Genomic DNA, 57,671 nt, shown 5'->3' on the forward strand with positions numbered 1-57,671 from the left:
TTTATCGTCTTGCGACGTTAAGAATCCGTATCTTCGAGTGCCCACACAGATTGTCTGATAAATTGTTAAAGAGCAGTGCCGCTTCGCTTTTTCTCAGCGGCGCGGGGTGTGCATAATACGCTTTCCCGCTACAGAGTCAAGCATTTTTTGCTTTTCTCTGTTGAGATTCTCAGGAGAATCCCGCTGACCCGGCGGCGTGTTTGCCGTTGTTCCGTGTCAGTGGTGGCGCATTATAGGGAGTTATTCTGAGCTGACAAGAGGAAATTTAAAATAATTTTCCGAATGCGCAACATTCAACCAAATCAGCCTGAAACTGCCAGTTTTTCGAGCGTTTTGAAACCGTAACGCTGTAAAACGGGCAATAATTGTTCTGCTTCCGGCGTCATTGCCATACAAAAGGCAACATTCGCATCGGCAGATTTTGCATCCGGGGCTTCATGTTCTAACAACCAGGCCGTTCGGCGGGCAATTGCTGCGCCAGAATCTACCAGCCGTGTTCCCTCTGGTAGCACCTGTAACAGTTCTTCTCGTAATAGAGGGAAATGAGTACACCCCAGAACAACAGTATCTGGTGGCTCTTTCATTCTTAACCACGGACGCAAGATACGCTTTAGCGCATCCAGAGAAACTTCGTCGCCATGCAGTTTCGCTTCAGCCAGCTCAACCATCTCTGCCGATCCGAGCATTTCTATCTGACATTCATTGGCGAAACGCGCAATCAGTTCATGGGTATAAGAACGTTTAACTGTTCCGCGAGTTGCCAGCAATCCAACAATGCCATTAGCGGTCAGACGCGCTGCGGGTTTAATCGCCGGCACGACGCCGACAACCGGGAAAGCGAACTTTTCGCGCAAAGCAGGAAGCGAAACGGTGCTGGCGGTGTTGCAGGCCACCACAGCCAGCGCAAGGGGATAATGCTCTTGCACCGCAGTGACAATTTCCACCACTCGCTCAACAATAAACGCTTCGCTTTTTTCGCCATACGGGAAAGCGACATTATCGAAAGCATAAATGTAATGGAGATCCGGTAAGAGACGCCGGATCTCGTCATAGACCGACAGCCCACCGACGCCGGAGTCAAACACCAGCACGGTGGGACGTGGTTCAGAAGGTGTAGCTGCCAGACAAGGTGTATTCCCGTCCTGCAGTTTGGTAGCCATAGACTGTCTCGTAATCTTTGTCGAACAAGTTGGCTATTTTACCACGAACAGTCAGATGAGAGGTGACCGGATACGCAACCGCAAGATCCCACAAGCTCACACCGCCCATTTTAACGGTTTGATAAGGATAAGATGAGTAATCCTTATCATAGCGAGTGCCTAAATACTGATAAGTAATACCCCAGTCGAAGTCATACAGTTGCCAGTCGAGCTGATATTTCACCTGCTGTTTAGCGCGACGTAGCAACGGCGTGTCGGTAATCGCGTTACGCGCATCGACATAATCATAACTCACCGTATGCGTCAGCGGTCCGGTATCAAAATTGGCGGTCGCCTCGACGCCCTTAATCCGCGCTTTCCCTTCGTTGTAGTATTTGAGGGTGTGATCATCGTAATCGATCAAGTCACTAACATCGTTACGGTATCCGGAAATACGCCAGTTCACTCCAGCAGTTAAGCCTTCAAACGCCCCTTCCCACTGTTTGCTTTTCTCAGGGTTCAGATCCGGATTACCGTAGAAGCCATAGAGTTGCCCAAGATTAGGTGCCTTGTACGACGTACCATAAGAAGCGATAAACCGATAACCTTCGATGAATTCCCAACCGACGCTGGTTTGCCAGGTTCCATGACGACCAAACTGTGAGTTATCGTCGCTGCGTGCTGCGCCTTCAAAGGTAAAATCGCCGACTTGTTGCAGCCCGGTCAGATAGATGCCGGTATTACGTTGATCATATCCATCCTCAACATAACCTGTACCCGGCGTCGTAGTCTGTTTCTGCCAGTCGACACCCGCACCAATACTACCGTGACCAACGATGACATTGTTTGCCCACTGAACGGTGTATTGCTTCATCTCATCAAGCGTTGCGGACGAATCATAACGACCATAATGGGGATCGTAGTTGTAATCTTTGCTATGGCTATAGCTGGTAATGAGTTGTGATTTAATCAGTTCGCCGTTATAGCGCAGCCCGGCATCCCAACTTTGGCTATAGAGTTTGCGAGTATCGAGCAGCGGCGAGCCGGGAGAATAATACGCGTCATAATTGGTACGGTTATCATAGCCATAGCCGCGCACAAAGCCGCTCCAGGCATCAGTAAAGTTATGCTCCAGCGCGCCATAAAGCGTTTTACTTAAGAAACCATCGTTATCTGGCTGCGCTTGCGTTCCGGTATTGCCATAAGCGACAACATCATAACCATGAGTATGGGCATAATCGCCCAACAACGTTACTCGTGTCTTATCCCCCAGTTGTTGCTGCGTAGAAACATCATAGTTCTGATAACTATGGCTTCCCCACCCTGCTGAAATTTCCGTTCCGGGTTCATCGCGCGTCGTGATGATATTCACCACCCCGCCTATTGCATCGGAACCATATACGGCGGAACGCGGCCCACGGATATATTCAACACGCTGGACAAGCGCAATAGGGAACTGACTAAGGTCAGCAGAACCACTCACCCCCGCCAGATTCAGGCGCACACCATCAATTAACACCAACACATGACTGGCATTTGTACCGCGAATAAAAATAGATGAGAGCTGACCTGAACCGCCGTTTTGGGTGATATCCACACCAGGGAGACGGCGCAGCACATCATTGACCGAGGTCGACTGCCAGCGGTCGATATCCTGACGCGTCACAACGGTGGTTGGTGCAAGCACAGTGCTGCGCGGCTGTTCAAAACGGTTAGCAGTAACGACGAGAGTATCCGGGCTGGTATCCTGTGCCCAAGCGGAAAAGGCTGTGACGGAACACGCCGTCAGCAGCGAAGCTTTTTTAATCATTGTAAAGCATCCACAATAGAAGAAGGATGCCGCAGGTTTCACCAATATTACGCGATGATGAGAACCAGATGCGACGTTAGCCGGCAGGTCTTCGGGCTTGGAGGGGTATCTGAGGATACAAAGAGATGATGACTTCCCACCGGATGGCAGTGTCCGCATTACGCAATCATCGCACCTTTCCTTACCGCTGCGCGTCAGCTCCAGATTCGCACTGGATTCCCTATTAACTCACAGGACCGGCGAGTGGATGCTACAGGTTGTAACAAGTTGCTGTCCAGACGTAGCTCACAAATAGGAATCTATCAAGATCTGGACATCTGATGAGCAATCCCTACAATCGCCGCGTACATTTCATTTTCAGGATACATCATGACCCCCGAACACCTTCCAACAGAACAGTATGAAGCGCAGTTAGCCGAAAAAGTGGTACGTTTGCAAAGTATGATGGCGCCGTTTTCTGACCTGGTTCCGGAAGTGTTTCGCTCGCCGGTCAGTCATTACCGGATGCGTGCAGAGTTCCGCATCTGGCACGATGGCGATGACCTGTATCACATCATTTTCGATCAACAAACCAAAAGCCGCATCCGCGTGGATAGCTTCCCCGCCGCCAGTGAACTTATCAACCAGTTGATGGGCGCGATGATTGCGGGTGTGCGCAATAATCCCGTTCTGCGCCACAAGTTGTTCCAGATTGATTACCTCACCACGCTGAGCAATCAGGCGGTGGTTTCCCTGCTGTACCATAAAAAGCTGGATGACGAGTGGCGCCAGCAGGCAGAAGCCCTGCGCGATGCACTGCGAGCGCAGAATCTGAATGTGCATCTGATTGGTCGGGCAACGAAAACCAAAATCGAGTTGGATCAAGATTACATCGACGAACGTCTGCCGGTTGCAGGGAAAGAGATGATCTACCGTCAGGTGGAGAACAGCTTCACTCAGCCGAACGCGGCGATGAATATTCAGATGCTGGAATGGGCGCTGGATGTAACCAAAGGTTCAAAAGGTGATTTACTGGAGCTGTACTGCGGCAACGGTAATTTTTCATTAGCTCTGGCGCGCAATTTTGATCGAGTATTAGCTACCGAAATCGCTAAGCCATCGGTCGCTGCCGCGCAATACAATATTGCTGCTAACCATATTGATAACGTACAAATTATTCGTATGGCGGCGGAAGAGTTTACCCAAGCGATGAATGGTGTGCGCGAGTTTAACCGCCTGCAAGGGATCGATTTAAAGAGTTATCAGTGCGAAACCATTTTTGTCGATCCGCCGCGCAGCGGTCTGGACAGTGAAACCGAGAAAATGGTGCAGGCGTATCCGCGTATTTTGTACATCTCCTGCAACCCGGAAACGTTATGCAAGAATCTGGAAACATTAAACCAGACGCACAAAGTTGAACGTCTGGCTCTGTTTGATCAGTTCCCCTACACGCACCATATGGAGTGCGGCGTGTTACTGACGGCGAAGTAAAACCCATGCCGGATGCGCCAGCATCCGGCATGTTACTGATTACTCAGCAACTTCCTGCTTACGGTTACGCATCTTCGCGCCAATCCAGAACACCATAATGACGGACAGCACTGCCGGGAAGAAGTTAGAACCGATATCCGGATATTCCGCACGAACCACCGTGCTGTACAGCAGAACGCCGAGAATAAAACAGGCGGCAGCCAGCCCCGGCAAGCCTACCGGCATGGTGCGATTAAGATAACGTTGATGCAGGCAGTAAACCGTCAGCACCAGAGAAATAATCGGGAATACAGAAAATGGCACAATGGAGCTAAACAGCGCCGCAAACGTACCATTGATCGATAAGCCAGCAACCAACGCCAGCAGCAGCGTACCTCTATCTTGATTTGCTTGTTTCATTACTCGTCCTTCACATTTCCCGGAATAGTTGCGGTTTTCTCTTGTTCACGGCGATACCAGTAATAAGCCCCTTTCGAAATCATTCGCAGTTGCAGTACCAGTCGCTCTTCTAATTGCCGACGTTGTTCGACGCCGACGTCCAACGCCTCGGCACCAGCACTGAAGACAATCGTCACCATTGCTTCGGCTTGCGCTTCAGTAAACGCACGAGGCATGTGGTTTTCGAGTTCCAGATAGTCCGCAAGTTCCGCAATGAAGTGCTGAATTTCACGCGCAACGGCGGCACGAAACGCAGCGGAAGTGCCGGAGCGTTCCCGCAATAATAACCGGAAGGCGTTCGGATTATTACCGATGAACTCCATAAATGTGGAGACCGAGGTACGGATCACACTCCCGCCTTTGGCAATACGCTGACGCGCCTGGCGCATGAGTTGGCGCAGCATCAAACCGCTCTCATCAACCATGGTCAGACCAAGTTCGTCTACGTCGCGGAAATGCCGGTAAAAAGAGGTGGGAGCAATGCCCGCTTCTCGCGCCACTTCACGCAAACTCAGGCTGGCGAAGCTGCGTTCAGCACTTAATTGGCTAAATGCGGCTTCCACCAGCGAACGGCGGGTTTTTTCTTTTTGTTGCGCTCTTACGCCCATCACAATGTCTGAATCCTTGCCAAAAGTACTGCTGGCACTATACCAGAGAATGAACATACTGGATTGCTCCAGTGTTGTGAATGAACGGTAACGCAATAAAACACATTTACTGCAGCTCTTTGGCTGGTTCTTTCACAAACAACAACGCCAGCATCGACAGCAACGTGCCGCCGCCCAGATACCACGCCGGAGCCGTCAGACTCTCCAGTAACACGATAGATTGCGTGGCGAAATATTGTGCAAAACCACCAAAAATTGCCACACCAATGCTATAAACCAGCGCGAAGCCCAATGCCCGGATCCGTTTCGGCAATAGTTCGGAAATCAACAACATTACCGGCACACCGCCAAGCGTAGTAAAGCTGACCATCACGAAAACCACCGCCAGCAACATGCCAGGGCTTGGGTAATTCACCAACAGCCAGAACGAAGGCCAGCTACAGAGAAGCACCATCACACGGGAGATTAAAATCAGCTTTTTACGCCCGACCGAATCACACAGCATCCCCACCAGCAGCGCCCCCACAAAAGTAATAACGCCAGCCAGTAACATCGCTGCATGAGAATAATGTTGAGGCATCGCCAGATACTTCGCCGCCCAGGTGCCGTAGTAAAAGAGGGAGATATAGGTTGCTACCGTACTGCCAATCGCGAGTAAAACACCGTTAGCGAGAGTCGCTTTATGTTGCAAAAGCAGGGAAAACGTACTTTCGCTGGCAGCAGCACTCTTCTTATTCGCCACTTCAGGCGCATCATTTTCCAGACTCAGGCGCAGCCAGCAACCGATGGGTGCTAACAGCACACCAATAAAAAACGGCACTCGCCAGCCCCATTCCGCCATTACGGTCTCTGAACCTGTGGCAAACGGCAGCCATGCACTCAACCCTAAAGCGACGATGCCACCAAAGGTCGTTGCCAGCCCCTGGGTCGCCAGCGACCAACTGCTGTAAAAGCCGCGACGATTTGCCGGCGCAGACTCAACCAGCAAAGACATTGAGGCGCCGACTTCACCACCTGCCGCAACGCCCTGGATCAGACGCGCCAGCACCAGCGTTGCCGTTCCCCAATAGCCCGCCGTCGCATAGGTCGGCGCGATGCCGATCATCAGTGTACCAAGGCTCATCAGGGCAATGGTGAACACCATCGCGGGTTTGCGTCCGAAACGATCGGCCCAGGCGCCAACGATAATCCCACCGAGCGGGCGCATAAAAAAACTCACGCCAAACGTTGCAAATGCCAGTAACAGCGCGACGTTATGATCGGCACTGGGAGGAAAGAAAAGTGTACTGATATAGACCACAAAAAAGTTGTAAACGCCAAAATCAAAAAATTCGAGCGCATTGCCAAACGCCGAGGCAAAAATCACCCGCTTACCGCTGGGCTTTTTCTTTACGCCCACCGATTCATTTACGATCGCCGTCATTCCATATTCCTTGCCAGAAAGTGTTGTTGTGTGTTGTTTTATTTATTGCAACCAGGCTTCTACCAGCGCGCCCCAGTAGCTACTTGCCGGCACCAGACTTGCATCGTTGAAGTCGTACCCGGGGTTATGCACCATGCAGGAACCTTCCCCGACGTCACCATTACCGAACAACAGGAAAGCGCCTTTTGGCTGGGCTTCCAGCATGAAAGAGAAGTCTTCACTGCCCATCAGAGGCTTGATGCCAAACTCCGCCCTGTCTTCACCAAACGTTTCGCAGGCCACCTGGCAGGCAAATCTCGCCATCGCCTCATCATTCACTAACACCGGAGTGCCGTTAACATGCATCACATCAGCCGTAGCGCCAAAGCTAACGGCCTGGGCTTGTGCCAGAGCAGGAATACGGGTCAGAAGAAGTTGCTGGGTTTCACGGCTAAGCGAGCGGACGCTGATTTTCATCTCAGCACTATCTGGAATGACGTTAGCAGCCTCACCCGCAACAATGCTGCCAACGGTAATGACTGCTGCTTCCAGCGGATCGACATTGCGCGACACAATACTTTGTAATGCGGTGGTGATATGTGCCGCGACCAGCACCGGGTCGATGGCTTTGTGGGGAATCGCACCATGTCCACCACAGCCACGAACCGTAATGTGGAACTGATCCATTGACGCCATCAGCGCCCCTGGCTGAAAGTAAAACTTGCCAACCGGCAGACCCGGCATATTGTGCATACCGAAAATCACATCGCAGGGGAAACGGTCAAAAAGACCTTCTTTAACCATAATCTCACCGCCGTTGATCATCTCTTCAGCTGGCTGGAAGATGAGACGCAACTTGCCGTTAAAGCGGCGGGTTTCGGCAAGATAGCGCGCGGCACCCAGCAATATTGTGGTATGCCCGTCATGCCCACAGGCGTGCATCAAACCAGGTTGTTTGCTGGACCAGGGTTTGCCGCTATTTTCATAAATCGGTAACGCATCCATATCCGCCCGCAAACCAATACTTTTCTCTCCGTCGCCCACTTTTAAGGTGGCAACCACGCCGGTCGTCGCCAGCCCTTGCTCTACCTCATAGCCCCACTGGCGCAGCTTTTCTGCTACCAACGCACTGGTTTGAAACTCCTGTAACCCCAGCTCCGGGTTTTCATGGAGCTGATGGCGAATCTCGCGCAGTTCTTCCTCAAACCCACGAATATAGTGTTCGATCATCTGCTATTCCCTTATTTATAGATAAACAGGCTAATTGACGGATTTTATTGATGGTATAAATACAAATATCCCATCAATATAAAATATTTATATATTTGTTTTATAAGAAAATTTCACAAAGACAATAACAAAAAAGCACACTTCATCAAGATAAAACTGCCAGTCACAAGAAAAAGCGATTAATAGTGAATAAATAAAATAAGAAGGAGGAAGACAAAGCAAAGGCCGCTCACGATATAGCCAGATAAATGACGGGGATCAATTGGCTTACCCGCGATAAAATGTTACCATTCTGTTGCTTTTATGTATAAGAACAGGTAAGCCCTACCATGCCACATTCCTACGATTACGATGCCATAGTAATAGGTTCCGGCCCCGGCGGCGAAGGCGCTGCAATGGGTCTGGTTAAGCAAGGTGCGCGCGTCGCAGTTATCGAGCGTTATCAAAATGTTGGCGGCGGTTGCACCCACTGGGGCACCATCCCGTCGAAAGCTCTCCGTCACGCCGTCAGCCGCATTATAGAATTCAATCAAAACCCACTTTACAGCGACCATTCGCGACTGCTCCGCTCTTCTTTTGCCGATATCCTTAACCATGCCGATAATGTGATTAATCAACAAACACGTATGCGTCAGGGATTTTACGAACGTAATCACTGCGAAATATTGCAGGGGAACGCTCGCTTTGTTGACGAGCACACGCTGGCGCTTGATTGCCCGGACGGCACGGTCGAAACGCTGACCGCAGAAAAATTTGTTATTGCCTGCGGCTCTCGTCCATATCATCCGGCGGACGTTGATTTTACCCATCCGCGCATTTACGACAGCGACTCAATTCTTAGCATGCATCACGAACCACGCCACGTGCTTATCTACGGTGCCGGAGTGATCGGCTGCGAATACGCATCGATCTTCCGTGGAATGGATGTGAAAGTGGATCTGATCAACACCCGCGATCGTTTGTTGGCGTTTCTTGATCAAGAGATGTCAGATTCTCTCTCGTACCACTTCTGGAACAGCGGTGTGGTAATTCGTCACAACGAAGAATACGAGAAGATTGAAGGTTGTGACGACGGCGTAATCATGCACCTGAAATCAGGCAAGAAACTAAAAGCCGACTGCCTGCTCTATGCCAACGGCCGCACCGGTAATACCGATTCGCTGGCGCTGCATAATATTGGTCTGGAAACTGACAGTCGTGGCCAGCTTAAGGTCAATAGCATGTATCAAACCGCACAGCCGCATGTTTATGCCGTGGGCGACGTGATTGGTTATCCGAGCCTGGCGTCGGCGGCCTATGACCAGGGGCGCATCGCCGCACAGGCGCTGGTGAAAGGTGAAGCCACCGCGCATCTGATTGAAGATATCCCTACCGGCATCTACACCATCCCGGAAATCAGCTCAGTCGGTAAAACCGAACAGCAACTGACCGCGATGAAAGTGCCGTATGAAGTGGGTCGCGCCCAGTTCAAACATCTGGCGCGAGCGCAAATCGTTGGCATGAACGTGGGTACGCTGAAAATCTTATTCCATCGGGAAACAAAAGAGATTCTTGGGATTCATTGCTTTGGCGAGCGCGCTGCCGAAATTATTCATATCGGTCAGGCGATTATGGAACAGAAAGGTGGCGGCAACACCATTGAGTACTTCGTTAACACCACCTTTAACTACCCGACCATGGCGGAAGCCTATCGGGTAGCGGCACTAAACGGCTTAAACCGCCTGTTTTAACGCTTTATCGAAATGGCCATCCATTCGTGCGCGGATGGCCTCTGCCAGTTGTTCATAACGACTACGCAGCGGTGAGCCAGGACGATATACCAGGCCAATAGTGCGGCGTGGTTCCGGCTTAATGCACGGCAGATAAACAACGCCATCGCGTTTGCGCTCTGGCGGTACAGCCAGCGCAGGCAGTAAAGTGATCCCGCTACCTGCCGCCACCATGTTGCGCAGCGTCTCCAGACTGGTGGCGCGGAAATGTGTATCTTCATCCGCCCCGGCTTCAAAGCAGAAGCCCATCGCCTGATCGCGCAGACAGTGACCATCTTCCAGCATCAGCAGTTTTTCCCCTGCCAGATCGGCCATCGGTACGCATTCGCGGTTCGCCCACGGGTGATCTTCATAGATAGCCAACAACATTGGCTCATCAAACAACGGCACTTCAATGAATGCTTCGCTTTCTTTCACCAGCGCGAGGATCACGCAATCGAGTTTGCCACTGTCCAGTTGCGCCAGTAACTGGTGGGTCTGCGCTTCATGCAGATACATTTCCAGCTTTGGAAAGGTCTGGTGCAGCATCGGGATAATATGCGGTAGCAGGTAAGGCCCGACCGTGGGAATCAAACCAATGTGCAGCGGCCCGGACATGGTCTCGCCCTGCTGGCTTGCCATCTCTTTAAGGACTTTCACCTCACGCAGCACGGTACGCGCCTGATCCACCAGCAGCATTCCCGCCTGGGTGAATAACACTTTACGGCTGGTTCGCTCCAGCAGCATCACGCCCAGCTCATCTTCCAGCTTACGAATTTGCCCGCTAAGCGTCGGCTGGCTAACGTGGCAGGAATCTGCCGCACGCCGAAAATGGCGGTGTTCGGCCAGTGCCACCAGGTACTCAAGATCACGAATATTCATTATCCATCCTCCATCGCCACGATAGTTCATGGCGATAGGTAGCATAGCAACGAACGATTATCCCTATCAAGCATTCTGACTGATAATTGCTCACAGAAACGGAGCGGCACCTCTTTAACCCTTGAAGTCACTGCCCGTTTCGAGAGTTTCTCAACTCGAATAACTAAAGCCAACGTGAACTTTTGCGGATCTCCAGGATCCGCTTTTTTTTTATTTCTTCCGACCCTCCAGCGGAGGGCCAGGCTGCAATACTTACTCAATGCGATCTTTGACGATAAAGAAGTAACACAGCGCACCAGTGAAGGTCACACAGGCCGCGATAACCAGCGCCAGATTAAACGAGTGCGTGGTATCCACCACCCAGCCGGTTACGATCGGGGCAAAGGAAGCAAAGACAAAACTACCAAAGTTTTGAATCCCGGCGATGGAAGCCACTTTTGTTTCTGACACCATCACCTGAACCAGTCCCCATGCAGATGTTCCCGCAAAATGCACGCAGAACAGCGCCATTGAGATAAACGCCACCGCTTGCGCAGGCGAGGAAGATTGCACGACCAGCAACGTTCCTAATGCCGACATCATCAAACCGCAGACAATAGCCGTTTTACGCGTTTTCGCCAGGTCGTAGCCTTTTTTCGCCAGTCGATCGACAACAATACCGTTAACCCACATCCCGACCGCCGCCGCGAGGAAAGGAATCGCCGCCACCCAGCCCGTTTTCGCCAGACTGAAACCTTGCTCGGCCTGCAAATAACCGGGTAACCACGCGATGTAGAGCCAACCGGTATAGTTAACCCCAGAGAAACCTAAAATCATCCCCCAGGTTGTCCGGTGCTTAAACAGCGCCAGCCACTCGCTAAATTGCAGCTGTGGACGCGGTTTAACCGGCGCGGAGAGATACGTCCGTTCTTCGTCGGTCAGGACAAACTGCGCCCGGTTGCGATACCACACGTACCAGCAAATCCCAACCAGAATCCCCGCTACGCCGATGATAACGAACATCGCCCGCCAGCCCCATGCCAACTGCATCAATACAAGAGCAGGAGGCGCGATGGCCTGACCGATAACGGTAGATGAGTTAAAAATCCCCAGCGCCGTGCCGCGTTCTTTTTGTGCATACCAGTCGGTGATCGACTTTACTCCCGCAGGCATAAATGGCGCTTCGCCAATACCCAGACCAATACGCATTAAAATAAAGTGGCTAAAAGAATTAACCATTCCTGTTAATGCCTGCATTAATGACCAGAATATCAAGCCTGCGCCTAAAACTATTCGTGGGCCAAAGCGGTCTAGCAAAATACCGGAAGGAAGTTGTGAAAAACCATAAGACAGAGAAAATGCAGAAAGTAAAACGCCAAATTCTGTTGCCGATAATCCTAACTCGCCACGAATTGCTTCTCCTGCCACACTCAATGACGAACGGTCGAGGAAATTAACGATCCCCGCCATAAATAATAAAACCAGCGTCACTGCCTGAATACGACGAATCCGTTGCGGTTTATTACCCGCAACACTACCTGACACATCAACGTCCATTTTTAGCTCCTTGAGCGGAATTAATCGATTTGATGACTATTCAGAAAATAATTAAACGAACCGTTATTACCAGTTCCACAATGTGCCATCTTCCAGTCGTGCGACGGGGAGATACGCCGGGTCATACGGATATTTCGCCGCCAGTTTCTCATCGAAAGAAATACCCAGCCCCGGTTCATCGCCCGGATGCATATACCCCTCCTCGAAGCGCCAGCTATGCGGGAAGACTTCAAGCATTTGTTCGGAATAGCCCATGTACTCCTGCACGCCGAAGTTTGGCACCCAGAGGTCAAAATGCAGCGCCGCCGCATGGCAAATGGGCGATAAATCAGAAGGACCGTGCGAACCGGTACGTACCTGATAAAGTGATGCAAAATCGGCAATCCGCCGCATCCCGGTAATGCCGCCTGCATGGGTTATCGTCGTGCGAATATAGTCAATTAACTGCTCTTCGATTAACTGCTTGCAATCCCAGATACTGTTAAACACTTCTCCGACCGCAATTGGCGTCACGGTATGCTGGCGAATCAAACGGAAACATTCCTGATTCTCGGCAGGCGTTGGATCTTCCATCCAGAACAGGCGGTAATCTTCAATGCTCTTTCCAAAGCGCGCCGCTTCGATGGGGGTCAGGCGATGGTGCATGTCATGCAACAGATGTTCGTTAAAACCGAACTTATTGCGCACCGCCTCAAATAACTTCGGCGTAAAGTCGAGATACTTTTCTGAAGACCACAACTGCTCTTCCGGCCACTGGCCTTTGGTTGCCGGTTCATACGCAAGCCCTTTGCCCTTCGCCAGGCCATAGGTGGTTTGCATCCCAGGCACACCGCACTGCACACGAATCGCCTTAAAGCCCATCTGCTGGTGCTTTGCATAATCCTCAAGAACTTCATCAATCGTGCGCCCGGTGGTATGGCAATAAACCATCACGCCCTCACGAGAAGCACCGCCAAGCAGTTGATACAGCGGCATATTGGCTGCTTTAGCTTTGATATCCCACAACGCCATATCAATGGCAGAAATGGCCGACATCGTGACGGGACCACGTCGCCAGTAAGCGCCTTTATAAAAGAATTGCCAGATATCTTCGATACGGCTGGCATCGCGGCCAATTAATTGTGGGCAAAGATGATCTTTCAGATAAGAAGCGACCGACAATTCGCGACCATTTAACGTGGCATCTCCCAGCCCACAAAGTCCGCTTTCAGTGGTTATTTTAAGCGTAACGAAATTACGCCCGGGGCAAGTAACAAAAACGTCCGCAGCAATAATTTTCATTATTGCAATCTCCTGTGTTGTAAATAGACGCTTCAAACTTAATTTCGCGCCTACTACCATACAAGAGAGAAAAGGTGATTATTCAACCGTGATCACATTAAAAACAAAAATTTCCGGCGGAGAACAAAAATATCCTCAAATTTGACCTACACTATTAATCATCATCGTTAAAACAACGCGTTAAACAATCACATAATAAACACCATCAATCTTAAAAATAAACACAACAATAGAAATTAATTATATTCAATTAATTAAACTGTGTATCGCCTGGTGTATTTAAAAATGATTTTTATAGGGAGAGTAAAGCAAGAATAAAAAGGCATGTGACAAATAATGGTTCTGGTTGGGCGTTAAATTTAAGGTCAACAGAATACTGCCTGATGCGACGCTGTCGCGTCTTATCATGCCTACAAGTACAACACTACGTAGACATGATAAACAAAGCACATCAGGCAAACTCCCCATTCTCAGGGGAGCAAAATAACAAGGTTACCCCAAACGCGCCCTTGCAAAAGCAATCGCCTGCGCCACCTGTTGCGGTGAGACACCACCCTTTGCCGCACGCTTGTCGAGGCACGATTGCAGCGACAGAATCGGATAGACATCTTCGCCAATCACCTGGCTGAAATTCTGCAACTCGGTCAGCGGCAGATCTTCCAGCGGTTTACCCTGACGAATGGCTTCCACCACCGCTTCACCCACGATATGGTGCGCCTCGCGGAACGGTACGCCCTTCGCCACCAGATAATCCGCCAGTTCAGTAGCATTCGCATAACCCTGCTGCGCTGCTTCCTGGCAACGTGGGCGTTTCACCTGAATGCCGTCCAGCACCAGCGCCGCCATATGCAGGCAGTCCAGCCAGGTATCGAGCGCGTCGAACAAACCTTCTTTGTCTTCCTGCATATCTTTGTTGTAAGCCAGCGGCAAACCTTTCAGCGTCATCATCATGCCGGTTAACGCGCCCTGCACTCGACCGCATTTACCGCGAATCAGCTCCAGCGCATCCGGGTTTTTCTTCTGCGGCATTAATGATGAACCGGAAGTCACGCGGTCAGAAAGCTCCACAAACCCCGCTTCGCCGGTGTTAAAGAAAATCAGATCTTCGGCAAAACGCGACAGATGCACCATGCCGATAGCGGCAGCAGAAAGCAGTTCCAGCACATGATCACGGTCAGAAACGCTGTCGAGACTGTTACGGGTCGCCGAGGCAAAGCCCAGCCAGCCTGCTAACTGTTCACGGTCAATTTCATAGGCCGTTCCCGCCAGCGCGCCACAGCCTAGCGGGCTGACATCCAGACGCTTAAGCGCATCCTGCAAACGGCTTTCATCACGCGCCAGCATCTCAACATACGCCAGGCACCAGTGCGCGAACGTCACCGGCTGGGCGCGTTGCAGGTGCGTGTAACCCGGCATTACCGCGTCCTGATTGTTTTGTGCGGTTTCCACCAGCGCCGATTGCAGCTGCCGGTTAGCCGTCAGTAACTCGGCAACGGTATCTTTGCACCACAGTTTCAGGTCAGTCGCTACCTGATCATTACGGCTACGCCCGGTATGCAGCTTTTTGCCTAACTGGCCCACTTTGTCGATCAGTTTCCCTTCCACCCAGCTATGGATATCTTCGGCGTCGCTTTCAAGGATTTGTTGTGGCCTGGCGCGAACATCTTCCAGCAGCACGTTCAGCGCCTCTTCCAGTTGCGCCTGCTCTTCTGCGGTTAACACGCCGACCGTTACCAGGGCTTTGGACCAGGCCACAGAGCCAACAATATCCTGCTCCGCCAGACGGTAATCAAAGCGCAGTGAGTCGTTGAATTGTTTGAACCGTTGATCTGCTGCCTGGGTAAAACGCCCGCCCCAAAGTGCCATAACTCTGTTTCCTTATTTTGAAATTCAATGCCGGAAAGCTGCGCCTCCGGCCAACAAAACTTAAGCTAAAATCCGCGTACCCATCGGCATACCGTTAAACAGTGCCGGAAGCTGTTCCGCATGACGCCAGGAGGCGATATCCACCGGGCGCCCCAGCGTGCGCGCAGCATCCAGCGCCGCGTTCACTTTCACTATCATGCCGTCAGTAATAATGCCCTGCTCAATCAGTTGTTCTGCTTTCGCGGCGGTCATTTCGGCAATGCGTTGCCCTTTGCCGTCGAGAATGCCACTGACGTCGGAGAGCAAAATCAGATCCGCGCCCAGCGTTGCCGCCAGCGCCGTTGCCGCCTGGTCGGCATTGACGTTCATCAGTAGCCCTTCGTCTGTTACGCCAATGGAGCTGACCACCGGCAGATAGCCGTTCTCCAGCAATGTGTTGATAAGCTTAGGCGAACCTGGCTGCGCCAGTCCAACATGACCTAACTCTTCATCAAGCTGGGTCACTTTGACGCTGTCGCCGTCACCGAGAAACAAACCTACGGCCGCAATCTGATGTTTCTTCGCCCATGCCAGCAGGGTTTTATTTGCCGTTCCCGCCAGTGCTCCGGTGATAATGTCTATCTGATCCGCAGGCGTTACCCGCAGGCCATTTTTCTTTTTCACCGGCAGATTCAGCCCTTTCATCAGCTCATCCACCACGCAGCCGCCGCCGTGCACAATCACCAGCGGACGCTGATGTGACTCACGATAATTCACCAGTGCGCTAAACAGACGCTCCAGCGCCTCTTCACTATCCAGCAGTACGCCGCCCAGTTTGATAATTAATGGATTCATCATTGCACCCTTAAATAAGAGACTGCGTTTCCGCATAACCGAAACGAATATTGGCGCACTGTACCGCTTGTGCCGCCGCACCTTTCAATAAATTGTCTTCGGTCGCCACAATAATCAGATGCTCGCCCTGAACGGCAAACCCGATATCACAGAACGGCAGCCCGACGACATTTTTCAGTGCCGGAACGCCTTTGTCATATAGCCGTACCAGCGGTTTATGCGCATACGCCCGCTGTAACGCTTGCGCGACTTGCGCCTGGGTCACACCCGGTTTCAGGCGGCAGGTAATGGTTTCGAGAATGCCGCGCGGGAAATTGCCCAGATGCGGGGTGAAGATAACGTCAGCACCGAGATGCGTGGCGATCTCCGGCTGGTGGCGATGGGTAAAGACACCATACGGTTGCAGGCTAACTTCACAAAAGCTGTTTGAAATCGCTGCCTTACGTCCCGCTCCGCTCACACCGCTGGTGGCGTTAATCACCGGCCACTGACTGAGGTCGAGAAGATCGGCATCAATCAACGGTTTCAGCGCCAGTTGTGCCGCCGTCGGATAACATCCCGGCACCGCAATTAAGTTCGCTTCTTTTAATTTATTGCCGCACCACTCCGCCAGACCATAAGCGGCCTGTTCCAGCAGTTCCGGGTATTGATGGGTAAAGCCGTAATATTTTTCATAGAAGGCAGCGTCGTTAACACGAAACGCGCCGGAAAGGTCAAACACCACGCAGCCCGCTTCAAGAAATTGCGGTGCTAAATCGTGGCTAACTTCATGGGCGGTGGCGAGAAACACCACGTCCACCCCTGGGCTAAACTCGCTGATATCCGACATCGGCTGCAACGGCAGATCAACGATGCCTTTTAGCTGCGGATGCAAATCGGAGATTAACTTTCCCGCATCATTGCTTTGCGCTGAAACAGTCAAAGCGGTTATGTTCATATGCGGATGGCGATTTACATAGGTCACTAGCTCTGCGCCAGCGTAGCCGCTGGCACCCACAATCAGCGTATTCAACATCGGGGCTATTCACCTTCTTATGTCTGGTTGCCAGGTTAAACGTAAAACATTCACCTTACGGCTGGTGGGTTTTATTACGCTCAACGTTAGTGTATTTTTATTCACAATTACTGCATGAATATTGATACTATCATGACCAGAGGTGTGTCAACAATGAAAAACAAATTACCGCCATTTATCGAGATTTACCGTGCTCTGATTGCCACACCTTCAATAAGCGCCACGGAAGAGGCACTCGATCAAAGCAATGCAGATTTAATCACTCTGCTGGCGGGCTGGTTTAAAGATTTGGGCTTCAATGTGGAAGTGCAGCCTGTGCCAGGAACTCGCAACAAATTTAATATGCTGGCCAGTTGCGGACAGGGTGCTGGCGGCTTGCTGCTGGCGGGTCATACCGATACGGTGCCGTTTGATGATGGTCGCTGGACGCGCGATCCGTTTACGCTGACGGAGCATGACGGCAAGCTTTACGGCTTAGGCACCGCCGACATGAAAGGCTTCTTTGCGTTTATCCTCGATGCGCTACGCGACGTCGACGTCACGAAGCTGGCAAAACCGCTCTACATTCTGGCGACTGCCGATGAAGAAACCAGTATGGCCGGAGCGCGTTATTTTGCCGAAACCACCGCCCTGCGCCCGGATTGCGCCATCATTGGCGAACCGACGTCGCTACAACCGGTACGCGCGCATAAAGGCCACATCTCCAATGCCATTCGCATTCTGGGTCAGTCGGGGCATTCCAGCGATCCGTCGCGCGGAGTTAACGCTATCGAACTGATGCACGACGCCATCGGTCATATTTTACAATTGCGCGATAACCTGAAAGAGCGTTATCACTACGAAGCGTTTACCGTGCCATATCCCACGCTCAACCTTGGGCATATTCACGGTGGTGACGCCTCTAACCGTATTTGCGCTTGCTGCGAGTTGCATATGGATATTCGTCCGTTGCCTGGCATGACACTCAATGAACTTAATGGTTTGCTCAACGATGCATTGGCTCCGGTGAGCGAACGCTGGCCGGGTCGTCTGACGGTCGACGAGCTGCATCCGCCGATCCCTGGCTATGAATGCCCGCCAAATCATCAACTGGTTGAAGTGGTTGAGAAATTGCTCGGAGCAAAGACCGAAGTGGTGAACTACTGTACCGAAGCGCCGTTTATTCAAACGTTATGCCCGACGCTGGTGTTGGGGCCTGGCTCAATTAATCAGGCTCATCAGCCTGATGAATATCTGGAAACACGGTTTATCAAGCCCACCCGCGAACTGATAACCCAGGTAATTCATCATTTTTGCTGGCATTAAAAAAGCAAATCAGGCTGATGACAAAGCCATGCAAGCGCACGGACAGTCCCCTCGCCCCTTCGGGGAGAGGGTTAGGGTGAGGGGAAAACCGTGCCCATACTGACCCGTAAACGAGTTTGTCAGCAATCTCAGATGATTGCCCAAATGGTAACTACAACTCATAACTCTTTGGTGTTACTTGAGGCGATTTTTTAACATTTCCATAAGTTACGCTTATTTAAATCATCGTGAATTTAATGGCGTAAATTCCTGCTAGTTATTCGTTTGCTGAAGCGATTTCGCAGCATTTGACGTCATCGCTTTTACGTGGCTTTATAAAAGACGACGAAAAGCAAAGCCCGAGCATATTCGCGCCAATGCGACGTGAAGGATACCGGGCTTCAAACAATAAGATGGGGTGTCTGGGGTTATATGAACGAACAATATTCCGCATTGCGTAGTAATGTCAGTATGCTCGGCAAAGTGCTGGGAGAAACCATCAAGGATGCGTTGGGAGAACACATTCTTGAACGCGTAGAAACTATCCGTAAGTTGTCCAAATCTTCACGCGCTGGCAATGATGCTAACCGCCAGGAGTTGCTCACCACCTTACAAAATTTGTCGAACGACGAGCTGCTGCCCGTTGCGCGTGCGTTTAGTCAGTTCCTGAACCTGGCAAACACCGCCGAGCAATACCACAGCATTTCGCCGAAAGGCGAGGCTGCCAGCAACCCGGAAGTGATCGCCCGCACCCTGCGTAAACTGAAAAACCAGCCGGAACTGAGCGAAGACACCATCAAAAAAGCGGTGGAATCACTGTCGCTGGAACTGGTACTCACTGCGCACCCAACCGAAATTACTCGTCGTACACTGATCCACAAAATGGTGGAAGTGAACGCGTGCTTAAAACAGCTCGACAACAAAGATATCGCCGACTACGAACACAACCAACTGATGCGCCGCCTGCGCCAGTTGATCGCCCAGTCATGGCATACCGATGAAATCCGTAAGCTGCGCCCAAGCCCGATTGATGAAGCCAAATGGGGCTTTGCCGTAGTAGAAAACAGCCTGTGGCAAGGCGTACCGAATTACCTGCGCGAACTGAACGAACAACTGGAAGAGAATCTCGGCTACAAACTGCCCGTCGAATTTGTTCCGGTGCGTTTTACCTCGTGGATGGGCGGCGACCGCGACGGCAACCCGAACGTCACTGCCGATATCACCCGCCACGTCCTGCTGCTCAGCCGTTGGAAAGCAACCGACCTGTTCCTGAAAGATATTCAGGTTCTGGTTTCTGAACTGTCGATGGTTGAAGCAACCCCTGAACTGCTGGCGCTGGTCGGCGAAGAAGGTGCCGCAGAACCGTATCGCTATCTGATGAAAAACCTGCGTTCCCGCCTGATGGCAACACAGGCCTGGCTGGAAGCGCGTCTGAAAGGCGAAGAACTGCCGAAGCCGGAAGGTCTGCTGACGCAGAACGAAGAACTGTGGGAGCCGCTCTACGCTTGCTACCAGTCCCTGCAAGCGTGTGGTATGGGCATTATCGCCAACGGCGATCTGCTCGATACTCTGCGCCGCGTGAAATGTTTCGGTGTACCGCTGGTGCGTATTGATATCCGTCAGGAGAGCACCCGTCATACTGAAGCACTGGGTGAACTGACCCGCTACCTCGGCATCGGCGACTACGAAAGCTGGTCAGAGGCCGACAAACAGGCGTTCCTGATCCGCGAACTGAACTCCAAACGTCCGCTTCTGCCACGCAACTGGCAACCAAGCGCCGAAACGCGCGAAGTGCTTGATACCTGTCAGGTGATTGCCGAAGCACCGCAAGGTTCGATTGCCGCCTACGTGATCTCGATGGCGAAAACGCCGTCCGACGTACTGGCCGTTCACCTGCTGTTGAAAGAAGCAGGTATTGGATTTGCGATGCCAGTCGCACCGCTGTTTGAAACTCTCGATGACCTGAACAACGCCAACGATGTCATGACCCAGTTGCTGAATATCGACTGGTATCGCGGCCTGATTCAGGGCAAACAGATGGTGATGATTGGCTATTCCGACTCGGCAAAAGATGCGGGCGTGATGGCAGCTTCCTGGGCGCAATATCAGGCACAGGATGCGTTAATCAAAACCTGCGAAAAAGCGGGTATTGAACTGACGCTGTTCCACGGTCGCGGTGGTTCTATTGGTCGCGGCGGCGCACCGGCTCATGCGGCGCTGCTATCGCAACCGCCAGGAAGCCTGAAAGGCGGCCTGCGCGTGACCGAACAGGGCGAGATGATCCGCTTTAAGTACGGTCTGCCAGAAATCACGGTCAGCAGCCTGTCGCTGTACACCGGGGCGATTCTGGAAGCCAACCTGCTGCCACCGCCTGAGCCGAAAGAGAGCTGGCGTCACATTATGGATGAACTTTCGGTCATCTCCTGCGATCTCTACCGTGGTTATGTGCGTGAAAACAAAGACTTTGTTCCATACTTCCGCTCCGCCACGCCGGAACAGGAACTGGGCAAACTGCCATTAGGTTCACGTCCGGCGAAACGTCGCCCGACCGGCGGCGTCGAATCACTGCGCGCAATTCCGTGGATTTTTGCCTGGACACAAAACCGCCTGATGCTCCCAGCCTGGCTGGGCGCGGGTACTGCGCTGCAAAAAGTGGTGGAAGATGGCAAACAGAGCGAACTGGAAGCCATGTGCCGCGACTGGCCGTTCTTCTCAACGCGTCTGGGAATGCTGGAAATGGTCTTCGCCAAAGCAGACCTGTGGCTGGCGGAATACTATGACCAACGCCTGGTCGACAAAGAGCTGTGGCCGTTAGGTAAAGAGTTACGCAATCTGCAAGAAGAAGACATCAAAGTGGTGCTGGCAATTGCCAACGATTCCCATCTGATGGCCGATCTACCGTGGATTGCCGAGTCTATTCAGCTACGAAATATATACACTGACCCGCTGAACGTACTGCAGGCAGAGTTGCTGCACCGCTCCCGCCAGGCAGAAAAAGAAGGCCAGGAGCCGGATCCCCGCGTCGAACAAGCGTTGATGGTCACTATTGCCGGAATTGCAGCAGGTATGCGTAATACCGGCTAACCCCCATCCTCTATCAACCCTCGTGCAATAGCGCGAGGGTTTTCTGAAATACTTCTGTTCTAACACCTTCGTTTTCAATATATTTCTGTCTGCATTTCACCCAGATTCTGGATATCCCTTCAGATATCCTTAAGGTTTTGTCCTTACATTCGGCGCTATTATCCAAAACGGGTTCTTACTATGCATTCCACTGAAGTCCAGACTAAACCCCTTTTTAGCTGGAAAGCCCTGGGTTGGGCACTGCTCTACTTTTGGTTTTTCTCTACCCTGTTACAGGCCATTATTTACATCAGCGGCTACAGCGGCACCAACGGCATTCGCGACTCACTGCTGTTCAGTTCGCTGTGGTTGATCCCGGTATTCCTCTTTCCGAAGCGGATTAAAATTATTGCCGCAGTGATCGGCGTGGTGCTGTGGGCGGCCTCTCTGGCGGCGCTGTGCTACTACGTCATCTACGGTCAGGAGTTCTCGCAGAGCGTTCTGTTTGTGATGTTTGAAACCAACACCAACGAAGCCAGCGAGTATTTAAGCCAGTATTTCAGCCTGAAGATTGTGCTTATCGCGCTGGCCTATACGGCGGTGGCAGTTCTGCTGTGGACACGCCTGCGCCCGGTCTATATTCCGAAGCCGTGGCGTTATATCGTCTCTTTTGCCCTGCTTTACGGTTTGATTCTGCATCCGATCGCCATGAATACGTTTATCAAAAACAAGCCGTTTGAGAAAACGTTGAATAACCTGGCATCGCGCATGGAACCTGCCGCCCCGTGGCAATTCCTGACTGGTTATTATCAGTATCGCCAGCAACTTAACTCGCTGACGAAGCTGCTGAATGAAAATAATGCATTACCGCCGCTGGCTAATTTCAAAGATGAATCGGGCAACGAACCACGCACCCTGGTACTGGTGATTGGCGAGTCGACCCAGCGTGGACGTATGAGTCTGTATGGTTATCCGCGTGAAACCACGCCGGAGCTGGATGCGCTGCATAAAACCGATCCGAATCTGACCGTGTTTAATAACGTGGTGACGTCTCGTCCTTACACCATTGAAATCCTGCAACAGGCGCTGACCTTTGCCAATGAAAAGAACCCGGATCTGTATCTGACGCAGCCGTCGCTGATGAACATGATGAAACAGGCGGGGTATAAAACCTTCTGGATAACCAACCAGCAGACGATGACCGCCCGCAATACCATGCTGACGGTATTTTCGCGCCAGACCGACAAGCAGTACTACATGAACCAGCAACGTACGCAGAGTGCGCGTGAATACGACACCAACGTGCTGAAGCCGTTCCAGGAAGTGCTGAATGACCCTGCGCCGAAGAAACTGATCATCGTTCATCTGCTGGGTACACATATCAAATACAAGTACCGTTACCCGGAAGATCAGGGCAAGTTTGATGGCAATACCGATCATGTCCCACCAGGATTAAGCGCAGAAGAGCTGGAGTCGTATAACGATTACGACAACGCTAACCTGTATAACGATCATGTGGTTGCCAGCCTGATTAAAGACTTTAAAGCGACCGATCCGAACGGTTTCCTGGTTTACTTCTCTGATCACGGTGAAGAGGTTTACGACACGCCGCCGCACAAAACCCAGGGGCGTAACGAAGATAACCCGACGCGCCACATGTACACCATTCCGTTCCTGCTGTGGACGTCGGAAAAATGGCAGGAGACTCATCCGCGTGATTTCTCGCAGGATGTCGATCGTAAATACAGCCTGGCGGAACTGATCCACACCTGGTCGGATTTGGCGGGCTTATCTTACGACGGTTACGATCCAACCCGTTCGGTGGTGAACCCGCAGTTCAAAGAAACCACCCGCTGGATTGGCAACCCGTACAAGAAAAACGCGCTGATCGATTACGACACACTGCCGTATGGCGATCAGGTGGGTAATCAGTAAATGACCTTTGTATCGCGTCTGGCGCTATTTGCCGGATGCGATACTGCCGCAATGTTTACATCGAACTCTCATCAGGCCACACTTTTCAGGTGGCCTTTTTTCATAATGCCAGTTACTGTTTTCCCGTCTACATACCTAAGGGAATAACATGTATCACGACGTCAGCTATCTACTCTCCCGCCTGATCAACGGCCCGCTGTCCCTGCGCCAGATTTACTTTGCCAGTAGCAACGGCCCGGCGCCCGATCTTGCATATCAGGTCGATTTTCCACGGCTGGAAATTGTGCTGGAAGGCGAGTTTGTTGATACCGGCGCTGGCGCAACGTTAGTTCCCGGCGATGTACTGTACGTCCCTGCTGGCGGCTGGAACTTCCCGCAATGGCAAACACCCGCCACCACCTTCAGCGTGCTGTTTGGCAAACAGCAACTCGGCTTCAGCGTCGTACAATGGGATGGCAAGCAATACCAAAATCTGGCAAAGCAGCACGTCGCCCGACGCGGCCCGCGCATTGGTTCATTCTTGCTGCAAACACTCAATGAAATGCAAATGCAGCCACAGGAGCAGCAAACGGCAAGGCTTATCGTCGCCAGCCTGCTTAGCCACTGCCGCGACTTGCTCGGCAGTCAAATCCAGACCGCCTCACGCAGCCAGGCACTATTTGAAGCGATTCGCGATTATATCGATGAACGCTATGCCTCCGCGCTAACCCGTGAATCTGTCGCGCAAGCATTCTATATTTCGCCCAATTACCTCTCCCACCTGTTTCAAAAAACGGGTGCGACGGGCTTTAACGAATACCTGAATCATACACGGCTGGAACATGCAAAAACGTTGTTGAAAGGCTATGACCTGAAGGTAAAAGAAGTGGCGCACGCCTGCGGCTTTGTCGACAGCAACTACTTCTGCCGCCTGTTTCGTAAAAACACCGAACGCTCGCCGTCAGAATATCGTCGGCAATACCACAGCCAACTGACAGAAAAACCGACTACTCCAGAATAAGATGGGTTTGCTGCGGCGCAGAAAGCACTTTGCGCACCGCGCTCATTACCCGCTGCGGCTCACGCAGGAATGCGTAGATGCTGCATTGCACATAGCGGCAATGCTCAAATCGCTCGGCACCAGCAAGCTCGATATCCGTAATCAACAGCGCAACATCCGCCCGACGGATATCCTCGTCCGCTAAACGATTCTCCGTTCCCAGCGCCCCCTGGGTTTCAATGCTGACGCCCCACTTCTCTAACTGGCATAATTTTTCCAGCCGTTCTGCCGCCATATAAGTATGCGCCACGCCGCTGACGCAGGCGGTTACTGCCACCAGGTATGCCATTTTACCCCCCCACGGTAACCTCAAATCCGGCTCGTTCTGCCATTTCGCGCATCGTTGCCACATCGGCTGACGAGGGCGCAGAAACCTCTTTCATCGACCATGTTTTCCCCAGCAGGCGGTATTTCGGTTCACCGTACTGATGAAACGGCAACAGGTGGATTTGCCTGATATTCAGCGGGATCAGCACGTCCAGCGCCTGCTGCATATTCTCCCGGCTGAGTGTGAAACCAGGGATCAGCGGTAAACGCGGGATCACGTTGACACCTTCGCTTACCAGCAAACGCAGATTCTCCAGCACGCGTGGCAGGTTCATCTTCACCACATCCCTCGCCTGAGTCGCGTCCATAATTTTTAAATCGAACAACACTTCATCGCACAATTTCGCCAGTGGTAACAGCTTGCTGGCTGGCGCGTCTCCGGCTGTTTCGATGGCACATGAGACGCCCCACAGCCGAAGTCGCTGTAAAAAACGGGTCGCAAATTCCGCCTGCATTAACACTTCGCCGCCAGAAAGCGTGACGCCGCCGCCGGACGTGCGAAAGAAAATGTCATCTTTCATCACTTCCCGCTCCAGCGCGTCAAGGCTGATATCGCGACCAATCCGTTCAAACGCCCCGGAGGGGCATTCATCCGCATCACGTAAACATTTCGCGCAGTGCAGACATTTCGCCTCTCTGCGTACCGTCTGGATTTTGCCGGAGATCGACTCCGGATTAGCACACCACGGGCAAAGATGTGGGCAGCCTTTAAAAAAGACCACCGTGCGGATGCCTTCACCGTCATTCAGCGAATAACGCTGAATGTTGAAAATGCGCGCCACGTCATCGCGGCGCGTTTCCACAACGTTACAGCTGATGCGCTGTCCGGCGGATGATGTCATCCTGGATCTCCTTCGACAATTCGACAAAGAAGGCGCTATATCCGGCAACGCGCACCACCAGCCCGGCATAATCTTGTGGGCGCTTTTGCGCTTCCCGCAACGTGTCGGCATTCACCACGTTAAACTGAATATGCTGCAACTTAAGCTGGGTAAATGCCCGTAAGAAGTCGGCCAGTTTACGTAATCCCGCTTCACCTTCGAGGGTCGCCGGAGTGAATTTCACGTTCAGCAATGTACCGTTAGACAGCAGCGTGTTATCGAGCTTACTGACTGATTTCAGTACCGCCGTTGGTCCTTGTGCGTCCTGGCCCAGCATTGGCGACAAGCCACCGTCTGCCAGTTGCTCCCCGGCAAAACGACCGTCTGGCGTCGCGCCAACCACCGATCCCAACGGGACGTGAGCAGAAACGGTATACGACCCTGGCGTGAAGTAGCCACCGCGCGGGTTCTGGTATTTTTCCACTTCTTTGCAGTAGTGGCGCAGCAGTTCGGCGCTAATGTTATCCACCTCGTCGATATCGTTGCCGTATTTCTCAAAGCGGTTAATTAAGCGAGCGCGAACTTTTTCGCCTTCTGGCGTTGCGAAGTTGGCTTTTAATACCGACAACAATTCGTCAAAACTTAAACGCTGTTGATCAAAAACCATCCCTTTCAACGCATGGAGAGAATCGCTCAGGTTGGCAATACCGATCCCCTGTACGCCGGAGAAGTTATAACGCGCGCCGCCATCGGTAATATCGCGGCCTTTTTCCAGACAATCGCTGATAAACGACGAAAGCAGCGGCACTGGCGCCCAGTCGCGATGGCCGATATCACAAATATTGCTGCCTTCAACCATCAGGGTGATGTAGTGGCTGATCTTGGCGCGGATCTGTTCCAGTAAACCTTCATAAGTCAGCGCAGCATTGCCTTCATTTTCATGCAGACAAATTTCCATCACTTTCAGCAGGTTAAACATCGCGATGTCGTGCAAGCCGTAGGTTCTGCCAGGAATAGACAACTCCACACAACCGACCACTGAATAGTCGCGCGCATCTTCCAGCGAAACGCCACGGTTGAGGAACGCAGGCACCACCACTTCATCGTTGAATATTTGCGGAATACCGGTGCCAAGGCGGATGGTTTCTGCGGTTTTCATCAGGAACGGCGTATCGATCAAGGCGTTAGTGCGCACGCCCAGGTTCGGTTGCGGTAATTGCACGCTTTGATAGGCGTCGAGGCAGAGGAACGAAAGCACGTTCACCGCACTACGTCCGTTTTCCGTTAAACCGCCGAGCAGCGCGGTATAGCCGGTCGGGAAACCTGCGAAATAGCGCGCGCTGCTGGTGGAGCGCAACAGCACGATGTCGTTGCATTTCACCCATAAAGATTCGAGCAGTTCTTTCAGGAACGCCGGATCTTCGCCCTGGGTTAATGATGCCTGATAGAACGGCAACATATACTGGTCGAAGCGCCCCAACGATAGCGAACTGGCGTTGGATTCGTATTGCAGAATGATGTTCATGTACCAGAACAACTGGCACGCCTGCCAGAACGTCTGCGGCTTATGTTGCGCGTTATGGCGGGAGATCTCCGCAATAGTCAGCAATTCTTCGCGACGCTGGGCATCGGTGCAGTTTGCCGCCATCGTTTCCGCCAGTTCGGCGTAACGCAAAATGTGTTTTTGTGAAGCTTCCAGCAGTAACAGCGCGGCCTGATAAAAGTGATTATCCGGCTGTTGCTGACAATGTTGCTGCATCTGCGCCACCAGCTCACCCAGCCCGTGATTCAGCAGGCGCGGATAATCAATAATGATATGCCCCTGACCTTTATCCGTCTGGTTGATGCTGAAAATCTGCGTGCTGGTTGCGGCTTTTACTTCATCCGTCATCTGCCCGTTGATGAAATCTTTCATCGAACGTTTTTCCCAGTACGGGAACAACTCTTCGCGGTAGATACGTTTATCTTCTTCACTGATAGCAAAGCGATCCTGCGGTCGCGTCGGGAATTGCTCCAGCTCTTTCAGCAACCAGTAAGGATCCATTTCCGGTGACATAATCCCGGCGCGAGGTTTTACGGTGCGGTTACCGGCAATCAGTTCTTCATCACGAATCGAAATTTCAACGTGTTCCAGGATATACGCCGTGGCTTTTGCCCGACGAATAATCACCGGTTCGCCTTCGGTTTGCTTATGGCTGGCGGTATAAAGCAGCGCCCGCTCCAGCGAGATTTCACGGGTATTGGCAAACAGCGCAGTTTTAAGGCGAGAGATACGATTCGTCATGAGGAACTCCTGTAGGAAAGCGAACCCGCCCTTGCGGGCGGGATAAGAACTTAAGCGGTTTGCGCCAGATGGGCTTCGATTTTGCTCATGATGGCATCAGCGCGTTTTACTGCATCGCTGATGTTGACGCGCACGATGGTCTTGCCAGCAAAACGCTCTTCAAACTTGATGCCGATATCTTTGGTCAGAATCACCATATCGGCACTCGCCACATCTTCCGCAGTCAGTTCATTTTCCAGACCGATCGAGCCCTGGGTTTCTACTTTCACTTCCCAGCCTTTCGCTTTCGCGGCGCTTTCCAGCGCCTCTGCCGCCATATAGGTATGGGCAACACCTGAAGGACATGCGGTTACTGCAATAATTTTCGTCATGGCTCGTTCCTCAATTAATTAATTTCAAAATCCAGATCCAGGTCATCTTCCTTCTCATCAGCCGAAGACCCATTTTTACGCGCCAGACTTTTCAGCACGTTCACGCAGACTGCCGTCACAACCGCCCCGACAGCCACTGCTGCGATATAACCCAACTTACCTTCAACCACCGGCAGCACAATCAGACCACCCCAGCCTGCATAGCACTGCGCACCGACCATTGCTGCGGTCACCGTGCCACAAACAGAACCGACCATGATGGAAGGGATCACACGTAACGGATCGGCGGCGGCGAAAGGAATCGCCCCTTCAGTGACGCCAACACACCCCATCACCAGCGCCGCTTTACCCGTTTCGCGCTCTTCAGCGGAGAAATTTTTACGACCAATCAACGTCGCCAGCCCCATACCCAGCGGCGGGATACAAATACCCACAGCGGCAATGGCCACCACGGTATAAACCCCCTGAGCAACGCAAATCAGCATGAATGCATAAGCCACTTTGTTAACCGGGCCGCCCATATCGAACGCCAGCATCAATCCCATGATCACCGCCAGCATAACAATGCTGCCCTGCTGCATTCCCTGAAGCCACTGAGTCAGGCTGTTAGTCAACGCACCCACCGGCTCGCCCAGCCCCCACATCATGACGCCAGCGGTAATCAGTGTGCCGACGATTGGGATAATGAAGATGGGCATGACAGAACGCAGAACTTTATGCACCGGAATTTTCTTCAGGTAATGCACCACGATGCCGCCGATAATCCCGGCGATCAGCGCGCCAAAGAAGCCCGCGCCGAAACTGTTACCAACCCAGGCACCAATAGCGCACGGCGCCAGCGCAGAGCGTTCTGCAATGGAATAACCGATGTACGCCGCGAGGAAAGGCACCATCAGCGTCAAACCCGCGACGCCGATATCAAACAGTTTTTTCAGATTCGGATCGGCGACGGCATCCGGCACTGCGCCTTTGCCATACAACATGACGGAAACCGCCAGCAAAATACCGCCCGATACCACGAAGGGAATCATGTGTGAAACGCCCGTCATTAAGTGCTGACGGGTGTTTTTCAGGATCTGCACCAACTCATTCATAAGTCGCTCCCGGGCTTAGTAAAGCCCATGTCCATATTTTTGATGGCAGAAACAATAGGCAATCGCAAGCAGGGCAAACAGTGGATAAAAAGGCCATTTACTGGATTTTTGTAATGTCTGTACAAAAATGCGATCCGCCTCATAACTTGCGTTAACTCGGAATCATGCCGGAGTGACGCGTCTTGTGAGACGCGTCGCAAATTGGCGGTTACATTACATTTGTCCAGCTTTTGGCAGATTTGTCACATGGCAGGCCGTTGCCGTGCGCTCTTATCCTGTAAACAGAAAACCGTACCGGGAGAAAGGCAATGGCCCTGATTGTAGAATTTATTTGTGAGCTACCTAACGGCGTACATGCACGTCCGGCAAGCCACGTTGAAACGCTGTGTAATACTTTTTCATCACAAATTGAGTGGCATAACCTGCGCACCGATCGCAAAGGCAACGCCAAAAGCGCACTGGCGCTGATTGGCACCGACACGCTGGTGGGCGATAACTGCCAGTTACTGATTTCCGGAGCCGACGAACAGGAAGCGCACCAGCGTTTAAGCCAATGGCTGCGCGATGAATTTCCCCACTGCGACGCGCCGCTGGCGGAAGTTAAATCTGACGAACTGGAGCCGTTGCCGGTTTCACTGACCAACCTGAATCCGAGAATTATCCGCGCCCGCACCGTATGCAGCGGTAGCGCAGGTGGCATTCTGACGCCGATCTCTTCTTTAGATCTTAACGCGCTGGGTAATCTTCCCGCAGCCAAAGACGTTGACGCCGAGCAATCCGCACTGGAAAACGGCCTGACACTGGTACTGAAAAACATTGAGTTTCGTCTGCTGGATAGCGACGGCGCCACCAGCGCGATTCTGGAAGCGCACCGTTCATTAGCGAGCGATACATCTTTGCGTCACCACTTACTGGCAGGCGTCAGCGAGGGATTAAGCTGCGCCGAAGCGATTGTTGCCAGTGCGAATCACTTTTGCGAAGAGTTCGCCCGCTCCAGCAGCAGCTATCTGCAAGAACGTGCGCTGGATGTGCGCGATGTCTGCTTCCAGTTACTCCAGCAAATTTACGGTGAACAACGCTTTCCAGCACCGGGCAAACTGACGCAGCCCGCCATTTGTATGGCTGATGAACTGACCCCCAGTCAGTTCCTCGAACTGGATAAAAATCACCTCAAAGGTTTGTTACTCAAAAGCGGCGGCACCACGTCACATACGGTAATTCTTGCCCGTTCGTTCAACATTCCGACACTGGTTGGCGTGGATATCGACACGCTTACTCCGTGGCAGCAGCAAACGATTTATATCGACGGCAACGCTGGGGCGATTGTGGTCGAACCGACAGACGCGGTAACGCGTTATTATCAACAAGAAGCCCGCGTACAGGACGCCCTGCGTGAGCAGCAACGTGTCTGGCTGACTCAGCAAGCCCGCACCGCTGACGGTATCCGCATTGAAATTGCCGCTAACATCGCTCACTCCGTGGAAGCGCAGGCCGCATTCGGCAATGGTGCGGAAGGCGTTGGTTTGTTCCGCACTAAAATGCTCTATATGGATCGCACCAGCGCACCGGGCGAAAGCGAGCTGTACAACATTTTTTGTCAGGCGCTGGAGTCCGCCAACGGACGCAGCATTATTGTGCGCACTATGGACATTGGCGGTGACAAACCCGTTGATTATCTGAACATTCCCGCAGAAGCTAACCCGTTCCTCGGTTATCGCGCCGTGCGTATTTATGAAGAGTACGCCTCGCTGTTTACCACGCAGCTACGGTCGATCCTGCGCGCCTCTGCTCACGGTAGCCTGAAAATCATGATCCCGATGATCTCCTCAATGGAAGAGATCTTATGGGTGAAAGAAAAACTGGTGGAAGCTAAACAGCAACTGCGTAACGAACATATTCCGTTTGATGAGAAGATCCAGCTCGGCATTATGCTGGAAGTGCCGTCGGTGATGTTCATCATCGATCAGTGCTGCGAAGAGATTGATTTCTTTAGTATCGGTAGTAATGACCTGACGCAATATCTGCTGGCAGTGGATCGCGATAACGCTAAGGTTACTCGTCACTACAACAGCCTGAATCCGGCCTTCTTGCGGGCGCTCGATTACGCCGTGCAGGCGGTGCATCGCCAGGGGAAATGGATTGGTCTGTGCGGTGAACTGGGAGCGAAAGGTTCCGTGCTGCCGTTGCTGGTCGGTTTAGGGCTGGATGAACTCAGCATGAGCGCACCGTCAATTCCGGCGGCGAAAGCGCGAATGGCGCAACTTGATAGCCGTGAGTGCCGCCAGTTGCTCAACCAGGCAATGGCCTGCCGTACTTCGCTGGAAGTGGAACACCTGCTGGCGCAATTCCGTATGACGCAACAGGACGCACCGCTGGTCACCGCCGAGTGCATCGCGCTGGAAAGCGACTGGCGCAGCAAAGAAGAAGTGCTCAAAGGCATGACCGATAACCTGCTGCTGGCGGGCCGCTGCCGCTATCCGCGTAAACTGGAAGCCGACTTGTGGGCGCGCGAGGCCGTTTTCTCTACCGGTCTGGGTTTTAGTTTTGCCATTCCACACAGCAAATCAGAACACATTGAGCAATCCACCATCAGCGTAGCGCGTCTGCAAGCGCCGGTGCGCTGGGGCGATGATGAAGCGCAATTCATCATTATGTTAACCCTGAACAAACACGCTGCGGGCGATCAGCACATGCGCATTTTCTCGCGCCTCGCTCGCCGCATCATGCACGAAGAATTCCGTAACGCGCTGGTTAACGCCGCCTCTGCCGACGCTATCGCCAGCCTGCTGCAACATGAACTGGAACTGTAAAAGGAAACATCATGGAACTGTATCTGGACACCGCTAACGTCGCAGAAGTCGAACGTCTGGCACGCATATTCCCGATTGCCGGGGTGACAACTAACCCGAGCATCATCGCTGCCAGCAAGGAGTCCATCTGGGAAGTGCTGCCGCGTCTGCAAAAAGCGATTGGTGATGAGGGCATTCTGTTTGCTCAGACCATGAGCCGTGACGCGCAGGGTATGGTGGAAGAAGCGAAGCGTCTGCGCGACGCCATTCCGGGCATCGTGGTGAAAATCCCGGTAACCGCTGAAGGTCTGGCAGCAATTAAAATACTGAAAAAAGAAGGTATTACTACGCTTGGCACCGCTGTATATAGCGCCGCACAAGGGTTATTAGCCGCGCTGGCAGGCGCCAAATATGTTGCTCCGTATGTTAACCGCGTAGACGCCCAGGGCGGTGACGGTATTCGCACGGTTCAGGAGTTGCAAGCATTGCTGGAAATGCACGCGCCAGAAAGCATGGTGCTGGCTGCCAGCTTTAAAACACCGCGTCAGGCGCTGGATTGTTTGCTGGCAGGATGTGAATCCATCACCCTGCCCTTAGATGTAGCGCAACAAATGCTCAACACGCCTGCGGTAGAGTCAGCAATAGAGAAGTTCGAACACGACTGGAACGCCGCATTTGGCACTACTCATCTCTAAAGGAGCAATTATGGACCGCATTATTCAATCACCGGGTAAATACATCCAGGGCGCAGATGTCATTAATCGTCTGGGCGAATACCTGAAGCCACTGGCGGAACGCTGGTTAGTGGTGGGTGACAAATTTGTTTTAGGCTTTGCTCAATCCACTGTCGAGAAAAGCTTTAAAGATGCTGGACTGGTAGTAGAAATTGCGCCGTTTGGCGGTGAATGTTCGCAAAATGAGATCGACCGTCTGCGCGGCATTGCGGAAACAGCTCAGTGTGGCGCAATTCTCGGTATCGGTGGTGGCAAAACTCTCGATACCGCCAAAGCACTGGCGCACTTTATGGGCGTTCCGGTAGCAATCGCACCGACCATAGCCTCTACCGACGCACCGTGTAGCGCACTGTCTGTTATCTACACCGATGATGGTGAGTTTGACCGCTATCTGCTGCTGCCGAACAACCCGGAACGCGTCATTGTGGATACAAAAATCGTTGCTGGCGCACCTGCACGTCTGTTAGCGGCGGGTATCGGCGATGCGCTGGCAACCTGGTTTGAAGCACGTGCCTGCTCTCGCAGTGGCGCGACCACGATGGCGGGCGGCAAGTGCACCCAGGCCGCGCTGGCGCTGGCTGAACTGTGCTACAACACCCTGCTGGAAGAAGGCGAAAAAGCGATGCTTGCTGCCGAACAGCATGTGGTAACTCCGGCGCTGGAGCGCGTGATTGAAGCGAATACCTATTTGAGCGGTGTAGGCTTTGAAAGCGGTGGTCTGGCTGCGGCACACGCGGTGCATAACGGCCTGACCGCTATCCCGGACGCGCATCACTATTATCACGGTGAAAAAGTGGCGTTCGGTACGCTGACACAACTGGTGCTGGAAAACGCACCGGTTGAGGAAATCGAAACCGTAGCGGCGCTGTGTCATGCCGTTGGTCTGCCAATTACCCTGGCGCAACTGGATATTAAAGAAGATATTCCGGCGAAAATGCGGATTGTCGCAGAAGCATCTTGTGCAGAAGGTGAAACTATTCACAACATGCCAGGCGGCGCAACGCCAGATCAGGTTTACGCCGCACTGCTGGTAGCCGACCAGTACGGACAGCGTTTCCTGCAAGAGTGGGAATAACCTATGCCAAACTCCCGGCTTGTCCGGGAGTTTGAGATTGCAGGCAAAGTAGGCACGGTATTCCCCCTTGCCGGGGTCGCGCCGGAGCTGGTTTGTTCCCCTCACCCTAACCCTCTCCCCAAAGGGGCGAGGGGACCGTCCGGGCACGTTTTATACATTGTCGCCCGTCTGAAACACCTGCGTTGTCCGGGTGTTGGAAATTGCTGCCAAACTGGCTCATTCGTCACTGAGGGCACGGTTTTCCCCCTCGCCCTCTCCCCAAAGATGTGAGGGAACCGTCCGGACACTTTTTTACTTTGTCCCCCATCTGAAATTCCGCATTGTTCGGAGTTTTTTTATCCGCTTCTGGACATTTTCCCCACAGAACATTCAAACGCCCGGAAGGTCGAATCTGCGACGATTATTTTCACGGACGAAACAGATGAAAGCTTCACTCGCGTTGGTCAGTCTTCTGACGGGATTTACCAGCCACTCCTTAAAATCTCCCGCCGTTCCACCAACCGTGGTACAAATCCAGACCAACACCAACCTTGCCATCGCAGACGGTGCCAGACAGCAAATTGGCAGCACGCTGTTTTACGATCCGGCATATGTGCAGCTTACCTATCCTGGCGGCGATGTCCCGCAGGAGCGCGGCGTATGTTCTGATGTAGTGATCCGCGCCTTGCGCAGCCAGAAAGTCGATTTGCAGAAGCTGGTGCATGAAGATATGGCGAAGAATTTTGCCGATTATCCACAAAAGTGGCAGTTAAAACGTCCGGACAGCAACATCGATCATCGTCGGGTGCCGAATCTGGAAACCTGGTTTAACCGCCACGATAAAACACGCCCCACCAGCAAAAACGCCAGTGACTATCAAGCGGGCGATATTGTTTCCTGGCGATTAGATAACGGGCTGGCACATATCGGTGTTGTGTCAGATGGCATTGCCCGCGACGGTACGCCGCTGGTGATACATAACATTGGCGCAGGCGCACAGGAGGAAGATGTGCTGTTTAGCTGGCGGATTGTCGGGCACTACCGCTATTTTACGAAATAAGCGATAGCACCCATGAAGATACGCTTCAGATCCTTTTTACGCTGACGGCTTCTTTTTTCTTACGGCTCACCAGCGCCAGTGCCAGCACAATCAGCACAATACCGCTACCTTCAACCGCGCCGGGATTCTCACCGAGCAGCCACCACGAAAACAGTACCCCGCAAACGGGAACTGCCAGAGTACTTAAGCTGGCAATACTGGCGGGTAAGTTTTTCAGCACGAACAACCATAAGCTCCAGGCCAGCGCCGTCGCCAGAATCGCACTGTAGGCCAGCGCCCAGAACACGGTGGGTTGCCAGTCAATTTCACGTTGTGGCACCAGTAACGCGACCGCACTCATCACCAGCGCCGCATAAAGCATCTGCCAGGATGTTAACGACAATAAATCCACGCGCGGATGGCGGGCATAAAGGCGTTTAGCAACAATCGCGCTCGCCCCCCAACTAACACCGGAGAGGATTGCCAGCATGGCACTTTTCATCGAAGAAAAATCGAGTTGCCACGGCTGCAACACCAGCAATAAACCAACGGCGGCAATCAGAATCGCGAAATATTGCCCGCGCCGCAGTCGTTCACCGAGAAACAACGCGGCGAAAATCACCACCCAGAACGGCATGGTATAGCTCAGGATCGCCACCTTCCCCGCTCCGCCGCTGACCAGCGCCCACTGCGCCAGGCCAACCATCCCGCAGGTTTGTAACAGGGCGATGGCTAAGGTGTATTTAAACGGCGTCGGGCGCATTCCGCGACCACGTAATAAAAGGACGATGAATAAAACGAGAGCGCCGAAAATGCAGCGTAAGGCGGTGAAGTCGAAAGCACCGATGTAGCTGGTGACTTGCTTCATGAAAATCCAGCTATAACTCCAGATAAGTGTGAGCACAACCAGGCCACTGATTGCCAGTGGGTTGCTCTTTCCCGTAGTAGGCATGAGAGATCCAGCGTGTAGTAGTTTTGTTAGCGACACTATACGCCGGTAAAGAAACTTCAGCGACTGCCTGAAAGGCAGTCGCTGAAGGAGGTCAGATTACAGCAGGTCGAAACGGTCGAGGTTCATGACTTTCACCCATGCTGCCACGAAGTCTTTAACAAACTTCTCGTGGGCATCGCTGCTGGCGTAAACTTCCGCCACCGCGCGCAGGACAGAGTTAGAACCAAACACCAGATCCGCACGGCTGGCCGTGTATTTCACTTCGCCGGTTTCACGGTCACGGCCTTCGAAAAGCTCTTTCGATTCGTCGGTCGCTTTCCACTCGTAACGCATATCCAGCAAGTTCACGAAGAAGTCATTGCTCAATACGCCCACGCGGTCAGTGAAGACGCCGTTTTTACTGCCATCGAAGTTGGCACCCAGTACACGCATCCCGCCCACCAGCGCGGTCATTTCCGGCGCGGTCAGCGTCAGTTGCTGTGCTTTATCAATCAGCAGCGACTCGGTGGTGGAAACATCCAGACGGGCGCGATAGTTACGGAAGCCGTCAGCAATCGGCTCCAGCAGCTCGAACATCTCGATGTCAGTCTGATCCTGACGCGCATCGACGCGACCCGGCGCAAATGGTACATGAATGCTCAACCCTGCGGCGCTTGCGGCTTTCTCTACGCCAACCACACCTGCCAGCACGATGATATCCGCCAGCGAGGCTTTGCCAGACTCTTTCTGGATTTTCTCCAGAACTGGCAGAGCACGAACGGCTGCGGCGTTCACATCCCAGTCGCGCTGCGGTGCTAATGCCAGACGCGCACCGTTGGCGCCACCGCGTTTGTCGCCACCACGGAAAGTAGAAGCAGACGCCCAGGCCACCGATACCAGCTCACTGACAGACAGACCAGAATCCGCAATCGCAAATTTCAGACTGATAATGTCTTGTTCGGTCGGGTTGTAGATCGGCTGCGGCAGCGGATCTTGCCAGATCAGATCTTCTTTCGGTACTTCCGGCCCGATGTAGCGAGATTTCGGCCCCATATCCCTGTGTGTCAGTTTGAACCAGGCACGGGCAAAGGCTTCGTTGAACGCCTGCGGATCGTTGAGGAAGCGACGAGAGATCTTCTCGAACTCTGGATCAAAACGCAGCGTCAGGTCGGTCACCAGCATCGTCGGCTTACGTTTCTTCGACGGATCAAACGGATCCGGGATAATTTCCGGTGCGTCTACCGCTTCGAACTGGATTGCGCCAGCCGGGCTGCGGGTCTGTACCCATTCATATTTGAACAGGTTTTCGAAGAAATAGTTGCTCCACTGAGTCGGTGTCTGCGTCCAGACCACTTCCAGACCAGAGGTGATGGCATCTGCGCCAACGCCGCTGCCGTAAGTGCTCGCCCAGCCTAAACCTTGTTCTTCAATCGGTGCAGCTTCCGGGTCAGGGCCAACGTTAGATGTCGGACCGGCACCGTGAGTTTTACCCAGCGTATGACCACCCGCAATCAGCGCCACGGTTTCTTCGTCGTTCATGCCCATGTTGCCGAAGGTCGCACGGATAGCTGCTGCCGCAGAAAGCGGTTCGCCGCTGTGATCCGGGCCTTCCGGGTTAACGTAAATCAGCCCCATCTCGGTTGCACCCAGTGGTGCTTTCGCCAGTGCTTCTGGATGACGGTGGGTCAGCCAGGCTTTTTCATCACCCCAGTTAACGTCGAGATCCGGTTCCCAGACGTCTTCACGACCGGCACCAAACCCGAAGGTACGGAAGCCGGAGTTTTCCAGCGCCACGTTACCCGCGAGGATAAACAGGTCTGCCCAGGAGATTTTCTGACCATATTTCTGTTTGATTGGCCACAACAGGCGACGCGCTTTATCAAGGCTTACGTTATCCGGCCAGGAGTTCAGCGGTGCAAAACGTTGCTGACCACGACCCGCGCCGCCGCGCCCGTCGATGGAACGGTAAGTCCCCGCGCCGTGCCAGGCCATACGAATAAATAAGCCCGCATAGCTGCCCCAGTCGGCTGGCCACCACGGCTGAGATTCTGTCAGCAGGGCTTTCAGATCTTTTTTCAGGCCGTAGTAATCTAATTTGCTGAATTCTTTGCGGTAGTCGAAGTCCTCACCCAGCGGGTTAGAACGATTAGAATGTTGGTTTAACAGGTCAACACGGAGTTGATTTGGCCACCAGTCGCGAGTGGTTGTGCCCCCACCTGCGCTCTGGTCATGACCGCCCTGATGGAACGGGCATTTGCCGGTGGCTGTCGTGTTATGGATATCGTCTGACGTGCTCATCAATGTGCTCCCCTCTACAGTGTTACCGTTACGATACACAGCGTTAGAGAGAAGTTATAATTGAATTAATCCACGGATGCGATAGTTGAGATCTTACATATTGTTGGTTAAAGAGATGTAGATCAAATTGATCGTAATTAAGCCTTTTTGATTATGTCCGATTTAGGACAAATACTTTATAAAAAAGTGTTTTAGCTTCACATCCTTCAAGGAAGAAGGGAGAAAACAAGGCTGACTACCTTATTTTCCCACCCTCATTTAGAGGCAGCATTTTGTGCTCTGTTTAAAATTTGTGATCACTGTGTGATTTTCACAAAAGCCACAATATTTATAAACCAGGTCGAACACCCAGCGTATGGCAAATCGCGTAACTCATTTCAGCGCGGTTAAGCGTATAGAAGTGGAAATCTTTAACCCCTTCCCGGCTTAAAATCTTCACCATGTCCATGGCGATATTCGCCCCCACCAGCTTGCGGGTTTCGGCATCGTCATCCAGACCGTCAAACATTTGCGCCATCCACGCCGGAATACGCACGTTGGTCATGTCGGCAAATTTCTTCGCCTGTTTAAAGTTAGAGACCGGCAAAATACCCGGAATAATTTCCACATCGATACCCGCCGAGACGCAGCGATCGCGAAAACGCAGGTAGCTTTCGACATCGAAGAAGAATTGAGTAATCGCACGGTTGGCGCCGGCATCGACTTTACGTCTCAGGTTAAGCAAATCTGCCTGGGCACTTTTCGCTTCCGGGTGAACTTCCGGATACGCCGCCACGGAGATATCAAAATCCGCCACTTCTTTTAACAGCGTCACCAGGTCAGAGGCATACATTTCCGGCTTACCGCTTCCCGGCGGCAGGTCGCCACGCAGCGCCACAATATGGCGAATGCCGTTATTCCAGTAGTCGCGGGCGATGGTGCGCAGTTCATCGGGAGTCGCATCAATGCAGGTGAGATGCGGCGCAGCTTCCAGACCGGTGCGATCTTTAATGCCTTTAATGATGCTGTGTGTACGGTCGCGCTCGCCGGAGTTCGCGCCATAGGTCACCGACACAAACTTCGGTTTCAGGCTGCTAAGGCGATCAATGGAGTTCCACAGGGTCTGCTCCATTTCACTGGTACGCGGCGGGAAAAACTCGAAAGAAACGTTAATCTGCCCCTGGACTTCTGCCAGGCTCTGATTCAGGGCATCCCGCTGGCTGGCGTGAAAAAAGCTCATACCTTACCTCATCAATCGCTTGTAGTTATATGTTGTGTTGTGAACATCTATCCATTTAGACGTCCAGATGTAAAGATGAAGGAAAAGCCGAGGGGCGTCAACCGAAAAATGACCAATGATGGTGAGGAAAAATCAGGGAAGATGAAAAAGATTCAGGATGGGAATTACAAGAAACCTGGCAGACGGATTTATTGTTTCTTGCCGGATGCAGCGTGAACACCTTATCCGGCTTACAACTCAATGATAATTAGGTAAATTGTGTTAAAGGCCATAAGCCCAACAAGCATGTACATCATGCCTAATTGGGCTCCTGAACTTACAACAACTGCGCCAGCCGGTTAATATCCGACTGAATCGCCCCAGCGGTGACATCGCGCCCTGCGCCTGGTCCACGGATCACCAGCGGGTTATCGCGATACCAGCGGCTTTCGATGGCGAAGACGTTCTCGCATGGCAGCAGTGATGCCAGCGGATGATCTTCCCGCACCGCTTCCACGCCCACACGCGCTTTGCCGTTGGCATCGAAACGCGCCACGTAGCGTAGCACCAGCCCCATTTCGCGGGCAGCTTCCAGCCGTTGTACCATCTGCTCGTTCAGCTCATCGCCATTTTCAAAGAAATGGTCGATGCTGCCGCCTTCGCAATGAGCAGGCACCAGCGACTCCACACGCACCTGATCCGGTTCGATGTTGTAACCTGCTTCACGCGCCAGAATCACCAGCTTGCGCATCACGTCTTTGCCGGAAAGGTCATCACGCGGGTCAGGTTCAGTTAACCCTTGCTGCCATGCCTGATCCACCAGCTCGGTAAACGGCACGCTACCGTCGAATTGCAGGAACAGCCAGGAGAGCGTGCCGGAGAAGATCCCGCTGATCGACAAAATAGTGTCGCCGCTGTCGATCAGGTCGCGCACGGTATGGTTGATCGGCAACCCCGCACCGACGGTGGCGTTGTACAGCCAGTGACGCCCGGTTTTTTCGAACGCGTCGTGGATCTGACGATATTTATTGCTGTCGCTCGCTCCCGCCAGTTTGTTGGCGCTGATAACATGGAAACCGTGGCTGGCGAAATCGAGATATTGATCGGCAAGCTGCTGGCTGGCGGTAACGTCCAGCACCACTAAATCATCATACGGATGGGCGCGCATCCACAGGAACAGCGACTCTTCATCCTGCTCCACGGCCTCATCATTGAAGAACGCTAACGCGCGGCTGGCGTCCAGCCCGTCATAACTCAGCAGGCTGCGGCGGCTGTCCACCACGCCTGCCAGCACAAATTCAAATCCAGTACGCGCCGAAAGCGTACTCTGCTCACGGGCAAACAGTTCCAGCCAGCGGGAACCGATATTGCCCTTGCCGAACAGAACCAGGCCAATGCGTTTTTCCGCGCGAAATACGGACTGATGCAACCCCTGAATCAGGCTTTCGGTCGGGCCGGTACGCAGCACTGCCACCAGGCTGATGCCGTCATCCGACTGCCAGGTAAATTCGACCGGCTGGCCTTTCAGTTGCTGCCAGAAACGGTGGCAATGCAGCGGGTTACGGGTGACGCCCGCCCCGACCATCGCCACCAGCGCCAGCCCCTGACGCAGACGCAGTTCGCCAGGTAATCCCGCTTCGTCGAGGATTTTCAGGGCGCTGTCAGCCACTTCAGAGGTGTAGCAAAATTGCAGCAACTGGCGATCGTTATGTACGCCAACCGCCAGTGGGCGCACCTGCGCGCGTTTCAGGATCTGGTCGATTTCTTTATGCGCCAGTTTGAAGTCCTGGCTGGCGGGCACCTGAAACTCAATCAAACAAACATCATCATGGCTGGTGACAATACGCGCTCCTGTACCGGAAGCCAGCACGCGTTCAATGCGTGTAGAGCCTTGATCCGGCGTGTAGCTACAGCGCAGTTGCAGGTCAATTTCGCTGCCAGAAACTGGCTGTAAAGTACGGGCGTGGAGGACAGGTGCCGCCAGACGAGCCAGCTCGCTGGCCTCATCAAGACGCAGCAACGGCAGCAGGCAGGCATCTTTCACTTTACGCGGGTCGGCGCTGTATACCCCGGCGACGTCGCTCCAGATGGTTACGCGAGAAACACCCGCCAGCGCACCGATTTGGGTAGCGGAATAGTCAGAACCGTTACGCCCCAGCAGCACCGTTTCACCGGCGTTGTTACGGCTGATAAACCCGGTCACTACCAGACGTTTGCCCGGATGCTGCACCAGCAGTTGTTGCAGCAGCGGGTAAGAAAGCCCTTCATCAACCTGCGGTTGTGCGGCGCGTTCAGCACGTAAAAACTCGCGGGCATCAAGCCAGGCCGCAGGCAGTCCTTGTTGGTTAAGCACCGCAGACATCAGGCGCGCCGACCACACTTCACCGTGACCCACAACTTCCGCATACACCGCGTCGTTAATACCGCTGTCGAGCAGCGCCGCCAGGCGTTCAAGATCGCTGACAAAGGCGCTAATAAGGCTATCGGCTTCTTCGGCAGGTAACAGGCCGCTAATCAGATCGCATTGATAACGACGTAGCGTTTGTTGAACCTGATGCGCAGAGAGACGATCGGTCTGGCTTAGTTTCAACCAGTTAATCAACTGGTTAGTGGTGCTACCGGCGGCGGAAACCACCATCATATCGTCGGGCTGAGAGTACTCCGCCATAATGCCCGCGACACGCAAATAACACTTCACATCAGCCAGACTACTGCCACCAAATTTATGCAGTTGACGACCTTTCGCCCCTGCCTGCGCAATCACACTCATTTTTACCCCTTGTTTGCAGCCCGGAAGCCATTTTCCAGGTCGGCAATTAAATCTTCGCCATCTTCTATACCGGTGGAGATACGCAACAGCGTCTCGGAGATCCCGGCGGCAGCACGCGCTTCTGGCGCCATGCCTGCATGTGTCATGGTTGCGGCGTGAGAGATTAAACTTTCCACTCCCCCTAACGATTCCGCCAGCGTAAACAACGACAGCCCGCCCAAGAAACGACGCAGCGTTTGCTCATCGCCATCCAGCTCAAAACTCAACATTGCGCCAAAGCCTTTTTGCTGGCGCACGGCAATTTCATGCCCCTGATTTTCCGGCAGCGATGGGTGATAAAGTTTTTTCACCAACGGCTGGGTTTGCAGATATTTCACAATCGCCTGCGCGTTACGCTGAGCCAGCTCCATACGCGGCACCAGAGTACGCAGACCGCGCAGCAGCAGATAGCTGTCAAACGCGCCGCCCGTTACGCCAATATTGTTTGCCCACCAGGCCAGTTCGGTGACAACATCTGGATCTTTAGCAATCACCACGCCCGCCACCACGTCTGAGTGACCGTTCAGATATTTCGTACATGAATGCAACACCAGATCGGCACCTAATGCCAGTGGATTTTGTAATGCCGGGCTTAAGAAGGTGTTATCCACCACGCTCACCGCCCCGACTTCCCTTGCCAGATGGCAGATTTTCGCAATATCCACGACGCGTAACAATGGATTACTTGGGCTTTCTACCAGCACCAGTTTAGGTTTTTCTGCCAGTGCCGCCCGTAATGCCTGCTCATCGCCCTGATCAACAAACAACACGCGATAGCAACCGCGTTTCGCCAGGCTGTCGAACAGGCGATAGCTGCCGCCGTAGCAGTCGTGCGGCGCAACCAGCAGATCGCCGGGTTTCAAAAAGACAGTCATGACCAGGTGAATAGCTGACATGCCGGTATTGGTTAGCACCGCACCTGCACCGCCTTCCAGTTCTGCCAGCGCCCGCTGGACCACATCGCGCGTTGGGTTGCCGCGACGCGAGTAATCATGCGCGCGTGGTTCGTTAAATCCGGTAAAGTTATAGGTGCTGGAAAGATGGATAGGCGGGACAACGCAACCATACTGTTCGTCGTCATTTAACCCGCTACGCACTGCAATAGTGGCCTGTTTACGCGTCATGTGATGAAGTTTCCTGGGCTTTGTTGGTGAAATGTCAGGCACCAGAGTAAACATTGTGTTAATGGACGTCAATACATCTGGACATCTAAACTTCTTTGCGTATAGATTGAGCAAATCCGAAATTGCCGTTAAAATTATATGCATTATCACGCTGGCAGGCGCATTACACGATGTCACGGTAGCGCCTGTGCGGTAAACTATGCGGGTTTATGACCAGTACCCTTATAAACTGTGCGGTCTGGTCTCAATTTATTGACGAAGAGGATTAAGTATCTCATGGCTGAATGGAGCGGCGAATATATCAGCCCATACGCTGAGCACGGTAAGAAGAGTGAACAAGTCAAAAAGATTACGGTTTCCATTCCTCTTAAGGTGTTAAAAATCCTCACCGATGAACGCACGCGTCGTCAGGTGAACAACCTGCGTCACGCTACTAACAGCGAGCTGCTGTGCGAAGCGTTTCTGCATGCCTTTACCGGGCAACCTCTGCCGGATGATGCCGATCTGCGTAAAGAGCGCAGCGACGAAATCCCGGAAGCGGCAAAAGAGATCATGCGTGAGATGGGGATTAACCCGGAGACGTGGGAATACTAAAGCGGAAAAGAGCGGCGCGGAGAGTGGAATCGCCTGATGCGCTACGCTTATCAGGCCTACGTCATATTGCAATTTATTGAATTTGCACGAACTTGCAGGCCGGATAAGGCGTTCACGCCGCATCCGGCATAAACAACGAGCACGTTGTCAGCGGTTCTGCTCTAACCCACCGCTTTTTATACATGGACGTTTAACTATGAAATACAGGCTACTGCTCCCCGGCCTGCTGGTTTCTGTGCCTGCCCTTGCCTGGCAACCGCAAACCGGCGACATCATCTTTCAAATTTCTCGCTCATCGCAAAGTAAAGCAATCCAACTGGCAACCCATTCCGATTACAGCCACACCGGTATGTTGGTGATGCGTAACAAAAAGCCCTACGTCTTTGAAGCGGTCGGCCCGGTGAAATACACCCCGCTCAAACAGTGGATCGCCCACGGTGAAAATGGCAAATACGTTGTTCGCCGCGTTGAAGGCGGACTCAGCGCCGAACAGCAACAAAAATTGGCGCAAACGGCAAAACGTTATCTCGGCAAACCATACGATTTCAGCTTCTCGTGGAGCGACGATCGCCAGTACTGTTCGGAAGTGGTGTGGAAGGTTTATCAGAACGCGCTGGGAATACGCGTGGGTGAGCAGCAAAAACTAAAAGAGTTCGATCTTAGTAACCCGCTGGTTCAGGCAAAGCTCAAAGAACGCTACGGCAAAAATATTCCTCTTGAGGAAACTGTGGTTTCACCTCAGGCCGTTTTCGATGCGCCACAACTCACTACCGTTGCTAAAGAATGGCCGCTGTTTTCATGGTAATGGGCCAATCGCATCATAATTGGCCCCCCCAAATCTAACTTTTGCTGCTCTGAAGCTCTTGCGAAAACTCAGCAACGTCATTTTGACGCTGTCGTTCCATGGCGATCGCGCCAAAGTGCGTTAACGTACAGAAAATAATGCAGCAGATAACACCAGCAAGCAGAAGATAAAAACCGCCATCCCAACCAACCTGATCGACCATAACACCAAACAGACTTGTTCCAAGCGTTGCGCCAAGAATATAGCTCATAAAACCACGCAAACCGACTGCGGAACCCACGGCAAAACTGGGGACAATTTCCATTGTCTGAACAGAAGCCAGGAACTGCGGTACATAGATAAGGCAGCCTACGCAAGCAGCAAAAATGGTAATAGAGAGCAGAGAGTCACTTTTCCAGTAGCCCAGCAGGCAGAAGAAAATTAATACCATACTGATAATAGCGGGTGGCATACGGCGACCACGAAATAATTTATCACTCAACCAACCAGCAAATAATGTAGTTGGAATCGCCGCCCATTCGAAGATTAAAAATGCCGTGCTCATTTCAGTCTTCGTAAAATGTTTCACACTTAACAGGTAAATAGGCAACCAACTGATAATTCCGAAACGCACCATATAGACAAAAACATCAACGAAAGAGACGAACCATGCGTTCTTGTTTTTTAGCACATAGGTACAAAAAATTTGCCAGGCCGTCATATCTTCCGGCGCACGATCATCTTTTGCTTTAATGCTGACGTCGTCCGGGACGATTTCGCTTAATGGCGGCAAACCTTCACTGACGGGCGAACCTTTACCTGACATCAGTACCACTATAGCAATGACAACAGATACAATCGCTGGAACAACATATGTTGCTATTTTCCAGTGTTCAGTCCCCAGCACAGCAAATGCACCACCAACAATCGGAGCAACAATACCGCCCCCGACATTGTGTGAAATATTCCAGACCGCACCGACGATGCCTCGTTCTTTACGAGGGAACCAGTTGGCTATTGTAATAAACGAAGGACCAACCCCCATTCCTTGAAAGAGACCATTTAAAACAACAAGTCCCGCAAACATCCAGAAAGCAAAACTAAATCCAAGCGCCACGTTAACGAGAGCACAAAGAACCAAACCCACAGCCATATAGACTTTAGGATTCGCTTTATCTGCCAGACTACTCATTACCCCTTTACTAATACCGTAGGCGATCAGCATACAACTGCTAAGTAGACCTATTTGAGTCGCAGACAGATTAAGATCTTGCTTTAAATAAGGTGTGGAAAGAACAAAGTTATTCCTGACAATATAATACGAAAGATAACCGATAAATACGCTAAATAGCGCCTGCATACGATAACGATTATACGTATTCTTTATTTCACTTTCAGGAACCTTATGTGTTGCCACTTTAGGTTTCAGTAGAGAAAGCATATATCACCTTCCAGTTCATAGAGTTATTTAAAACAGCAATGCCAGTTACTACTCTCTGAAGAGTATTGCAAAAGCCCTTGCTTCATTGGTTTTAAAGATAGTGAAGCAAGTGAGTTTAAGTTACAATACAGGGCATATGAGTCAAAACCGACTCAAAAATACAAATATCATGTTCCATTTCTTTCCCATTTTTATATCTCAAAATAGAACAAAGCCATTATTTCAGCATTAACGGGTTACAACAGCCCCAATAAAAAAATAATGACTTTTATTAATTTTTTCAGTTTTTGAGGTCAGTCACATATTTTGCATCCATATACGTGATCATTGAAGAGACTCGATTTTACCCTGTTGGAGGATCATGCTACGCAACATGAAAATTTTCATCACCGCTCAACAACCAGCAGGGATTAAGGATTTTCATGTTATCCTTCGTGATAAGCACATTTGCGCTCAAGTTAAAGCCATTCTTCCGGCTTCTGAAGGCTGGTGCAAAGAAACAATAGAATCCGGTCAGGGCCTGAATCCGATAGAACGAATATCGAAATTAATTACCGGAAATAGCTGTAACAATCGCTATTTCCGCAAGATACACATGTTCAGAGGTGCAATATTGATCTTTTTTTGATAACCGCTTCCGGATATAGTGACGCTCGTTACATCTGAATTAATGAAATTTCCGATACTGACACCAGCGTCTTACAGTCATTATGTATATTAGCTAACGGATAATGCTATGAATTACAGCGTAAGAGTTTTTCTCTCGTTAATAGGATTTTTGACATGATTCGTATTATACAACGAGCATTAATCTGTTGGGTTTTATGCGTCAATGTCACCTCAGCGCAAGAGCTGGTGATTGCAACAACGCTTTCTTCGGAAGCGACGGAACACATTATTAGTCAATGGCAAAAACAACCACTGGCAACCAAAATCCGAACGCTTAACCGAACCAGTGCATCCATTGAGCGCCTGCTAGAAAATCCATTGGGTGAAAATATTGATCTGGTACTGAGTTCATCCCCCATGTTGCTACAGCGGTTGCAAAGTAAAAATCTGCTCCAGCCTTTTAATAATCAAATCGAAACAAGCAGAAAGTTAGTCCCCGAATCTATTCGTTCAACCACCGTTGCGGTTGCGGTATCGGGCTATGGCATCCTGATCAATGTGGCGCATCTGGAAGATAAAAACGAGCCAGTGCCTACTTCATGGAAGGAATTGAGCAGGTCACGTTATCAAGGAACACTATTAATGAGCAGCCCTTCACGTTCAGATACCACACATCTGATGATTGAAGATCTCCTGCAACAACAAGGATGGAGTAATGGTTGGGGTACGCTACTGAAAATAGGCGGTAATCTCGCTACCATTTCATCTCGCAGCTTTGGCGTAGCAAATAAGATCAGTACAGGGCTGGGTGACGCTGGTCCAGTCATCGACAATTACGCTAACGTACTGCTTAATAATTCAACTTTACGTTTCAGTTATTTCCCCAACTCTCGCGCAGCGCCAATGTTTATTGCCATCGCAAACGGCAGTAAACACCCACAGGAGGCGGGGCGTTTTATTAATTTTTTGTTGAGCCAGGAAGGACAACAGGCATTGAGCGATTCTGATTCAGGAAAGTATCCGGTATATCCGCTACCCTCCGGTACTCCACTCGCGGATCAACAATTGCGATTATTTGCCTCTCCTTCCCTTGATTATCCGTTGATTATGCAGCGCCAAAAGCTTGTGCAATTGTTATTTGATAATGCGATTACTGTTCGCCTTACCGAACTTCAAAACAGCTGGAAATCATTATATGCCGCAGAACATCGGCTTAAGCGTAAATTGCCAGATGTGCGTGCATTATTAACAGCAGTTCCTGTTACCCCGGAGCAGTCCGTTAATGCCATGTACCTGCAGCAATTCGAACTGCAATCAGGCTTTCGTGAAGCTCAGCTCATGGCATGGCAGCAGTTTTTCCTGCATCAGCAGCAATTGGTGAACACACAACTTGAGTCGTTAAAGTGAAACAACTACATACTATAGGGACGAGCTTACGGCTCGCCTTTGTTTTTAGCGCCATTCTTACGCTATTCGTTAGCGTAGTCAGCCTCTATTCCTGGTATGAACAAAATTCTCAGGTTCGCTACGCGCTTGATGATTATTTCCCGAGGATTCAGGCTTCATTTCTTTTTGAAGAAAACCTCACCGCATTGGTAAACGAATTTAATGAGCTACAACAGACAACCAATACCGCTAGTCGTCTTCAGGTGAGGGAGCAAATTGAACAACGGCTACAAAAAATTAAGGCCATTAATCCTCATCTTGATTCAGTACATCAACGTGCGCTTAACCAACAGGTCGCCAGTAGTGACAGACTGCTTAACAAGCTCGATAACGCATTGAACAACAACAATCAGGAAAAAGGAAAACTCGACGTTATATCCTCAAGAGTTAACTGGCTGCATGATGACTTTAATAATGAACTCAACTCACTTACCCAGGATTTAAGTTGGCAACAATCGTCGTTGCTAAATCAACTCAGCCAACGAAAAGATCTACCCGAAAAACAGAGTTTGCAAAATGCTCAGCAAACTATTCAAAAAGAATTGCAGCTCGTTTTCGAACTTTCACATATAGAAACCCAAATCGTCAGTACGCTAAAGGAGATGCTTAACACGCATAGCAGAGATATAGACGCGTTGAAACAACATATTCAGTATTTGAATTTTTTGAAACACAGCATTGACGAAAATGTGCGGTCGTTATCTTCTTATTCCAGTACCATCACATTACACCAGACAGTTTATTCCTTGTGGGAACTGGGTACTCAGCAAAATTATCTACCCGGAACCCTGGCTGCCTGGCAACAAGCTCAACAAACTCTCATGAGTACTATCGGGGATAAAGAGCGTGTATTTACGCAAATACGTGCTCAATTAGAAACGCAATTAGGTAATAGCCATCAACAATTACAAACATTCAATCTACGATTGGAAAAAATAATGCAAATCAGCGGGCTATTGATTTTGGCAGCTATGGTTACCGCCTTACTGTTCGTTATTCTGGTAAATTACCTCTACATTCGTCCCAGAATGATCCGCCGATTTCGGTTACTGAATGATGCCGTTGTCAAGTTAAGCAATGGTGAACTCGATGCTGATATCCCTGTCTCCGGTAACGATGAACTTGGGAGAATTGCCAACCTGCTCCGCCAGACCATTGAGAAAATTAATCAACAGCAACGTCAACTGGGACAGGAAATATGCGAGCGTATCGCGACAGAAAAAAACCTTCGTACAACGCAAAGTGAATTGATCCAAACTGCAAAACTGGCCGTGGTTGGGCAGACAATGACAACACTGGCACATGAAATTAATCAACCACTTAATGCCTTATCTATGTATCTTTTCAGCGCCAACCGCGCGCTGGAACAACAAGACGTTGGTTTGGTGAAAAATTATATTGTTACTATGCGATCGTTAGTCGAGCGCATGGATAACATCGTTAAAAGATTGCGCAACTTCGCCCGCCGTCGAGATAGTGAACTGGCTGGCGGTGCAATCAATTTACAGCAGGTAATTTATTCGTCCTGGGAACTTCTGGCGTTGAAACATCGATCACAGAAGGCCTCTCTTCACTACCCTGATAATTTCCCTGCCGTTTATGGTGATGATGTCTTGATTCAACAAGTTTTAGTTAATTTGTTTACGAATGCCCTGGAAGCCAGTCTGGAGCAATCACCCACAATAACCATCAGCTTTGAAGAAGAAGCCTCCACTGTAACGCTATATATTGCTGATAATGGAAAAGGCTGGCCAGTGCATCTGGCTGATCGACTATTAACGCCTTTTACCACGGACAAAGCTGTAGGTTTGGGTATTGGCCTTTCGATTAGCCATTCTATTATGCGCCAGTGCCAGGGAGAGTTATATATCGCGTCAACTCTCGACCGCCATGCGCTGGTTATTCTACGTTTCAGGAAACTTTAAGCATGACAGACACTACCCCAACAATTCTGTTAATTGATGACGACAATGATGTTCTGCTAGCCTACAGCACTCTCTTACAGCAAGAGGGTTATGTCGTATGTACCTGTAGCAACCCTTCTGAGGCTCTACAATTACTGCAAAATACGTGGGAAGGCATCGTGGTGTGCGACGTTTGTATGCCGGATATTTCAGGCATCACGCTGCTGGAAAAAATAATGCTTATCGACCCTCATCTTCCCATTCTGATGATCACCGGGCATGGCGATGTCCCCATGGCCGTTGAAGCAGTAAAAAAGGGAGCGTGGGATTTCCTGCAAAAGCCGATCAATCCAGAACAATTTCTCTCACTTATCGAAAAAGCACTGGCTGAACGTGAAGCTTATCTGGAACAAAAAAAATGGCGACACGCTCAGTTTAATCGGCACTTAATCGGTAACAGTGGTTGGATTCGCCAGACACGTCAACAGCTTGAAACGCTGGCAGAAACCGATCTTCCCGTCTGCTTTTACGGCGAACCTGGCACAGGAAGAACATTAGCCGCCCACTATCTTCATCAATTTAGTTCTCGCAAGGAAAGACCTTTAATTGAACGCACACTCAGCGCCAATAGCCAGCAGCCGTTGGAAGAATGGGTGAAAGAAGCAGAAGGTGGCACGCTGTTATTAAAAGAACTTGAGCATTTAACGCCAGAAAATCAGCGCGCCTTGATCCAGTACCAGGAAAGACCCCAGGATCGGTCATTTCGTCTGATTGTTGTTAATCAAAGCCCTCTGGCTGAACTGGCTGCCGCACAAAAAATTATTCCTGCATTGTATTTTCTTTTTTCACTCACCCACATTGAATGCCCACCACTCTGCCAGCGTCCGGGGGATATTGAACCTATTTTTCACCATTATCTGACCCTCACCTGTAAACGATTAAATCGCCAGCAGCCACTGCTGGGAAAAGCTTTTTATAAGCGACTGATGGCGCGTACCTGGCCTGGTAATATTATTGAATTGGTGAATGCGGCAGAACTGGTGGCAGTCGGCGTTTTAATGCTGGACGATTCGGTCAGTTTGCAGATGATGGAGACGGATCCAGCCCCGCTGGATGAACTCGTAGAATCTTATGAAAGACAAATAATTATTGATGCTCTCAACTTCCATCAGGGTCGTATCAACGACGTTGCCGATTACTTTCAGATACCCAGGAAAAAGCTGTATTTGCGCATGAAAAAATACGGTATTGATAAAATGGATTTTCGCTATGAGAAGAAAGATAAAAAGACACAAACTCAATGAGTTATGTTGATAATGTAGGTTTTCAGGCACAAAAAAAGCGCCGTGCGGCGCTTTTTTCGGAAATCCGGTCTTATTTGCTGCCCGGGATGCTGAAACGCTTGTTGAAGCGGTCAACACGGCCACCGGTAGCAACATCACGCTGTTTGCCAGTGAAGAACGGGTGGCACTTGCTGCACACGTCGAGGTTCAGGTCATGACCAACGGTGGAGCGGATTTTCATTACGTTACCGCAAGAGCAGCTAGCAGTAATTTCTTCGTATTTCGGGTGAATATCTTTTTTCATGGGAAAACCTCGGTTTAAGGCCGCGTCGCTCTTCCAGCCCTAACGCCAGACACCACGCGATGTTTAAAGTATAGTTTCAATACGATCATTTCGTATCAAAGGCGCCGAATCATACAGAAATTAACCAGCGTATGCAAACTGATCCGCACTCCTCTACGGCAATGTGTATACTGTTCCACCGAATTTCAAGTCAGGATGATGCTATGCCCGTTGCTCACGTTGCCTTGCCCGTTCCGCTTCCCCGAACCTTTGACTATCTGCTGCCTGAAGGCATGACGGTTAAAGCCGGGTGTCGCGTGCGCGTGCCGTTTGGTAAACAGCAGGAGCGCATCGGGATTGTGGTGTCCGTTAGCGATGTCAGCGAGCTGCCGCTCAACGAGCTAAAAGCGGTAGTTGAAGTGCTGGACGTTGAGCCGGTATTTACTCACTCCGTCTGGCGATTACTGCTATGGGCGGCGGATTATTATCATCATCCCATTGGCGATGTGTTGTTTCATGCCTTGCCGATTTTACTGCGCCAGGGGCGACCTGCAGCGAACGCGCCCATGTGGTACTGGTTTGCCACCGAGCACGGTCAGGCGGTAGATATCAACAGCCTGAAACGTTCGCCAAAGCAACAACAGGTACTGGCGGCATTGCGACAAGGGAAAATCTGGCGCGACCAGGTTGCCACTCTCGAATTTAATGATGCCGCGCTACAGGCACTGCGCAAAAAAGGTCTGTGTGATTTAGCAAGTGAAACACCAGAGTTTAGTGACTGGCGAACGAACTACGCCGTTTCTGGCGAGCGGTTGCGACTGAATACTGAACAAGCCACCGCCGTTGGCGCCATCCATAGCGCGGCAGATACCTTTTCCGCCTGGCTGCTGGCGGGCGTCACCGGCTCCGGTAAAACGGAAGTTTATCTAAGCGTGCTGGAAAACGTGCTCGCCCAGGGCAAACAGGCGCTGGTAATGGTGCCGGAAATCGGCCTGACACCGCAAACTATCGCCCGTTTTCGTGAACGCTTTAATGCCCCCGTGGAAGTTCTGCATTCTGGCCTGAACGACAGCGAACGCCTTTCGGCGTGGCTAAAAGCGAAAAATGGCGAGGCGGCGATTGTGATTGGCACCCGCTCCGCGCTGTTTACACCGTTTAAAAATCTCGGCGTGATTGTCATTGATGAAGAGCACGACAGTTCCTACAAACAGCAGGAAGGCTGGCGCTATCATGCCCGCGACCTGGCGGTGTATCGCGCGCATAGCGAGCAAATCCCGATTATTCTTGGCTCCGCAACGCCGGCACTTGAAACGTTATGCAACGTCCAGCAGAAAAAATACCGCCTGCTGCGCCTGACCCGTCGGGCGGGTAATGCGCGTCCGGCAATTCAACACGTGCTGGATTTAAAAGGTCAGAAGGTGCAAGCGGGGCTGGCTCCGGCGTTGATCAGCCGTATGCGCCAGCATTTACAGGCCGACAACCAGGTTATCCTCTTTCTTAATCGCCGGGGTTTTGCGCCTGCGCTGCTGTGCCACGACTGTGGCTGGATAGCCGAATGCCCGCGTTGCGATCACTACTACACATTGCATCAGGCGCAGCAGCATCTGCGCTGTCATCACTGCGACAGCCAGCGCCCAGTGCCGCGCCAGTGCCCTTCCTGCGGCTCCACGCATCTTGTGCCGGTGGGCCTGGGCACCGAGCAGCTTGAGCAGACGCTTGCCCCGATGTTCCCTGGAGTACCCATTTCACGTATTGATCGTGACACTACCAGCCGCAAAGGTGCGCTGGAACAACAACTGGCGGAAGTACATCGCGGCGGCGCGCGGATTTTGATTGGCACGCAAATGCTGGCGAAAGGTCACCACTTTCCGGATGTCACACTTGTGGCATTACTGGACGTGGACGGTGCGCTGTTTTCTGCCGATTTTCGATCCGCAGAACGTTTCGCCCAGCTTTACACCCAGGTCGCTGGTCGTGCGGGGCGTGCCGGTAAACAGGGCGAAGTGGTGCTGCAAACGCATCATCCGGAACATCCTCTCTTGCAAACATTGCTCTATAAAGGCTATGACGCCTTTGCAGAACAGGCGCTGGCCGAGCGGCGTATGATGCAGCTACCACCGTGGACCAGCCACGTGATTGTGCGCGCCGAAGATCATAACAATCAGCACGCGCCGCTGTTCCTGCAACAGTTGCGAAATCTCATCCTCTCCAGTCCGCTGGCGGATGAGAAACTGTGGGTTCTCGGCCCGGTTCCAGCACTGGCACCCAAACGTGGCGGTCGCTGGCGCTGGCAGATCCTGCTGCAACATCCTTCCCGCGTGCGCTTACAGCACATCATTAACGGTACGCTGGCGCTTATTAATACAATACCGGATTCACGGAAAGTGAAATGGGTGCTGGATGTCGATCCTATTGAGGGTTAAACCGCTAACGATGCGAGGCGGATCGAAAAATTAAATATTCATCACACTTTTCATGAAAATTCTGTAACCGTTTTCACGCGCTATCTGCTAAAAATGTTGCCGATGTGAAGTAAACACGGATGTAGTACGCCTGACGTGCCAGGCGAGGAGTGAGAGTGAAAGCGAAGAAGCAGGAAACTGCCGCAACCATGAAAGACGTCGCCCTGAAAGCAAAAGTCTCTACGGCAACCGTCTCCCGAGCGTTAATGAATCCAGATAAGGTCTCCCTGGCGACTCGTAACCGGGTTGAAAAAGCCGCCCGGGATGTGGGTTATTTACCGCAGCCGATGGGGCGTAACGTCAAGCGTAATGAGTCCCGCACCATTCTGGTAATTGTCCCGGATATCTGTGATCCCTTCTTTAGCGAAATTATTCGCGGAATCGAAATTACGGCAGCAAGTCATGGGTATCTGGTACTGATTGGCGACTGTGCACATCAAAACCAGCAGGAAAAAACCTTTATCGATTTGATAATCACTAAGCAAATTGATGGCATGTTGCTGCTCGGTTCAAGGCTGCCGTTTGATGCCAGCATTGAGGAACAGCGTAATCTGCCGCCGATGGTGATGGCGAACGAATTTGCACCGGAGCTGGAACTGCCTACAGTTCATATCGACAACCTGACCGCTGCATTTGATGCGGTAAATTACCTGTATGAACAGGGGCATAAATTGATCGGCTGTATTGCTGGGCCGGAAGAAATGCCGCTGTGTCACTATCGCCTGCAAGGCTACGTTCAGGCTCTGCGTCGCTGCGGAATTATGGTTGATCCACAATACATCGCCCGTGGCGACTTCACCTTCGACGCCGGAAGCAAAGCCATGCAGCAGTTGCTCGACCTTCCGCAACCGCCAACTGCTGTTTTCTGTCATAGCGATGTGATGGCACTTGGCGCACTTTCGCAGGCAAAACGTCAGGGGCTGAAAGTTCCTGATGACCTTTCCATAATCGGTTTTGATAACATCGACCTGACGCAATTTTGTGATCCGCCACTGACAACCATCGCACAGCCGCGCTATGAAATTGGTCGCGAGGCAATGTTGTTATTGCTTGACCAAATGCAGGGGCAAACGGTCGGCAGTGGCTCACGTTTAATGGACTGCGAGCTTATTATCCGGGGATCGACACGCACATTGACTTAAAGTAAACCTTTAAGGCTTCCGTGACTGGTCAAAGGCCCGCCGCTTAAGTAACATGGCGGGCTGACGAACGAATAAATACAGCGAAACGATAGTGGCACAACGAGATTATGTACGCCGCAGCCAACCGGCACCTTCGCGGCGAAAAAAGAGTACCTCACGGAAAAAGCAACGAAATCTGCCTGCGGTTTCTCCCGCAATGGTCGCTATTGCTGCCGCCGTTCTTGTGACCTTTATCGGTGGTCTGTACTTCATTACGCATCACAAGAAAGAAGAGTCCGAGACGCTGCAAAGCCAGAAAGTGACCGGAAACGGACTACCTCCGAAACCGGAAGAACGCTGGCGCTACATTAAAGAGCTGGAAAGTCGCCAGCCGGGTGTGCGTGCGCCAACAGAACCTTCTGCCGGTGGTGAAGTAAAAACGCCGGAGCAACTGACACCAGAACAGCGCCAGCTTCTTGAACAAATGCAGGCCGATATGCGCCAGCAGCCAACGCAGTTAGTTGAAGTTCCGTGGAATGAGCAAACGCCAGAACAGCGCCAGCAAACGCTACAACGCCAGCGTCAGGCGCAGCAGTTAGCGGAACAGCAACGCCTGGCTCAGCAGTCACGTACAACCGAACAAAGCTGGCAGCAACAGACGCGTACGTCGCAAGCCGCGCCGGTTCAGTCGCAGCCGCGCCAGTCAAAACCGGCTTCTACTCAGCAGCCGTACCAGGATCTGCTGCAAACCCCTGCGCACACTACCGCGCAGTCGAAGCCGCAGCAAGCTGCGCCAGTTGCTCGTGCAGCTGACGCGCCAAAACCGACGGCGGAGAAAAAAGATGAACGCCGCTGGATGGTACAGTGCGGTTCGTTCAGAGGGGCAGAACAGGCAGAGACAGTACGTGCTCAGCTGGCGTTCGAAGGCTTTGACTCGAAAATTACCACCAACAATGGCTGGAATCGTGTGGTCATTGGCCCGGTGAAAGGCAAAGAGAACGCAGACAGCACCCTCAATCGGTTGAAGATGGCGGGTCATACAAACTGCATTCGGCTCGCCGCCGGGGGTTGAAACCCTCAAAATCCCCCCCATCTATAATTGCATTATGCCCCGTACTTTTGTACGGGGTTTGTACTCTGTATTCGTAACCAAGGGGTCAGCTCGTGACAACTATAGTAAGCGTACGCCGTAACGGCCATGTGGTCATCGCTGGTGATGGTCAGGCCACGTTGGGCAATACCGTAATGAAAGGCAACGTGAAAAAGGTCCGCCGTCTGTACAACGACAAAGTCATCGCGGGCTTTGCGGGCGGTACTGCGGATGCTTTTACGCTGTTCGAACTGTTTGAACGTAAGCTGGAAATGCATCAGGGCCATCTGGTTAAAGCGGCCGTTGAACTGGCAAAAGACTGGCGTACCGATCGCATGTTGCGCAAACTTGAAGCACTGCTGGCAGTCGCAGATGAAACTGCATCGCTTATCATCACCGGTAACGGTGACGTGGTGCAGCCAGAAAACGATCTTATTGCTATCGGCTCCGGCGGGCCTTATGCCCAGGCGGCGGCGCGCGCGCTGTTAGAAAACACTGAACTTAGCGCCCGTGAAATTGCTGAAAAGGCGTTGGATATTGCAGGCGACATTTGCATCTATACCAACCATTTCCACACCATCGAAGAATTAAGCTACAAAGCGTAAGGATCTCCCATGTCTGAAATGACCCCACGCGAAATCGTCAGCGAACTGGATAAGCACATCATCGGCCAGGACAACGCCAAGCGTTCCGTGGCGATTGCTCTGCGTAACCGCTGGCGTCGCATGCAGCTCAACGAAGAGCTGCGCCATGAAGTGACCCCGAAAAATATCCTGATGATCGGCCCGACCGGTGTCGGTAAAACTGAAATCGCCCGTCGTCTGGCAAAACTGGCTAACGCGCCGTTCATCAAAGTTGAAGCGACCAAATTCACCGAAGTCGGTTATGTGGGTAAAGAAGTCGATTCTATTATCCGCGACCTGACCGATGCCGCCGTGAAAATGGTGCGCGTACAAGCTATCGAGAAAAACCGTTATCGCGCTGAAGAACTGGCAGAAGAACGTATTCTCGACGTGCTGATCCCACCGGCCAAAAACAACTGGGGACAGACCGAACAGCAGCAGGAGCCGTCCGCTGCCCGTCAGGCATTCCGCAAAAAACTGCGTGAAGGCCAGCTCGATGACAAAGAAATCGAGATCGATCTTGCCGCAGCACCGATGGGCGTTGAAATTATGGCTCCTCCGGGCATGGAAGAGATGAC

The 57,671-nt window shown here is 51.8% G+C and carries 45 protein-coding genes and 1 riboswitch (1 of these 46 running past the window's edge); of the genes, 21 read left to right on the plus strand and 24 right to left on the minus strand.

What is annotated here, in order from left to right:
• Window positions 1–302 precede the first annotated feature (302 nt).
• Both murI and btuB read right to left on the minus strand, forming a co-directional pair.
• Complete coding sequence (murI, locus tag A7Z29_RS17915) at window positions 303–1,160, minus strand: glutamate racemase (RefSeq protein WP_085461430.1); 858 nt, start codon at window positions 1,158–1,160, stop codon at window positions 303–305.
• Entirely contained in the window at window positions 1,105–2,949 is a 1,845-nt protein-coding gene (btuB, locus tag A7Z29_RS17920; RefSeq protein ID WP_000591347.1) for a TonB-dependent vitamin B12 receptor BtuB, read from the minus strand. The genes murI and btuB overlap by 56 nt, the downstream gene beginning before the upstream one ends.
• 65 nt (window positions 2,950–3,014) lie before the next feature.
• A riboswitch (cobalamin riboswitch) is annotated at window positions 3,015–3,205 on the minus strand.
• 113 nt (window positions 3,206–3,318) lie between these two features.
• Between btuB and trmA the strand changes: the two genes are divergently transcribed.
• On the plus strand, window positions 3,319–4,419 hold the full coding sequence (gene trmA / locus A7Z29_RS17925; protein WP_085461431.1) for a tRNA (uridine(54)-C5)-methyltransferase TrmA: 1,101 nt from the start codon (window positions 3,319–3,321) through the stop codon (window positions 4,417–4,419).
• Window positions 4,420–4,458: 39 nt separating this feature from the next.
• On the opposite strand, the gene A7Z29_RS17930 is transcribed toward trmA, so the two are convergent.
• The 4 genes from A7Z29_RS17930 to A7Z29_RS17945 all read right to left on the minus strand — a co-directional run bounded on the left by A7Z29_RS17930 (window position 4,459) and on the right by A7Z29_RS17945 (window position 8,097).
• Window positions 4,459–4,818: a YijD family membrane protein gene (locus A7Z29_RS17930; protein ID WP_000806411.1), complete on the minus strand. Its 360-nt coding sequence runs from the start codon at window positions 4,816–4,818 to the stop codon at window positions 4,459–4,461.
• Entirely contained in the window at window positions 4,818–5,468 is a 651-nt protein-coding gene (gene fabR, locus A7Z29_RS17935) for an HTH-type transcriptional repressor FabR (protein WP_123007655.1), read from the minus strand. Before fabR ends, A7Z29_RS17930 begins: the two co-directional genes overlap by 1 nt.
• A gap of 103 nt (window positions 5,469–5,571) precedes the next feature.
• Window positions 5,572–6,888, minus strand: a complete 1,317-nt coding sequence (locus A7Z29_RS17940) for a citrate-proton symporter (RefSeq protein ID WP_105290576.1) — start codon at window positions 6,886–6,888, stop codon at window positions 5,572–5,574.
• Between the two features lie 42 nt (window positions 6,889–6,930).
• Window positions 6,931–8,097: a M20 aminoacylase family protein gene (locus tag A7Z29_RS17945; RefSeq protein ID WP_105290577.1), complete on the minus strand. Its 1,167-nt coding sequence runs from the start codon at window positions 8,095–8,097 to the stop codon at window positions 6,931–6,933.
• Window positions 8,098–8,426: 329 nt separating this feature from the next.
• Between A7Z29_RS17945 and sthA the strand changes: the two genes are divergently transcribed.
• Window positions 8,427–9,827: a Si-specific NAD(P)(+) transhydrogenase gene (gene sthA, locus A7Z29_RS17950; RefSeq protein WP_001120821.1), complete on the plus strand. Its 1,401-nt coding sequence runs from the start codon at window positions 8,427–8,429 to the stop codon at window positions 9,825–9,827.
• On the opposite strand, the gene oxyR is transcribed toward sthA, so the two are convergent.
• The 6 genes from oxyR to argC all read right to left on the minus strand — a co-directional run bounded on the left by oxyR (window position 9,810) and on the right by argC (window position 17,259).
• The gene (gene oxyR, locus A7Z29_RS17955) at window positions 9,810–10,727 is read right to left on the minus strand and encodes a DNA-binding transcriptional regulator OxyR (RefSeq protein WP_001025936.1); all 918 of its coding nucleotides are present in this window, start codon (window positions 10,725–10,727) and stop codon (window positions 9,810–9,812) included. The genes sthA and oxyR overlap by 18 nt on opposite strands.
• A gap of 252 nt (window positions 10,728–10,979) precedes the next feature.
• Entirely contained in the window at window positions 10,980–12,263 is a 1,284-nt protein-coding gene (locus tag A7Z29_RS17960; protein WP_105290578.1) for an MFS transporter, read from the minus strand.
• Window positions 12,264–12,329: 66 nt separating this feature from the next.
• Window positions 12,330–13,544, minus strand: a complete 1,215-nt coding sequence (gene manD / locus A7Z29_RS17965; protein WP_085461434.1) for a D-mannonate dehydratase ManD — start codon at window positions 13,542–13,544, stop codon at window positions 12,330–12,332.
• Window positions 13,545–14,036: 492 nt separating this feature from the next.
• Window positions 14,037–15,410 (minus strand): argininosuccinate lyase, encoded by a 1,374-nt coding sequence (gene argH, locus A7Z29_RS17970; protein WP_105290579.1) that lies wholly within the window; start codon window positions 15,408–15,410, stop codon window positions 14,037–14,039.
• A gap of 60 nt (window positions 15,411–15,470) precedes the next feature.
• The gene (gene argB, locus A7Z29_RS17975) at window positions 15,471–16,247 is read right to left on the minus strand and encodes an acetylglutamate kinase (protein WP_105290580.1); all 777 of its coding nucleotides are present in this window, start codon (window positions 16,245–16,247) and stop codon (window positions 15,471–15,473) included.
• 7 nt (window positions 16,248–16,254) lie between these two features.
• Window positions 16,255–17,259, minus strand: a complete 1,005-nt coding sequence (gene argC, locus A7Z29_RS17980; protein ID WP_000935358.1) for an N-acetyl-gamma-glutamyl-phosphate reductase — start codon at window positions 17,257–17,259, stop codon at window positions 16,255–16,257.
• A 153-nt stretch (window positions 17,260–17,412) separates the two neighbouring features.
• Here argC and argE point away from each other — a divergent pair, with 153 nt between their 5' ends.
• The 4 genes from argE (at window position 17,413) to A7Z29_RS18000 (ending at window position 24,541) form a co-directional block, all read left to right on the plus strand.
• Window positions 17,413–18,564: an acetylornithine deacetylase gene (argE, locus tag A7Z29_RS17985; RefSeq protein WP_085461436.1), complete on the plus strand. Its 1,152-nt coding sequence runs from the start codon at window positions 17,413–17,415 to the stop codon at window positions 18,562–18,564.
• A 411-nt stretch (window positions 18,565–18,975) separates the two neighbouring features.
• Window positions 18,976–21,627, plus strand: a complete 2,652-nt coding sequence (gene ppc / locus A7Z29_RS17990) for a phosphoenolpyruvate carboxylase (protein ID WP_001005563.1) — start codon at window positions 18,976–18,978, stop codon at window positions 21,625–21,627.
• A gap of 180 nt (window positions 21,628–21,807) precedes the next feature.
• Window positions 21,808–23,541 carry a phosphoethanolamine transferase CptA gene (locus A7Z29_RS17995; RefSeq protein WP_105290581.1) on the plus strand — a complete coding sequence of 578 codons (1,734 nt, stop codon included), beginning with the start codon at window positions 21,808–21,810 and terminating at the stop codon, window positions 23,539–23,541.
• A 148-nt stretch (window positions 23,542–23,689) separates the two neighbouring features.
• Window positions 23,690–24,541, plus strand: coding sequence for an AraC family transcriptional regulator (locus A7Z29_RS18000; protein ID WP_000274614.1), 852 nt, complete (start codon window positions 23,690–23,692; stop codon window positions 24,539–24,541).
• Here the strand turns inward: A7Z29_RS18000 and A7Z29_RS18005 are convergent.
• Genes A7Z29_RS18005 through A7Z29_RS18025 form a run of 5 tightly spaced genes read right to left on the minus strand, consistent with a single transcriptional unit; the run spans window position 24,528 to window position 29,477 of the window.
• Window positions 24,528–24,869 carry a PTS fructose-like transporter subunit IIB gene (locus A7Z29_RS18005; protein ID WP_000323849.1) on the minus strand — a complete coding sequence of 114 codons (342 nt, stop codon included), beginning with the start codon at window positions 24,867–24,869 and terminating at the stop codon, window positions 24,528–24,530. The two genes, A7Z29_RS18000 and A7Z29_RS18005, sit on opposite strands and share 14 nt — an antisense overlap.
• Window position 24,870: 1 nt before the next feature.
• The gene (locus tag A7Z29_RS18010; RefSeq protein ID WP_000204106.1) at window positions 24,871–25,749 is read right to left on the minus strand and encodes a [formate-C-acetyltransferase]-activating enzyme; all 879 of its coding nucleotides are present in this window, start codon (window positions 25,747–25,749) and stop codon (window positions 24,871–24,873) included.
• A complete protein-coding gene (locus A7Z29_RS18015; protein WP_105290582.1) occupies window positions 25,715–28,012 on the minus strand; it encodes a formate C-acetyltransferase in 2,298 nt (765 codons plus the stop codon). Before A7Z29_RS18015 ends, A7Z29_RS18010 begins: the two co-directional genes overlap by 35 nt.
• Before the next feature lie 50 nt (window positions 28,013–28,062).
• Window positions 28,063–28,383: a PTS fructose-like transporter subunit IIB gene (locus tag A7Z29_RS18020; protein WP_000161265.1), complete on the minus strand. Its 321-nt coding sequence runs from the start codon at window positions 28,381–28,383 to the stop codon at window positions 28,063–28,065.
• A 14-nt stretch (window positions 28,384–28,397) separates the two neighbouring features.
• Window positions 28,398–29,477: a PTS fructose transporter subunit EIIC gene (locus tag A7Z29_RS18025; RefSeq protein WP_001004465.1), complete on the minus strand. Its 1,080-nt coding sequence runs from the start codon at window positions 29,475–29,477 to the stop codon at window positions 28,398–28,400.
• Between the two features lie 308 nt (window positions 29,478–29,785).
• Between A7Z29_RS18025 and ptsP the strand changes: the two genes are divergently transcribed.
• From ptsP to A7Z29_RS18045, 4 genes are all read left to right on the plus strand, one after another.
• Window positions 29,786–32,287, plus strand: coding sequence for a phosphoenolpyruvate--protein phosphotransferase (gene ptsP / locus A7Z29_RS18030; RefSeq protein ID WP_105290583.1), 2,502 nt, complete (start codon window positions 29,786–29,788; stop codon window positions 32,285–32,287).
• A gap of 11 nt (window positions 32,288–32,298) precedes the next feature.
• Window positions 32,299–32,961, plus strand: coding sequence for a fructose-6-phosphate aldolase (gene fsa, locus A7Z29_RS18035; RefSeq protein WP_000424833.1), 663 nt, complete (start codon window positions 32,299–32,301; stop codon window positions 32,959–32,961).
• A gap of 10 nt (window positions 32,962–32,971) precedes the next feature.
• On the plus strand, window positions 32,972–34,075 hold the full coding sequence (gene gldA / locus A7Z29_RS18040; protein ID WP_000373988.1) for a bifunctional L-1,2-propanediol dehydrogenase/glycerol dehydrogenase: 1,104 nt from the start codon (window positions 32,972–32,974) through the stop codon (window positions 34,073–34,075).
• Window positions 34,076–34,496: 421 nt separating this feature from the next.
• Complete coding sequence (locus A7Z29_RS18045) at window positions 34,497–35,114, plus strand: DUF1287 domain-containing protein (protein WP_105290584.1); 618 nt, start codon at window positions 34,497–34,499, stop codon at window positions 35,112–35,114.
• A gap of 25 nt (window positions 35,115–35,139) precedes the next feature.
• Here the strand turns inward: A7Z29_RS18045 and yijE are convergent, their stop codons facing one another.
• From yijE to metB, 5 genes are all read right to left on the minus strand, one after another.
• Window positions 35,140–36,045 (minus strand): cystine transporter YijE, encoded by a 906-nt coding sequence (gene yijE / locus A7Z29_RS18050; protein WP_085461440.1) that lies wholly within the window; start codon window positions 36,043–36,045, stop codon window positions 35,140–35,142.
• A gap of 96 nt (window positions 36,046–36,141) precedes the next feature.
• Entirely contained in the window at window positions 36,142–38,322 is a 2,181-nt protein-coding gene (katG, locus tag A7Z29_RS18055) for a catalase/peroxidase HPI (protein WP_024212599.1), read from the minus strand.
• 328 nt (window positions 38,323–38,650) lie between these two features.
• Window positions 38,651–39,541, minus strand: coding sequence for a methylenetetrahydrofolate reductase (gene metF / locus A7Z29_RS18060; RefSeq protein WP_000007526.1), 891 nt, complete (start codon window positions 39,539–39,541; stop codon window positions 38,651–38,653).
• Window positions 39,542–39,857: 316 nt separating this feature from the next.
• Window positions 39,858–42,290, minus strand: a complete 2,433-nt coding sequence (gene metL, locus A7Z29_RS18065; RefSeq protein ID WP_105290585.1) for a bifunctional aspartate kinase/homoserine dehydrogenase II — start codon at window positions 42,288–42,290, stop codon at window positions 39,858–39,860.
• A 2-nt stretch (window positions 42,291–42,292) separates the two neighbouring features.
• Complete coding sequence (gene metB, locus A7Z29_RS18070; protein WP_105290586.1) at window positions 42,293–43,453, minus strand: cystathionine gamma-synthase; 1,161 nt, start codon at window positions 43,451–43,453, stop codon at window positions 42,293–42,295.
• Window positions 43,454–43,729: 276 nt separating this feature from the next.
• On the opposite strand from metB, the gene metJ reads away from it, so the two are divergent.
• Together metJ and A7Z29_RS18080 are read left to right on the plus strand one after the other, a co-directional pair.
• Window positions 43,730–44,047: a met regulon transcriptional regulator MetJ gene (metJ, locus tag A7Z29_RS18075; protein ID WP_000852812.1), complete on the plus strand. Its 318-nt coding sequence runs from the start codon at window positions 43,730–43,732 to the stop codon at window positions 44,045–44,047.
• 196 nt (window positions 44,048–44,243) lie between these two features.
• Complete coding sequence (locus tag A7Z29_RS18080) at window positions 44,244–44,852, plus strand: YiiX family permuted papain-like enzyme (RefSeq protein WP_000877404.1); 609 nt, start codon at window positions 44,244–44,246, stop codon at window positions 44,850–44,852.
• 34 nt (window positions 44,853–44,886) lie between these two features.
• Here A7Z29_RS18080 and pgtP read toward each other — a convergent pair whose 3' ends face one another.
• The gene (gene pgtP / locus A7Z29_RS18085; protein WP_024212600.1) at window positions 44,887–46,272 is read right to left on the minus strand and encodes a phosphoglycerate transporter PgtP; all 1,386 of its coding nucleotides are present in this window, start codon (window positions 46,270–46,272) and stop codon (window positions 44,887–44,889) included.
• Window positions 46,273–46,645: 373 nt separating this feature from the next.
• Here pgtP and A7Z29_RS18090 point away from each other — a divergent pair, with 373 nt between their 5' ends.
• The 4 genes from A7Z29_RS18090 to pgtA all read left to right on the plus strand — a co-directional run bounded on the left by A7Z29_RS18090 (window position 46,646) and on the right by pgtA (window position 51,535).
• A complete protein-coding gene (locus A7Z29_RS18090) occupies window positions 46,646–46,900 on the plus strand; it encodes a hypothetical protein (protein ID WP_286135392.1) in 255 nt (84 codons plus the stop codon).
• A gap of 155 nt (window positions 46,901–47,055) precedes the next feature.
• Window positions 47,056–48,288, plus strand: a complete 1,233-nt coding sequence (locus A7Z29_RS18095; protein WP_000619303.1) for an ABC transporter substrate-binding protein — start codon at window positions 47,056–47,058, stop codon at window positions 48,286–48,288.
• Complete coding sequence (locus A7Z29_RS18100) at window positions 48,285–50,252, plus strand: ATP-binding protein (RefSeq protein WP_000811380.1); 1,968 nt, start codon at window positions 48,285–48,287, stop codon at window positions 50,250–50,252. The genes A7Z29_RS18095 and A7Z29_RS18100 overlap by 4 nt, the downstream gene beginning before the upstream one ends.
• Window positions 50,253–50,254: 2 nt before the next feature.
• A complete protein-coding gene (pgtA, locus tag A7Z29_RS18105) occupies window positions 50,255–51,535 on the plus strand; it encodes a two-component system response regulator PgtA (RefSeq protein WP_000132856.1) in 1,281 nt (426 codons plus the stop codon).
• Between the two features lie 70 nt (window positions 51,536–51,605).
• On the opposite strand, the gene rpmE is transcribed toward pgtA, so the two are convergent.
• Window positions 51,606–51,818 carry a 50S ribosomal protein L31 gene (gene rpmE, locus A7Z29_RS18110; protein ID WP_000710770.1) on the minus strand — a complete coding sequence of 71 codons (213 nt, stop codon included), beginning with the start codon at window positions 51,816–51,818 and terminating at the stop codon, window positions 51,606–51,608.
• Window positions 51,819–52,021: 203 nt separating this feature from the next.
• Here rpmE and priA point away from each other — a divergent pair, with 203 nt between their 5' ends.
• The 5 genes from priA to hslU form a co-directional block, all read left to right on the plus strand.
• A complete protein-coding gene (priA, locus tag A7Z29_RS18115; protein WP_105290588.1) occupies window positions 52,022–54,220 on the plus strand; it encodes a primosomal protein N' in 2,199 nt (732 codons plus the stop codon).
• Window positions 54,221–54,375: 155 nt separating this feature from the next.
• On the plus strand, window positions 54,376–55,401 hold the full coding sequence (cytR, locus tag A7Z29_RS18120; RefSeq protein WP_000644884.1) for a DNA-binding transcriptional regulator CytR: 1,026 nt from the start codon (window positions 54,376–54,378) through the stop codon (window positions 55,399–55,401).
• A 91-nt stretch (window positions 55,402–55,492) separates the two neighbouring features.
• The gene (gene ftsN, locus A7Z29_RS18125) at window positions 55,493–56,452 is read left to right on the plus strand and encodes a cell division protein FtsN (protein WP_000068842.1); all 960 of its coding nucleotides are present in this window, start codon (window positions 55,493–55,495) and stop codon (window positions 56,450–56,452) included.
• A 92-nt stretch (window positions 56,453–56,544) separates the two neighbouring features.
• A complete protein-coding gene (gene hslV, locus A7Z29_RS18130; RefSeq protein ID WP_000208242.1) occupies window positions 56,545–57,075 on the plus strand; it encodes an ATP-dependent protease subunit HslV in 531 nt (176 codons plus the stop codon).
• Between the two features lie 9 nt (window positions 57,076–57,084).
• Window positions 57,085–57,671, plus strand: the beginning of a protein-coding gene (gene hslU, locus A7Z29_RS18135) for an HslU--HslV peptidase ATPase subunit (protein WP_001293348.1). The gene runs 745 nt beyond the window's last position; 587 of the gene's 1,332 nt are visible here — the first part of the coding sequence; the start codon lies at window positions 57,085–57,087; its stop codon lies beyond the right edge, outside the window.

This window comes from Escherichia sp. MOD1-EC6842 (assembly GCF_002965705.1).
In the GTDB taxonomy this organism is placed as follows: Bacteria; Pseudomonadota; Gammaproteobacteria; order Enterobacterales; family Enterobacteriaceae; genus Escherichia; species Escherichia ruysiae.

Excerpts from the sequence above, each read along its gene's own strand:
- murI (WP_085461430.1), bottom strand. The coding sequence starts at position 1,160 with ATGGCTACCAAACTGCAGGACGGGAATACACCTTGTCTGGCAGCTACA.
- btuB (WP_000591347.1), bottom strand. The coding sequence starts at position 2,949 with ATGATTAAAAAAGCTTCGCTGCTGACGGCGTGTTCCGTCACAGCCTTT.
- trmA (WP_085461431.1), top strand. The coding sequence starts at position 3,319 with ATGACCCCCGAACACCTTCCAACAGAACAGTATGAAGCGCAGTTAGCC.
- A7Z29_RS17930 (WP_000806411.1), bottom strand. The coding sequence starts at position 4,818 with ATGAAACAAGCAAATCAAGATAGAGGTACGCTGCTGCTGGCGTTGGTT.
- A7Z29_RS17940 (WP_105290576.1), bottom strand. The coding sequence starts at position 6,888 with ATGACGGCGATCGTAAATGAATCGGTGGGCGTAAAGAAAAAGCCCAGC.
- A7Z29_RS17945 (WP_105290577.1), bottom strand. The coding sequence starts at position 8,097 with ATGATCGAACACTATATTCGTGGGTTTGAGGAAGAACTGCGCGAGATT.
- sthA (WP_001120821.1), top strand. The coding sequence starts at position 8,427 with ATGCCACATTCCTACGATTACGATGCCATAGTAATAGGTTCCGGCCCC.
- oxyR (WP_001025936.1), bottom strand. The coding sequence starts at position 10,727 with ATGAATATTCGTGATCTTGAGTACCTGGTGGCACTGGCCGAACACCGC.
- A7Z29_RS17960 (WP_105290578.1), bottom strand. The coding sequence starts at position 12,263 with ATGGACGTTGATGTGTCAGGTAGTGTTGCGGGTAATAAACCGCAACGG.
- manD (WP_085461434.1), bottom strand. The coding sequence starts at position 13,544 with ATGAAAATTATTGCTGCGGACGTTTTTGTTACTTGCCCCGGGCGTAAT.
- argH (WP_105290579.1), bottom strand. The coding sequence starts at position 15,410 with ATGGCACTTTGGGGCGGGCGTTTTACCCAGGCAGCAGATCAACGGTTC.
- argB (WP_105290580.1), bottom strand. The coding sequence starts at position 16,247 with ATGATGAATCCATTAATTATCAAACTGGGCGGCGTACTGCTGGATAGT.
- argC (WP_000935358.1), bottom strand. The coding sequence starts at position 17,259 with ATGTTGAATACGCTGATTGTGGGTGCCAGCGGCTACGCTGGCGCAGAG.
- argE (WP_085461436.1), top strand. The coding sequence starts at position 17,413 with ATGAAAAACAAATTACCGCCATTTATCGAGATTTACCGTGCTCTGATT.
- ppc (WP_001005563.1), top strand. The coding sequence starts at position 18,976 with ATGAACGAACAATATTCCGCATTGCGTAGTAATGTCAGTATGCTCGGC.
- A7Z29_RS17995 (WP_105290581.1), top strand. The coding sequence starts at position 21,808 with ATGCATTCCACTGAAGTCCAGACTAAACCCCTTTTTAGCTGGAAAGCC.
- A7Z29_RS18000 (WP_000274614.1), top strand. The coding sequence starts at position 23,690 with ATGTATCACGACGTCAGCTATCTACTCTCCCGCCTGATCAACGGCCCG.
- A7Z29_RS18005 (WP_000323849.1), bottom strand. The coding sequence starts at position 24,869 with ATGGCATACCTGGTGGCAGTAACCGCCTGCGTCAGCGGCGTGGCGCAT.
- A7Z29_RS18010 (WP_000204106.1), bottom strand. The coding sequence starts at position 25,749 with ATGACATCATCCGCCGGACAGCGCATCAGCTGTAACGTTGTGGAAACG.
- A7Z29_RS18015 (WP_105290582.1), bottom strand. The coding sequence starts at position 28,012 with ATGACGAATCGTATCTCTCGCCTTAAAACTGCGCTGTTTGCCAATACC.
- A7Z29_RS18020 (WP_000161265.1), bottom strand. The coding sequence starts at position 28,383 with ATGACGAAAATTATTGCAGTAACCGCATGTCCTTCAGGTGTTGCCCAT.
- A7Z29_RS18025 (WP_001004465.1), bottom strand. The coding sequence starts at position 29,477 with ATGAATGAGTTGGTGCAGATCCTGAAAAACACCCGTCAGCACTTAATG.
- ptsP (WP_105290583.1), top strand. The coding sequence starts at position 29,786 with ATGGCCCTGATTGTAGAATTTATTTGTGAGCTACCTAACGGCGTACAT.
- fsa (WP_000424833.1), top strand. The coding sequence starts at position 32,299 with ATGGAACTGTATCTGGACACCGCTAACGTCGCAGAAGTCGAACGTCTG.
- gldA (WP_000373988.1), top strand. The coding sequence starts at position 32,972 with ATGGACCGCATTATTCAATCACCGGGTAAATACATCCAGGGCGCAGAT.
- A7Z29_RS18045 (WP_105290584.1), top strand. The coding sequence starts at position 34,497 with ATGAAAGCTTCACTCGCGTTGGTCAGTCTTCTGACGGGATTTACCAGC.
- yijE (WP_085461440.1), bottom strand. The coding sequence starts at position 36,045 with ATGCCTACTACGGGAAAGAGCAACCCACTGGCAATCAGTGGCCTGGTT.
- katG (WP_024212599.1), bottom strand. The coding sequence starts at position 38,322 with ATGAGCACGTCAGACGATATCCATAACACGACAGCCACCGGCAAATGC.
- metF (WP_000007526.1), bottom strand. The coding sequence starts at position 39,541 with ATGAGCTTTTTTCACGCCAGCCAGCGGGATGCCCTGAATCAGAGCCTG.
- metL (WP_105290585.1), bottom strand. The coding sequence starts at position 42,290 with ATGAGTGTGATTGCGCAGGCAGGGGCGAAAGGTCGTCAACTGCATAAA.
- metB (WP_105290586.1), bottom strand. The coding sequence starts at position 43,453 with ATGACGCGTAAACAGGCCACTATTGCAGTGCGTAGCGGGTTAAATGAC.
- metJ (WP_000852812.1), top strand. The coding sequence starts at position 43,730 with ATGGCTGAATGGAGCGGCGAATATATCAGCCCATACGCTGAGCACGGT.
- A7Z29_RS18080 (WP_000877404.1), top strand. The coding sequence starts at position 44,244 with ATGAAATACAGGCTACTGCTCCCCGGCCTGCTGGTTTCTGTGCCTGCC.
- pgtP (WP_024212600.1), bottom strand. The coding sequence starts at position 46,272 with ATGCTTTCTCTACTGAAACCTAAAGTGGCAACACATAAGGTTCCTGAA.
- A7Z29_RS18090 (WP_286135392.1), top strand. The coding sequence starts at position 46,646 with ATGAAAATTTTCATCACCGCTCAACAACCAGCAGGGATTAAGGATTTT.
- A7Z29_RS18095 (WP_000619303.1), top strand. The coding sequence starts at position 47,056 with ATGATTCGTATTATACAACGAGCATTAATCTGTTGGGTTTTATGCGTC.
- pgtA (WP_000132856.1), top strand. The coding sequence starts at position 50,255 with ATGACAGACACTACCCCAACAATTCTGTTAATTGATGACGACAATGAT.
- rpmE (WP_000710770.1), bottom strand. The coding sequence starts at position 51,818 with ATGAAAAAAGATATTCACCCGAAATACGAAGAAATTACTGCTAGCTGC.
- priA (WP_105290588.1), top strand. The coding sequence starts at position 52,022 with ATGCCCGTTGCTCACGTTGCCTTGCCCGTTCCGCTTCCCCGAACCTTT.